This window comes from Streptomyces sp. Tue6028, assembly GCF_002300165.1.
Taxonomy (GTDB): domain Bacteria; phylum Actinomycetota; class Actinomycetes; order Streptomycetales; family Streptomycetaceae; genus Streptomyces; species Streptomyces siamensis.
On the sequence record NZ_MLCE01000021.1, the window covers coordinates 115,343 to 171,066 of the forward strand.

A 55,724-nucleotide genomic window follows, 5' to 3' on the forward strand; every position below is an offset into this window, starting at 1 on the left:
CGCCGGCCGGGACGCGCGCGGTCAGCACGTCGCCAACCTGCTGGCCTTCCAGCCGGACGAGGCGATCGCCGAGATCCTCGCGATCCGTGACTACGAGGCGGCGCCCTACCTGGTCCTGGCCACCAAGGGCGGCCTGGTGAAGAAGACGCCTCTGAAGGACTACGACTCGCCCCGTTCGGGCGGCGTCATCGCCATCAACCTCCGTGAGACGGAGGACGGTTCGGACGACGAACTGATCGGAGCCGAACTCGTCTCGGCCGAGGACGATCTGCTGCTGATCAGCAAGAAGGCCCAGTCGATCAGGTTCACCGCGACGGACGACGCATTGCGCCCCATGGGCCGTGCGACCTCGGGCGTCAAGGGAATGAGTTTCCGCGAAGGCGATCAGCTTCTCTCGATGAATGTTGTTCGACCCGGTACGTTCGTGTTCACTGCGACAGACGGTGGGTACGCGAAGCGGACCGCTGTCGACGAGTACCGCGTCCAGGGTCGCGGCGGCCTCGGTATCAAGGCCGCCAAGATCGTCGAGGACCGCGGCTCCCTCGTCGGTGCGCTGGTGGTCGAGGAGACGGACGAGATCCTCGCCATCACACTGTCGGGCGGTGTGATTCGTACGCGAGTCAACGAGGTCAGGGAGACGGGCCGTGACACCATGGGTGTCCAGCTGATCAACCTGGGCAAGCGCGATGCCGTGGTCGGTATCGCTCGTAACGCCGAGGCCGGTCGTGAGGCGGAGGAAGTCGACGGTGACATCACCGTGGACGAGTCCGCCGAAGGCGCGGAGGCCATCGGTACGGACGAGGGCGAGCAGTCCTCGGCCGAGTAGCGCGAGGAGTGAGTCATCGTGAGCGGAGCCACGGGCGCCGGATCGACCGGTACGGAAACGGACGGCGGCCGTGGCCCCGCCACGGATGCGACTGACTCCCATGACTCTCATGTTTCCCAGGGGGGAACTGTGACCGACACCCGAGGCCCGCAGGCCCAGCAGTACGCGGGCGGCCAGCCGGCCCCGGCAGGGGCGCCCCTGGCGCCGGGCTCGCCGCTGCCCGGGGAGCGACAGCCCCAGCAGCCCGGCCAGCCCTATCACCCGCCGCAGGCCTACCCGGCTCAGACGCCTTCGGGCGCGGTGCGCCGGCCGCGTACGGGCGCCCGTACGACACCGCGGACGCGCAAGGCGCGGCTGCGGGTGGCCAAGGCCGACCCCTGGTCGGTGATGAAGGTCAGCTTCCTGCTCTCCATCGCGCTCGGCATCTGCACGATCGTGGCGTCGGCGGTGCTGTGGATGGTCATGGACGCGATGGGCGTCTTCTCGACCGTCGGCGGCACCATCTCCGAGGCGACCGGGTCGAACGAGTCCAACGGCTTCGACCTCCAGTCGTACCTGTCGCTCCCGCACGTCCTGATGTTCACGTCCGTCATCGCGGTCATCGACGTGGTCCTGGCGACCGCGCTGGCCACGCTCGGAGCGTTCATCTACAACCTGTCCGCGGGCTTCGTCGGCGGTGTCGAGCTGACGCTCGCCGAGGACGAGTGAACCCCCGTTCAAACGTCTCCCGACTATCGATTTTGGGACTGGCCGCGTCGTGCGCTAATCTTCAGAGGTCAGCGCGCGGGACACACACCGCAAAGCGCGGCGGGGCTATAGCTCAGTTGGTTAGAGCGCATCCCTGATAAGGATGAGGCCACAGGTTCAAATCCTGTTAGCCCCACCAGCACGAAGACCCCCGGTCCACACGGACCGGGGGTCTTCTGCATCCACGGTCGCCATCGACCGGCGGTCGGATCCTCCGGGGGCTCACGGCGCGCAGGAGGCAGGTGAACCGGGTCCCGGTCCGGTGCAGGCCGACACCTTCCAGAGGCCGGGCGATCGCGCTCCGAGCCCCCTTCACGCCGGGGCGTGCGCCGTGCAACCTTCCTCCGGGCTCACGAGTCTCCACGCTGTACTTCGTCCCGCACAGCGTGAAAGGCCTCCGTGCACCAGAAGAGTCTTGTCGCCGCCCGGACCGGCGGTGCCCTGTGCGCCGTCCTCCTCGGCAGCCTGCTGACCGCCGCCCCGCAGGCGGCAGCCGCCGACGTCACCTGCTCGACCGACGTCTACAAGCGGACGTTCTACAAGAACACCTCGTTCTCCGGCTCTCCGGTGAAGACCGACTGCGACAGCGCGATCAGCCAGAGCTGGTCCGGCAGCCCGGTCTCCGGCGTGCCGTCGAACGGCTTCGGCGTCCGCTGGTCGGTGACCCGCGACTTCGGCTCCGGTGGCCCCTTCACGTTCACCGTCTCCGCCACCGACGGCGTCCGCGTCCACCTGGACGGTGTCCGCAAGATCGACCTGTGGAAGGGCACCGGTGACACCGCCCGCTCCAAGAGCGTCAATGTCACCATCCCCTCCGGCAAGCACACCCTCCGCGTCGACTACGTGAACTGGACCGGCGCCGCGAAGGTCAAGTACACGTACACCCCGCGGACCTCGGCCACGTACGACAAGACGAAGCCGCTCGCCCCCACCGGCGTGAAGACCGCCTACAACACCACCACCCGCAGGACGACCGTCTCCTGGTCCGCCAACAAGGAGATGGATCTGGCGGGTTACTCCCTCTACCGGCGGCCCGTCGGTTCCGGCACCTGGACGAAGGTCACCACGACCACCGCCCGCAGCCACACCGACCCGCTGGTCAACCCCGACGACCGCACGCCGTACTACTACGAGGTCCGCGCCAAGGACAAGGCGGGCAACACCTCGTCGGGCAGCACGGACACCATCGTGCGTCCCCTGCCCGTCGTCGCCTCCCTGACCGGCACCTACGACAAGGCGACCGGCAACGTCACCCTGAAGTGGCCCCTCAACACCGAGGCGCACTTCGACCACTACACCGTCCTGAGCAACGACAAGGTGGACGGCTCCTACGTGTGGGTCCCGCTCGGCACCACCAAGGGCAGCACCTGGACCACCGGACCGGTCACGGCAGACGGCGAGACCCGCCACTACCGCGTCCTCGTCACCAACGACGGCGGCACCACCACGTACAACCCGCTCTGGCTCGACGCCACCGCCACCAACGAGCTCTGGCTGGACATCCCCGACGGCATAGCCCCCGCCTACGCCCCGGATCTGACCCTGGGGACCTGCGCGGGCGGCATCCAGGCGACCGCCGGCGACAGCACGCCGGCTCCGATTCGCGACTTCATCGGCTTGGAGATCGAGCGTCGCGAAGCGGGGACGGACACCTGGTCGGTGGTCCTGCACAAGGGGTTCGACCCGCGCCTCTCCACCGCCACGGCCACCGTCTGCGACCCGCTGCCCGCCGACGGACGCAGCTACGACTACCGGGCCCGTACCTATGACGCGGCCGGGAACTACTCGCCGTCCAGCACGATCGAGACCGTGACCGTGCGGATCGGCTGACAGGCACGGGGGCCACGCCCTGCGGGTGGGTCCACCGGTCCGAAGGCCCCCGACCGATCACGGTCGGGGGCCTTCGTCATGTCGGTCACGGGCCCCGTGCTCCGCGCGCGGGCGTTCGTCAGCCGCCGTGCCGCAGTTCCGAGACGAACGCCGCCACACCGTCCTCCAGAGCCAGCAGGCTGGTGTGCCGGCGGATGTGCGCGTACTTCGCCTCCGTCTCGCGGTCGTCCGTGCCGCGGTACGCCTCGCCCGGCCGCGGCGTACGCCGCGGCGCATGACGGAACAGGTGCGCGTTCCTGGGCGAGATCGGCCAGGACATCACCTCGCCCCCGGCCGTCAGGTGCAGGACCTCCCAGCCGTCGCCGTCGTCCGTCACGGGGGTGACGACGGCGCTCGCCGGGTGCAGCGCCGCGAGCCAGGCGAGGAGATGCGCCCGCTCCCGGTCCAGGCCGTCGCTCAGCCGCTCGTACGCATCGGCGTGCCGCTGCCAGCGGGTCACCTCGTGGTGGGAGGCGTACGGGCCGGCCGCGGCCGGGGCGTCCGACGGGTGCCGTACGGGGGTACCGGCCGCATCGGGATGCGGGTCGGGGCGGCCGTGCCGCAGGAGGGTGTCGAGGAGACCGCGGAACCGGCCGGGGGCGCGATGGGACCTCCGCGGGCCGGACCGTGCCGCCGCGGCCCACGTCGGCTCCGGCGCGTACTCGGGATCCCATGAAGGGGGCGGGGGCGTGAGGGAAGAGGACATGAGGTGCTCCAGGGTGCTGTCCGGGAGGGACGCCGGGACCAGGAGCCCCGACGCGGAGCGCCCGGAGGGGGCCGGCCGGGCCCGGGTGGGTGGTCCCCGCACTGTCCGGGACGTCCCCGGCCCGTCCGGATCAGGCGGAGGCGGGCGCGGGGGAAGGAACAGGGGAAGGCGCGGGGAAAGGCGCAGGCACAGCGACCGGGGCAGTGCCTGGCGCGGCCGGGGACGTTGCCGGGCCGCCGTGGCCGTCGCGCGTCGGGCCGTCGGTGGATCGCACCGTCGACCCGGTACGCCGGTAGAGGCGGGCGTCGCGGGCATTGGCGGCCCGGCACGCCTCGTCGGCCGGCTCGCCCCTGCGCACGTGCCGCTGGTAGGCCGCGCGTGTTCCGCAGGGTGCGGGCTCCCCGCGCGAGCGGCCGGCCTCGACGGGCCGTGCGGCGACCTTCGGGGGCTTCCGGGCCCGGGCGCGGCGCTTCTCCAGTTCGTAGCGCTGGGAGCCGGTGAGGCCCGCGACGATGCCCGCCCGGTCGCAGCGGGACAGGCCTGCCTCGCGGCGCAGCACGGCGGCACGGCACTCCGGAAGCACCTGGCACGCGTTGCATATGGCCGTGGCCGTCTCACGCGTCCGGCCGGAGAACCACAGTTCGGGGTCCTCGTCGCGGCACGCGGCGCGCAGCTCCCAGCCCGGAACGCCATGGCCCTCGTCCGGGCGCGGTGCAGCCGACTTCTTCCGCGGCCCCCCTGCGCGGGGGACGGCGGCCCTTTCACGGACCGGGAGACGCCCTGCGGCCGGGGCCCGCGAGCTGTCGCCGTGGGCACTCATCGCGCGCGCCCGCGCCGCGTCATGGGCACGGTCACGGGGCCACGCACGGCCGGGCCCGTGCGGGTGCGCCCGTCGGCCGCGTCGGGGACGGGGCTCCGCACCGGCTCCCGGGAAGGTGACAACGGGCCCATGTACGCGGCCACATTGGCGAGCGAGCACCGCTCGGGACGGCCGTCCACCGACAGCAGCGGCATGCCGTCGTCGGTGCTCCAGCCCTGGAAGAACCAGACGTTGCCGTGCGCGTCGCGCTGAGGCACCGCCAGGTCGTACCTCCGGCCCTCGAACTCGAACGGCCTGGCCGGTGGCGTGCCTTGTGCGTCGTGCGGCGTCCGGCGCGGCTCGTACGCCAGCACCGAGACCCGCACCCCTTCGTACCGGCACTCGCCCGTCACCGCGTGCGGCAGGAGCCGCTCGGTGGTGTGGGGGATGCCGAAGTGCGCGCGCCACCGCATCCATTGGTCCCGGTCGACGACATGCAGCACGACGCGTACCCGGTCGCCGTCCGCCCGGACGCTGTGGAAGTCCTGGTGCCGGCCGATGTGCTGCTCGATGGCGGCCGCGAGGCGGCGGGCGTGCGCGCAGGACGCGTCCCAGGCGCGTGCCTGGCGTTCCAGGTCCGTCAGACCGCGAAGCCCGCACGACCAGCCGCCTGCCGGGGTGCGGTGCAGCACGATGCCGTAGGAGCGTTCGGGATCGACCAGCAGGTGCTCGCCGTCGAGGGCGTGGGCCGCCGCGACGAACGGATCCACGCCACCGGCCGCCAGGGCCGCACGGATCACCCGGGCGGCATGGGGGAGGTTTCGGTTCACGCCGCGTTCGCCTCCGTCGACGTCCGCACCTTCCGTAACGCGCGGAAGGTGAGCCCTCTGACCGCGCCGACGCTGCGGCCCATCGTGCGTGCCGTCTCCGCGGGGGACATGCCGCCGAGGAAGCGCAGCTCCAGACACTGCCGCTGATGAGGGCTGAGGGAGTTCAGCGCGTTCCGTACGGCGTCGCACGCCTCGACCGCCTCCAGCACGCGCAGGGCGGAGGACTCGGCGCTCCGGTCGGACCCGTCGACGTCCGCGGGTTCGGGGACCAGGGTCTCCAGCCGGGTACGGCTCGTCCGCACCTCGTCGAGGTGCAGGTTCCTGGCGATGGTGAGGAGCCAGGCGGCGAACGTGACGCCCTGCCAGGTGAAGGTGCCGATGCGGCGCAGGGCGCGGGCGAAGACCTCCTGGGTGAGGTCCTCGGCGAGGTGCCGGTTCCGTGTCCGCAGGAGGAGGTAGCGGTACACGGATCTCCAGTGTTCCTCGTACAGCGCGGCGAAGGCCGCGCGGTCGCCGGCACGGGCTCGTGCGACGCATTCGGGCTCTGCCGCTCCCGGCGGCGTGATCTCACATGTGATCTGTGGGGACACGTCTTGTGCGCTCCTTTGTCACAGAGGTTCGTGGATTCGGCGCAAGGCTTCGCAGGCTGTAACGAGAAATACTCAATCTTCGTGTAGATGTAGATTCACGCGAGGTGGGTGAGGGGTGGTGCGAGATGCCTGAGCCGCCTGTTGCCGCACGGCGGGGGCTGGGGCGCCGGAGGCTCATGTGATCGATGTGATCTACAGTGTGCGTGTAGATGTAGATCCTGTCAAGAGTGTGAGGCCCGTGCGAACTGGCGACGGGGGGTGTGGGGCGTGCGGTAGTGCGTGAACAGGGTGGAGTGCTCCGTGCTCCGAGAAAGCCGGATGTCAATCTGCGATCTACTTGCGCATGTGGATGTTGTTGGTCGATGCTCGGGAACGTGACCAAGCAGCCTCATCAACCCGGCGAACCCGGCTCCGGCGAGGGTGTCGCCCATGGGGGTGAGGACCTTGCCGCACTGCTGGAACGTCTCCTTGCTCAGGTGCCGGACAGGACGCAGAAGGATCTGGCCGAGCAGGCCGGCATCTCGTATCCCACGCTCAACGCGTGGATGAATCGGACCCGTGGAACGTCCCGTATCGATCCCGAGAAGCTCCGCGCGATGGTGGAAGTGTTCCGTCGTTGGGGCGTGAAGACCACGCCGCGGGAATTCTTCGCGACTGTCGGCCGACCGGTTCCCGGCCCCAGTGGGGACGAGCGGGAGGCCCAGCTGCTGAAGCTCTACCGGCAACTGCCCGAGTCCAGGCAGCGCGCCCTGGTCAAGAACGCCGAGGCGATGCTCCAGCTCAGTCGCGTCATCTGAAAGTGGCTCACGTCTGAAGGTCGTTCGTGTCTGATGATCGTTCAGCTCTGATGGTCGTTCACGGTCTGCGGTTCGTTCAGGTCTGAGGGCGGCTCGTCGTGCGCAGGCCGTTCGTCGCCTGAAGGTCGTATGCCGTCCGCGGGTCGTACGCCGTCCGCGGGTCGTTCGTCGTCTGAAGGGCCTGCGCCGGCCGGTGGGCCCGGACGCGTCCGTGGGAAGTCCTGGAGGTGGTCTGGGGCGCGGCCTTGCCGATGAGGCGTTCCGATCGTGGTGCGACCGTGTTCTCCACGGTGCGGACATCCGGGCGGAACACTTCGACGGGTCTCGCGTGGCTTGGACGCGTGAGTACGAACGGCGGGCCGCTGGCCTCCCGGAGCGGGATCACTTTATGCCTGGGGTCATTCCCTGGGGAGGTAGTTGTGTGCATCCTGATCTGCGTGGCGGACGATCTGCCGAAAATCGCCGTCTGGGACCCTGACGAGGTCAGCATCCTCGTGGCGAGAGGCAGCGAGACCGGCGAACTGCTGCGGGAGGTGCAGGAGATCCTCACGATCGACCTCGGTGCGCCGGCCACTGCCGGCGCGGCACTTCTCTGCTTCTGCGGCACACGAGTGGAACTGCCCGGCGAACTCGCACTTCTCGGTGCGGTCGAGGCTCCCGACACCCGCTGACGCGCAGAGCGTTCGATGCCCGTCACTGTGTACCGGTGTGGCAGCCGACCATGGAGGTGGAGCCGGCCGTGTCGACGTGGTCGGTGGCGGCCGTGGAGTCGGTCAGCGCGTTCATGAAGGCAGTCGTGTCCGTGGAGGGGCGGTGACGGCATGCGGGGGAAGAGCCGTGTGCCTCGGCGCGGATGCGCTGCTTCATCGTCGGTGGAAGTCCCTTGTCGGCGGACCATGCCGGGGACCAGCCCCAGAGCGGCAGCTCCGGGAGCGTCGCGGTCGGGACGCTGGTGTTGCGCTCGGGCTCCGGCTGGGGTACCGCCGCGGCGGCGGTCGTGGTGACGAGGCCGAGTGTCGTGCACAGGGCGAGGAAGGCGGTGACGATGGCGGTCCACAGTTTCATGACCTGGTTCCTGGCCATGTTCCCTCACTTTCGGGTTGGGCGATTTGCGTACTTTCCTCATGATGTGTATGGGGCTCTCGAAGTGGTGGACCCACGCTCGTGGCGCGTCGATCTTCTGATGAACACCCACTCGGATGGGTGCATGAGAGCTGCAAAGTGGAGAAGAAGGGCTTAGAGGGGACAAAATCACCGTCCGTGGAGGTGTGCTCACCCTCTGGTCGCAGCGGATCGAGTGACTTCTACTGCGCTGTCCCGGCCGTGAGTTGGGGGGCCGACGCAGGTCACCGATCGATATCGGTCGGTGTGTATAGTCGGGCGCCAGAGGTCCCCTACGTCAACGAAAGACGAGGTCGCGCGGTGAAGAAGCTTCTCCTGGTCGCACTGGCCGCCATCGGCGGGCTCCTCGTGTACCGCCAGATCCAGGCGGATCGCGCCGAGCAGGATCTGTGGACGGAGGCGACTGACTCCGTGCCCACGGGTTCGTGAGTATCGACAACAGTCTCAGAGCAGACCCCGGCCGCCCTCGCGGTCGGGGTTTTGTGTTCTCCGCGGGCGTTTGCGGAGCCGCCGGTTCTCCACGGCACATGAGTCGGTTCTCCACGGCACAGGAAGTGACGACCGACGGCCTGTGTGTGTTCGGCGCACCGCGCGACGAGGACCGTGCGCATCTTGGGCGTACGCGCCGTTTCGGCCGCTTGTGCGGATAGCGCGGGTGGTGCGGTGGTGGGCGGGGCAGGATGGGCCCACGATTCCGGGGCCTTGACGAGGGGTGGCGCGTGATGGGGCGGCGCACGGTGTGGTGGCTCGGCCGGGCGCTGCCGGCTTCCGGAGCCGCGCTGGTCGCGGTGCTCGTGCCGACCTGGCAGACCGGCACGGCCTACGCGGCCGGCACGCAGCCGGTCGGGGGCGACCGGGGTGGCACGCGCCCGATCGCGGCCGATGCGGGCACGATGCGCACGGGCATTGCGGATGGGGGTGGAGCGCGTACGGCCGGGGACGCCGTGGCCGACGCGGAACCGACGCCGTACGCCTTCGCCGAGGGAGCCACGAGCGTCGACGGCGCCACCGGCACCACGGGCGCCGCACGACTGGAGCCGGGCAAGGCCTACCGGAGCTCCATCGGCAAGGACGGCAAGCTCTACTACCGCCTGGTGCTCGACGACGTGTCCAATGCCTACGTCTCCGCCACCGCCGTCCCCAGGCCGGGTACGCGGATCTCCTACTCCGACGGCATCAAGGTGTCCGTGCAGGACGGCAACAGCCGCAACTGCTCCTTCTCCGGGACCGCGCACTTCGGCGCCACGCAGAGCTCCCATCCGATCGCCGCCTGGGCGACCCGGGAGACGAGCGGCCATCCGTACGCGTGCCAGACGGCGGGGACGTACTACGTGGTCGTCGAACGCAGCGGCACGGCCGGGTCCTCGTCGGGTCTCTGGGACCTGGAACTCGACTACGTCTCGGAGCCGGGCCTGCGGAAGGCCGGCTCGACGACCGCCCCGGAGACCTGGAACTCCGCCACACCGGAACCCCTCACCGGCGACCCGAAGCGCCGCCGCGGTGGCGCCGGGTTCAGCACCGCGACGTCGCTGCGCCAGGGCATCTGGCAGGACGGGATCAGCCCCGGGCAGACGCTGTTCTACAAGGTGCCGCTCGACTGGGGACAACAGCTGTACGCCACCGCCGCGCTGGGCAGTTCGGGCCGGGGCGAGGGCTCGGTGGGCACCGCGCTCGTCATGTCCCTCTACAACCCCGTGCGCGGTTTCGTGGACGACGTCGGCTCCGGATACGACGGCGGGCAGCGGTCCGCCGCGCTCGAACCGCTGCCCGCGGTCGCCTACGAGAACCGGTACGCCCTCAGCGACCGGGTGAGCGGCATGCGGTTCTCGGGTTCGTACTACCTCGTCGTCCATCTCGCCGCGCAGGTCGCCGAGCGCTTCGGCGACGGGCCGGTGGGGCTGACGCTGAGCGTGCGCAGGGACGGTGCCGTGCGGGCCGGGCCGTCGTATGCGGGGCGACCCGAACCCCGCGACGCGTTCGACGTCCCGGCGGACGACTCCGACGACCAGGCCGACGACGGGGCCGACGCCGACGGTGCGGTGGGCGGTGCGGGTCCCGGGGGCGGCGGCAGCGACCGCGCCGACGGCACGGGTGCCGGCGGCGACGGCGCCACGATGAGGGTGGTCGCCGCGGGCGGGATCGGCACGGGGAGTCTGTTGATGCTGATCCTCGGGGTGTGGACGGTGCTCGCCCGGCGGCGACCCGTTCCCGCACCCGAGGACGCGGACACGGCCTCGGCCGCGGTGCCGGCGCCGTGGGAGCGCGGGGCGCCGAGGAGTTGGTAGCGCCCTCCAGGTTCGGAGCTGCCTGGTTCAGATCTGCCTGGTTCAGATCTGCGTGAGGGCCCAGAAGCCCACGGCGAAGCAGGCCAGCGCGATGAGGAACATCGGGACGGCCACCTTCGCGGGCGGTCCGGGACGTGGCCGGGCCCGCCTCGCACGATGCACCGGAACCCGTCGCGCCTGAGCCGGAACCTGCGGGGACCGAGCGGTGTATGAAGCAGTAGAGGCGTACGCGGGCTGGTGCATCGTGGCGGCAGGAGCCGCGGATCGCTGGGGGGAGGGCACGTGCGTGGGCGTTGGAGTGGGCGCGGCGGTGGGCGTGGGGGTCGGCGTCGGTTCGAAGGCCGGGGGATGCAGGGGAGCGGGCAAGGGCGGCACGACCGGGGCGGGAGGAGCGAGCGCCTGGGCCTTGTGCCATGCCTGCTGGGCCTGTGCCTGGGCCAGAGCCTGATCCGGCGGGCGGGGCGGCTGCTGCGGGACCTGCTGGGCGTCCCGCTCGGGCTGTCGCCGCGGCTCTCCTTCGGCGACGCCCGGCTGGGGCGGAGGCAGATGGAAACTGCCGGTGTCCGACATCGAGGCCGGCAGCGGAGGGGCGGCGCCGGCAGCGGACCGAGACGGGTCATCGGGGGATGCGGATACGGACTCCGGCCCGACGTCACGGGAGGCGGACTCCGGGCCTATGGTGCGGGGCGCGGACTCCGGGGCCACAGCGCGGGAGGCGGACTCCGCACGCGTGATGCCGGGCGCGGACTCCGGGCCCACCGTGCCGGACGCGGGCTCCTGACCCGCGGTATCAGGTGCGGGGCCTGGCTCGACGGTGCCGGACGCGGACAGCCGCTGTCCGTTGCGAAGAGCGGCCCCCGGGTGCTCGTCGCCGAGGGGGGAGTGCGGCTGCGCAACGCGCGGTGTGGAATCCGCCTGTACGGCGCTGTGAGCGGACTCGTCCTCCGCGTCACCGGCGTGGACGGCAGGCCGTATGTGATCGGCGCGCGGCTCGGGACTCGCGTACCCGGTACGAGATCCTGTCCGCCCGCTCTCGGGAGCGCTGCCCCCGTACGAGCCGTCCCCATACCCGCTGTCTCCGTAAGCGGTGCCGTCGGACGCGGTGCTGTCCGACGCGGTGCTCTCGGACGCGGTGTCCTCGGACGCGGTGTCCGCGGGCCGCGGGCCGGACGCGGGGGACCGGGATACGGCCGGCGCGGTCTTGAGCGGTCCCCTCGGGCCGAACCCTTCGGGGAGCGGCCCGAGTTGGTCGAACACCTCGATCAACTCGTCGTCGGGACCGGGCTCGGGCAGCAGCTCGGCGGCCGAGGCGAGCGCCTTGCGCGCTCCCGTCGCGGTGCGGAACCGCGCGTGCGGGTCGGGCTGCACCAGCGTGGCCACGACCTGCCACAGCGGCTCGGGTATGCCCCGTGGGGCGGACGGCGTGCCGTGCGCGGCGAAATACTCGATCAGCGCCTTGGCGTCGGGCTTCGCGCCCTCCAGCAGATACAGGGCGACCAGACCCACGGCGAACAGGTCGGCGGGGAAGTCCGGTTCGGAGCCCAGCATCTGCTCGGGCGCGAAGTAACCCGGGGTTCCCACCACGTAGTTGGTCTCCGTCAGCCGTGGCTCGCCGAGGCGCATCGCGATGCCGAAGTCCGACAGACGCAGTCGCGGACGGGCCATGCCGGTCGCCTCGAGCAGCACGTTGGCGGGCTTGATGTCGCGGTGGATGACGCCTTCCGCGTGCACGGCGGCGAGGCCCGCGAGCAGCTGGTCGAGCAGGACACAGACGAAGGGGGCGGGCAGAGGGCCGTAGTCATTGACCAGGTGGACCAGGGAGCCACCCGCGACAAGGTCCATGGTGAACAGGACCTTGTCGTCGTCCGCGGCCCAGCTGGCGGGAGCCAGCACATGCGGATGGTCGATCCGCAGCGCCTGCTCCCGCACGAAGCGGAGCAACGCGTGCGCGTCGCTCTGCTGCAACACCTTGGCGGCCACGTACCGGCGGCGGCGGTGGTCCCAGGCGCGCCAGACCGCACCGACTCCCCCGCGGCCGATCGGGTCGACCAGTTCGTACCGGCCGGCGAAGACCTCACCCATGGTCGTGTGTCGCTCCCCTTCGGCGGTCGGTCAGGAGACCTCTCCCGAGATGCCCGGCCGCCCGAGTCGGGCAGCTGGAGAAGATGAGGGTCTCCAGCTGCCGTGCGTTCGGCGGCAGGGTGTTCGGCGGCCGGGCGGCTCAGCTCTGGTGCGACTGGTAGTGCGCGACCGCGTCGGAGGTACGGCCGGCGCCGTACACCCGGAGGAACTCTGCCAGTTCCGGGTGGGTCGGGGCGAGGGTGTCCGCCGCGTCGATGATGTCGCCGGCCGCGGCCACCGAGCGCAGCAGCGACTGGATCTCGCGCACCACGCGCTTCACCGTCGGCGCGCCCGAACTGCTCGTCGACTGCGTGGTGTTGCTGAGCACCGATCCCCCCTGGGACTTCTTGATCTCATCCATGCGCTCGGTCGCCTCGGCGGCGCTGACGCTGCCGTCCGCGACCTGCCCCGCCAGGTCCTGCAGAAGCTGCACGCGCTGGACGACCGCCGGATTGCCGATCTTGGCTCGCTGACCGCTCATCAGCTGCGACAGCATGGGCGCCGACAGGCCCAGCACCCCGGCCAGGCGCGCCTGGTTGAGCCCAAGATCCTCGATGAGCCTACGGAAGAGCGCCCCCAACGGCTCCCCGTACCAGTTCCGCTGCAGCTCCCGGGCTCTTGCGGTTGCTTCCTGCTGTGCGGCGTCCATTGCGTCTCCCCATCGCTTCCCCAAATACCGCGGTTCGCTGTAGCGAACCACGTCGAGCATCTTACGGAGAGTGGTCGTCCACGGGGACCCCCAATCTTTTTGCGAGATCCCGGGGGTGACCCGGTACTCTGGTCTGCGGCGCCCGTCGACAGGTGGTTCCTGTGGTCGGACGTTCCTCTTCCGGGGCCTTAGCTCAGTTGGTAGAGCGCTGTCTTTGCATGGCAGATGTCAGGGGTTCGACTCCCCTAGGCTCCACATCTCGGACCGGCCAGACGCCTTTTTCGGCGGCTGGCCGGTTTTTCTATGTCCCATTTTGGTCCGGGTACGAGCCGGCAGTGAGGCCTTCGTCGGACGCCTGAGAGACCGGGGGCGCTCCCCGTGCGGCAGAGGTGGTGACGTGCGTCACACGCAAACCTTTGCAGTCGTTGCTTCTTCTTTGCGCAAATGTGAGCGACTGTGTGGCTCCGGCGTCTGCCGCGAGCGTGGGTGCTCGGCTCGGACGTCGGGGCGTGCCGGCGCGGGTGCCTTGTGTGAGCTGGCGTGAAGGTATGCGGGTAGTCGTATCAACGCATTCTGTTAACAACATCTGCACGGATACTGCACATGCCGGTCGTTGCAAACGTCATCACGGGCCGACTCAGTAAACGGGGAGCGGACGGCCATGGGGTCGGGGAGAGCGTCCCGTGGCGGGCGATGTACCTGCGTTCCACGTGAAACATCGCCGTGGGGCAGGAGAACTGACAAGTCTCCTGCCCCACGGCGATGTTGAGAGAGCGGTCGGTCAGCGGCGGTCGTCGCGCTCCGCCGCCCGCTCCTCGGCCTCCTTGGCCTGAACCTCGGGGTCCAGATCGGACCGGCCGCTGCCGTCGACCGCCGTCAGGCGTCCGCCTTCGGGTACTTCGGTCGCGGCGGGCGGCTCGACCAGCCAGTCGGGGTTGGCCTGCTTGTCCCACCATTTCCAGGCGGCGAATGCGCCGGCCGCGAGGACTCCCGCGATCACCAGTCCCTTGGCGAGACGGCCGACCCTCGCCCGCCGCTCGTGCTTGCGGACCAGCTTCTCGATCTCCTTCGGTGAGACCTGGCCGCGCAGCGCGGCGATGGCCGCGATGCTCCGTGCCGCGGCCTCTTCCCGGACGGGCTGGGACGCGGCGATCGCCTGTTCGATCCGCGGCCTGGAATAGTCGGCGGCCTGCCGGGCCGCGATACGGGTGCGGACGGCGGCCTCATGCGCGGCCTGGTCCACCTTCGGCGGCACATGGGTGCGGGCCTGTTCCAGGCGCGGCGCGAGATGGGCGTCGTACTGCACACGGGCCTGTTCGGCGGCCTGCGAAACCTTCGGTGCGAGCCGTACGCGCGCCTCGTGCGCATAGTACGAAGCCTTGTCCTTGGCCGTGTCGGCGTAGGGCGCCACCACTTCCGCGGCGTGCAGCACGCTGTCCTTCGCCGAGCCGGTCGCGGCGCGCACGCTGTCGATGCGGGTCACGGGTTTCCTCCTCCTCGGTGGCGTACGTCGGGGGTCTGAGGTGCCCCCAATGACACACAGTTCACCTTTCCACCCTTAACGGGATCATGCCCGCCCGCGAGGTCCGGGGCATGTGAAGACGGGCATCCGGGTCACGGGTACTGACTCCGGGTGACTCGGAGCAAGATCCGGTCGGGTGTCGATCACGTGAGATAGCGGATGAATACGGGGCAACAGGAGCTTGTCGTCGACAATGCCACGGATCGTCGCGCCGTGCCCCTGTCCCGGGGGGACTCGACCGTTTTTCTGTTCGTGCCACACGCGGACCTTCGCTCGGAGGTGAGGAACGGGTGACCGGCAACGGGAGCGCGAAACCCCTTGAAAGAGTGGTGACGGGAGACGGGCAGGGCTGTCCGTGCGAGGATCGGGGAGTCAAGAGAAGGCAACGGAAGGCAGATCGTGGCTGAGCAGCTGTACGCCACCCTGAAGACCAACCAAGGCGACATCGAAGTCCGGCTCCTGCCGAACCACGCCCCCAAGACGGTCCGGAACTTCGTGGAACTCGCGAAGGGCGAGCGTGAGTGGGTCAACCCGGCGACGGGTGCGAAGTCCACGGACAAGCTCTACGACGGCACGGTCTTCCACCGGGTGATCAGCGGATTCATGATCCAGGGCGGTGACCCCCTGGGCAACGGCACCGGCGGTCCCGGCTACCAGTTCGAGGACGAGTTCCACCCCGACCTGGCCTTCGACAAGCCGTACCTGCTGGCCATGGCCAACGCCGGGCCGGGCACGAACGGCTCGCAGTTCTTCATCACCGTCTCCCCGACGGCCTGGCTGACCCGCAAGCACACCATCTTCGGCGAGGTCGCCGACGCGGCGAGCCAGAAGGTCGTGGACGCCATCGCGAGCACCCAGACCAACCCGCGCACCGACCGCCCCGTCAGCGACGTCGTCATCGAGTCGGTCGTCGTCGAGACCCGCGAAGGCTGAGCCGAGCGGGCTCGCACCGCCGAGTCCGAAGGATCCCGCAGGGAACCAAACGCCCCGTTCATCCGTAAGGATGGACGGGGCGGTGCGTTGCGCACACAGACCCTGTTCGCCGCGCGTGAGCCCGCCGTACGGAGATTGAGGGGAACCCATGGACCAGGCGCCAGGCAGCCCGCAGGACCCGCGGGACCAGGGACCGCAGAACGCGCAGAGCCTGCCGACCTGCTACCGACACCCGGACCGTGAGACGGGTATCCGCTGCACCCGCTGCGAGCGCGCCATCTGCCCCGAGTGCATGGTCAGCGCCTCTGTCGGCTTCCAGTGCCCCGAGTGCGTGCGCACCGGTTCCGGCACCGGCCACTCCCCGGCGGCCAACCAGCCCCGCACCCTCGCCGGCGGCAGAGTCACCTCCGACCCCCGGCTCGTCACCAAGATCCTCATCGGGGTGAACCTGGTCGTCTTCCTGGCGCAGCAGGTGCTGGGCGACAGCTTCACCGACCGCCTCTATCTCTTCGGGCAGGCCCAGCTCGACGGCCGTATCCAGGGCGTCGCCGAAGGCCAGTGGTACCGGATGCTGACGTCGATGTTCCTGCACGGGAGCATCGTCCACATCCTGTTCAACATGCTCAGCCTGTGGTGGATCGGCGGTCCGCTCGAAGCGTTCCTCGGCCGCGCCCGCTACCTCACGCTCTATCTGCTCTCGGGCCTCGCGGGCAGTGCGCTGACCTATCTCGTCGCCGCCACCAACTCGCCCTCGCTCGGTGCCTCCGGCGCGATCTTCGGTCTGTTCGGAGCGACGGCGGTGCTGATGCGCCGGCTCAACTACGACATGCGGCCGGTCATCGCCCTGCTGGCGATCAACATGGTCTTCACCTTCAGCCCGGCGTTCAACATCGCCTGGGAGGCACACGTCGGCGGTCTCGTCGGAGGCGTCGTCGTCGGGTACGCGATGGTGCACGCGCCGCGCGAGCACCGGAACGCCATCCAGTACGGCGTCTGTGCCGTCGTCCTCGCCGTGGTCGTGGTTCTGACGCTGGTCAGGACCGCTCAGCTCACCTGAGGGCGCTTCCGACCCGCTGAGCACGCGTCCGGATCGACCGGGAGTCGATGTTGTCCACAGATCGTGGCGGATCTTGTGCACGCTGTGCGGGAACAGCTGTGCCCCCTGTCACTGACCAGAGTTTTCCCAGGTCAGGCAGGGGGCGAACAGATTTGCGGATCGCGGTAGGTCAGTCACACCGGCGTCAACCCCGGATGAGTTATCCACAGATCGTCGTTCTTTTTCCACCTGTGGAAAACGGCTGTGGATAACTCAGTGGATAGCCGTGGGCAGAGCTACTTCCACTGTGTGGAGACGCCGAATCCCGCCGCGATGAAGCCGAAGCCGACCACGATGTTCCAGTTGTCCAGGGCGTCCACCGGCAGCGAGCCGTCCGTCACGTAGAAGACGACGATCCAGGCGAGGCCGATGAGGAACATGGCCAGCATGACGGGCGCGACCCAGGCGCGGCTGGTCAGCTTGAGGTTGGTCGCCTGCTTCGCCGGAGGCGGCGTGTAGTCGGCCTTCTTGCGGATACGTGACTTCGGCACGAGGGTCTCTCCTGTCGATGCGCTGCGTGGCCGCGCAGGGAACTGGGGCGGGCTCCGGGGCAGCGTACAAGGGGACACTGAGCGCTCCCCCGGGCGTCCGTTAGCGTAGTGCTTCCGCGGCGCCTAAGGAGATAAGGGTACGTTGAGCAATTCTGCCGACTCCCCAGGGACGGGTACGAGTCCTGCCGGTACGCGCCGTTTCCGGCCCGTACGCGTGCTCACGGCGGCCGTCTTCGCGCTCGCCGGCCTGATCTTCTTCACCAGCTTCAACACGGCCAAGGGCACCAACATCCGCTCGGACACCTCCCTGCTGAAGCTCTCCGACCTGATTCAGGAGCGCAGCCACAAGAACGCGTCGCTCGACGACTCCAACGGTGCGCTGCGCGACGAGGTGGACGGGCTCGCCGGACGAGAGGACGGCAGCAGCAAGGCCGAGGACGCCAAGCTCGCCGCCCTGGAGGAGAACGCCGGCACCCAGAAGCTCAAGGGGAAGGCCGTCACGGTCACCCTCAACGACGCCCCGCCGAACGCCACGGCCAAGCTGCCGGGCTATCCCGAGCCGCAGCCCGACTATCTGGTCATCCACCAGCAGGACCTCCAGGCCGTCGTGAACGCGCTGTGGCAGGGCGGCGCCGAGGGCATCAAGGTCATGGATCAGCGGCTGATCTCCACGAGTGCCGTGCGCTGCGTCGGCAACACCCTGATCCTCCAGGGCCGGGTCTACTCGCCCCCGTACAAGATCACCGCGGTCGGCGATCCCGAGAAGCTCAAGAACGCGCTCGCCGCCTCCCCGGCGATCCAGAACTACATGGTCTACGTCAACGTCTACGGGCTCGGCTGGAAAGTGGTCGAGAACGGGACGGTGACTCTTCCCGGCTACTCGGGCACAGTGGATCTCCACTACGCGAAGCCTGTGGAGTAGTACGCCGAGCCTGTGGAGCAGCTGCCGCTGGGGGGCCCTTGTGTCGGTGCGGGTGGTCGTCCGGACGGTCAGCGAACTGTGCATCACCGTCGGCACTCTGATCGTGCTCTTCGTGGTCTACGTGCTGTTCTGGACCGGGGTGAAGGCCGACAACGCGATGGACCACCAGATCGACGAGCTGCAGAAGCAGTGGTCGAAGGGTGCCGTCGCTCAAGGGACCCAGGCCCCGTCGGGAGACCGGGCGACCGCGAGCCCGAAGCCGCCCGGCCCGTACACGTACGGCAAGCCGTTCGCGGTGATGTACATCCCGCGGCTTGGTTTCACGTGGAACAAGCCCCTGCTCGAAGGCACCGCCACGGACGTCCTGAAGAAGGGGCTCGGCCACTACCGGGGCACGGCCCAGCTCGGGCAGACGGGCAACTTCGCGGTGGCCGGCCACCGGCGCACCTATGGGGACCCCTTCAAGGACTTTCCCGAGCTGCGCCGCGGTGACGCGGTGGTGCTGACCGACGGGACGACGTGGTTCACGTATCGGATCGACAAAGGCCCCTACAAAACTCTGCCCTCGGACATTGAGGTGATCGACCCTGTCCCACGTAAGTCGGGGTATACGCGGCCGGGCCGCTATCTCACGCTGACCACGTGCGACCCGGAGTGGGGACACAGCCACCGGCTGATCGTCTGGGCGCACCTCGACTCCACGCAGCCTGTGGAGGCTGGGAAACCGCAGGCTCTACGCCGTTAGTCTGGTGCAGTACGGCAGGAGTCCGATGGTGCGAGTGGCGACTCCGGTGCCGTGGTGCGACGGAAGGGACGGCATGTACGGCTGGATCTGGCGGCATCTGCCGGGGAACGTATGGGTGAGGGCACTGATCTCGCTCGTACTCGTCCTCGCGATGGTCTACGTGCTCTTCCAGTACGTCTTCCCGTGGGCGGAGCCGCTGCTTCCCTTCAACGATGTGACGGTGGACAACCAGTGAGCACGCGGATTCTCGTCGTCGACAACTACGACAGCTTCGTCTTCAACCTGGTCCAGTACCTGTACCAGTTGGGCGCCGAGTGCGAGGTGCTCCGCAACGACGAGGTGTCGACCGCGCACGCCCAGGACGGCTTCGACGGCGTGCTCCTGTCACCCGGTCCGGGCGCGCCCGAACAGGCCGGCGTCTGCATCGACATGGTCCGGCACTGCGCCGCGACCGGAGTGCCCGTCTTCGGCGTCTGCCTCGGCATGCAGTCGATGCAGGTGGCGTACGGCGGTGTGGTGGACCGCGCGCCCGAGCTGCTGCACGGCAAGACCTCGCTCGTCGAGCACCACGGGAAGGGGGTCTTCGCGGGCCTGCCGTCCCCGTTCACGGCCACGCGCTACCACTCGCTGGCCGCCGAGCCGGACACCGTTCCGGCCGAGCTGGAAGTCACCGCCCGCACCCACGACGGCATCGTCATGGGCCTCAGACACCGCGAACTTCCCGTCGAGGGCGTGCAGTTCCACCCCGAGTCGGTGCTGACCGAGCACGGCCACCGGATGCTCGCCAACTGGCTGGAGGAGTGCGGCGACAAGGTGGCCGTGGCGAGGTCGGCGGGGCTCGCCCCGGTGGTGGGCAGGGCCACGGCGTGACCGCACTGCGCCCCGAGCGCGACAGCTCCCCCTACGGCGGCGAGGCCGCGTACGGGGGCGCTGACGCGTTCGAGGGCGCGGGGGGCTTCGAGGCGGCCGTCGACCGGCTCGCGGACCCGCTGACGGACCCGCTGCCGGGACAGCCGCGCACGGAGCAGCCCGTGACCGCGGGACGCCAGGAAGGCTGGTACGAACCGGAGGGGTACGCGCGCGACTGGTATCCGGGACAGGACCAGCCCCAGCCTCCGGCACAGACGCCGCCACGGCAGCCGCGGCACGCGGCACAGGCACAGACACAGACACAGACACAGCAGCAGTCGTACGCCCCGTCGTACGAGGAGCCCGCGGCCGTCCCGTACGAACAACCGGCCGCCGTCCCGTACGAGGACCCCGGCACGGCCCCGTACGGCCAACCGGTCGCCCCCGCGCTGCCGTTGGACGACGAGACGGTGGCGCTGCGCATACCGGACGCGCCGGAGAAGCCCCGAATAGGCGAGAGCGCCACACCCGCCCCAGGGGGCCGCGCGGCGCGGCGCAAGGCCGCCCGGCGCCATGGGCGGCACGGAGGCGCCCAGGAGGCCTCGGAGGGCCTGGAACCCGCTCAGAAGGGCGCTGAGGCCCCTCTGAGCCGGTTGGAGGCCCGGCGCGCGGCACGGGCGCGCAAGCCCAGTGCGGGTGTCGTCGCGAGCCGGGTGATCGGCGAGGTGTTCATCACCACCGGTGTGCTGATGCTGCTGTTCGTGACCTACCAGCTGTGGTGGTCCAACGTGCGGGCGCACCAGCAGGCGGGCAGCGCCGCGCATCACCTCCAGGAGGACTGGGCGAAGGGCAAACGGAACCCGGGGACCTTCTCGCCGGGCCAGGGCTTCGCCATCCTGCACATCCCCAAGCTGGACGTGGTCGCGCCGATCGCGGAGGGCATCAGCAAGACGAAGGTGCTCGACCGCGGGATGGTGGGTCACTACGGCGAGGGCGACACCAAGACCGCGATGCCGGACGCGAAGAGCGGGAACTTCGGGCTGGCGGGACACCGCAACACGCACGGCGAGCCGTTCCGCTACATCAACCGGCTCAAGCCCGGGGACCGGATCGTGGTCGAGACGCAGGACGACTACTACGTCTACGAGATGACGTCGATCCTGCCGGTGACGCCGCCGAGCAACACGAGCGTGCTCGACCCGATCCCCAGGGGTTCGACTTTCACCGAGCCGGGCCGCTACATCACACTGACCACCTGCACGCCGGAGTTCACCAGCAAGTACCGGATGATCGTCTGGGGCAAGATGGTCGAGGACCGCCCGCGCAGCAAGGGCAAACCGGACGCGCTCGTCGGCTGAGAGCGCACGGGCGCTCGACGATGTGCGCACATGGGTGCGTGAGCACCCGAGACAACCTGAGACAGACCAGACGGGGCAGATGCACAGTGGCAGCGAGGACCGACCACGACGAGCGTGCCGGATCGCAGACCGGTTCGGCGGCCCACGACCACGCGGGCAGGCCGAGGCGCCGCGGCGGCCGCATCGCGATGGCGGTCAGCGTCTTCGGCGAACTCCTCATCACCGCGGGTCTGGTGCTCGGGCTGTTCGTCGTCTACTCCCTGTGGTGGACGAACGTCGTCGCCGACCGCGAGGCGCACAAGCAGGGCGACAAGGTGCGTGACGGCTGGGCGCAGGACAAGGGCGGTCCGGGTGCTCTGGACACCAAGGCCGGCATCGGCTTCCTGCACGTCCCGTCCATGAAGAACGGCGAGGTGCTCGTCGAGAAGGGCACCTCGACCAAGGTCCTCAACGACGGTGTCGCCGGCTACTACACGGACCCGGTCAAGTCGTCGCTGCCGATGACGGGCAAGGACGGCAACTTCACCCTCGCCGCCCACCGGGACGGCCACGGTGCCAAGTTCCACAACATCGACAAGGTCAGGAAGGGCGACGCGATCGTCTTCGAGACCAAGGACAAGTGGTACGTCTACAAGGCGTACGCCATCCTCCCGGAGACCTCGAAGTTCAACGTCAAGGTCCTTCAGTCGGTCCCCCAGCAGTCCGGCAAGAAGAAGCCCGGCCAGTACATCACCCTGACGACCTGCACCCCTGTCTACACGTCCCGCTACCGCTACGTGGTCTGGGGCGAGCTGGAGCGCGTGGAGAAGGTCGACAGCGACCGGACGCCGCCGAAGGAATTGCGCTGACGTGAATGCGCGTCCCTCTCCCCGAGGGACACACGACGAGAACCGGGCCCGAAGTCGCATTTTCCCCTGAGCGACTCCGGGCCCGGTCCTTTACCGCAGGCAATTCATTTTGTTCAGCCATTCAACGACTGAACCGTGCCGTTCAGCTGGTGAGGTTGTTCTTGAACCCGCTGAACTTGTCGCCGCTCTTGATGAGGGAGACACGCACGCCGACCTTGATGTTCTCCGGGACCTTGTCCGAGAAGCACTTGTACGCGTGAGAACCGCCACCCTGGGTGGTGTGGAGCTCAGCGATGGTCTCGTACGTGCTCATACGGAAAAGGTGGATCTCGACGTTGTAGCCGTCCTTCTGGTTGTCGTACACCGTCAGGCAGTCACCGTCGTGGCCGAACGCTCCCTGGCCACCCGGGTCCCAGTCAGTGGTGTAGACCCAGCCGCTGTTGGTGCCGGCCGAGGCCGTACCCGTCGCGAGGAACGTGAGAGAACAGGCGGCACCGAGTACCGCCAAAATGCGCTTCTTGATTTTACTACCCCCGAATCGGTCCGGGCGGACACTTTCCCGCCCGCCCCGGACATTACCAATTCATGAGAAGTTGATCAACATTTGCCTTTTACTTGTCGGAGTGACGCGCGACACGTGGTGCGGAATTGGCTACAGGTGGTGCGGAAATGGAGAAGGGCCCCGGTACTCGATTCGAGTACCGGGGCCCTTCTCGCCGATCGTGGGACGTCAGTTCCTGGCGTGGAACCCGGTCCCGGTCGTTCAGCCGGTGACGCCGCCGAAGATGCCGCCGTTGTCGCCGCCCTGATTGTTGCCGTTCTGGCCCACCGTGGTCAGGTTGACCGCGGTGCCCTGGGCGAGCTGGGTGCCTGCCTGCGGGTCGGAGGCCACCACGAGGGCGTTGTCGTCCGAGGCACCGTTGATGTTCCCGACGCTCAGCCCGGCGTCCTGGAGCGCCTTCCTGGCGTCCTTGAGCCGCTGGCCCGCCAGCGGCGGCACCGTGGACTGCTGCTGCTCCTTGGCCTTGCCGATCTGGATCGACACCTTGGAGCCCGGGTCGGCCTGGGAGTTGGCCGCCGGCGAGGTCTGGATGACCTTGCCGACCAGGTTCGGGTCGTCCGTCTCGACGTCGGTGCACTCGCCGACCAGGTCGTTGGCCGTCATCTGCGCCGTGGCCTCGTCACAGCTCTTGCCGGTGACGTCGGGGACGACGGACTGCTTCTTCTCCTTGGCGACGGTGAGGGTGATCGTCGATCCCTTCTGCACCTCTTCGCCGAGCTTCGGGTCCTGCTCCAGAACGGTGTTCGGCTCCTCGGAGGACTCCTTGAAGGTCGTCTTCACCCTGAACTGGTACTGGTCGCCCTCAAGGGTGTCCTTGGCCTCGCTCAGCTTGTCGCCGACGACGCTCGGGACCGCGACCTTGGGCGCTCCGGTCGACACCACCACATTGATGGTGTCGCCCTTCTTCACCGTCGTCCCCGCGGTCGGATCCTGCGAGCAGATGTTGCCCTTGGGCTCCTTCTCGCAGGGCTTGCTGGTCTGCGAGAGCGTCAGGTCCCGGTTCTTGGCCATCCGCTTGGCGTCCGGCAGGGTCTGGCTAATGAAGTTCGGGGCCTTGAACGAGTCGTTGCCCGTCCCGCCGCCGCCGAACGCCCACTTGCCGATCAGGATCGCGCCGATGAGGACGAGGACACCCGCGACGACCAGAAGGATCGTCGAGGTGTTGTTCTTCTTCTGGCGGCGGCGGTCCGGGCGGTCGTCGTAGCCGTAGCCGCCGTCGTCCGGGTTCGTCGGAGGCAGCATGGACGTGGCCTGGGCGTCCGTGGAGCGCAGCGCCGTCGTCGGCTGGTCGTCGGGGTAGCCGCCGTAGCCGACCGAGCCCATGGCCGCGGTGGCCCCGACGGGCTGGCCGTCGAGGCAGGCCTCGATGTCGGCGCGCATCTCGTCGGCGGACTGGTAGCGGTAGTCGGGGTCCTTGACGAGCGCCTTCAGCACGATCGCGTCCATCTCGGGCGTGATCTCGGGGTCGAAGACGCTCGGCGGCTGCGCCTCCTCCCGCACGTGCTGGTACGCGACCGCGACCGGGGAGTCGCCGACGAAGGGCGGCCGGACGGTCAGCAGCTCGTACAGCAGGCAGCCGGTGGAGTACAGGTCGGAACGGGCGTCGACCTGCTCGCCCTTGGCCTGCTCCGGCGAGAGGTACTGGGCGGTGCCGATGACCGCTGCCGTCTGCGTCATCGTCATGCCGGAGTCGCCCATGGCGCGGGCGATGCCGAAGTCCATCACCTTGACCTGGCCGTTGCGCGTCAGCATGACGTTCGCCGGCTTGATGTCGCGGTGGACGATGCCGTTGCGGTGCGAGTACTCCAGGGCCTGGAGGATGCCGATGGTCATCTCCATGGCCCGCTCGGGCAGCAGCTTGCGCCCGGAGTGCAGCAGCTCGCGCAGCGTGGACCCGTCGACGTACTCCATCACGATGTACGGGATGGAGGTGCCGTCGATGTAGTCCTCACCCGTGTCGTACACGGCGACGATCGCGGGATGGTTGAGCGAGGCGGCCGACTGGGCCTCCCGGCGGAACCGGGCCTGGAACGACGGGTCGCGCGCGAGGTCCGCCCGCAGCGTCTTCACCGCCACGGTGCGGCCGAGCCGGGTGTCATGCGCGAGGTAGACCTCCGCCATGCCACCACGGCCGAGCACCTGGCCCAGCTCGTACCGGCCGCCGAGGCGACGCGGCTCTTCCATAGCTACCTACCAGCCCTCTCCGTCGGTCCCGACCGCACAGGTGTGCGGTCCGGCGGTGTGCCGTCCGGGCATACCGTACCCGGCTCGAAGTCTGTGACCTGGCCAAGCCCGTCACCCGATACAGGACCGGTATCGCAACGTGCACCGATGTGAAGGGGACGTGAGCGGGGTCACTTCTTGCTGTCGATGACTGCCTTCATCACGTCCCTTGCGATGGGGGCGGCGAGACCGCCACCGGAGATGTCGTCACGGTTGGCGCTGCCGTCCTCGATCACCACGGCCACGGCGACCGGCGAGCTGTTGTCGCTCAGCTTCGCGTATGAGATGAACCACGCGTAGGGCTTCTCACTGTTTCCGATGCCGTGCTGCGCCGTACCCGTCTTGCCACCGACCGTGACACCCGGGATCCGGGCCCTCGTGCCGGTGCCGGACTGGACCACGGTCTCCATCATCGACTGGAGGACCTGGGCGTTGTCCTCGGACAGCGGCTCGCTCATCTTCTCGGGCTGCGTCTGCGAGATGACGTCCAGGTTGTGCGTGCTCAGCTCGCTCACCATGTACGGCTTCATGAGCGTGCCGTCATTGGCGACGGCGGACGCCACCATGGCCATCTGCAGCGGGGTCGCGGCGGTCTCGAACTGGCCGATCGAGCTCAGCGCGGTCTGCGGCTTGTCCATCTCCGTGGGGAAGTTGGAAGCGTTGGAGCGCACCGGCGTGAACTGCTCGGAGTTGAAGCCGAACTTCTTGGCCTCCTCCAGCATCTTGTCCTTGCCGAGGTCCGCGCCGATCTTGCCGAAGACCGTGTTGCAGGAGACCCGGAGCGCGACCCGCAGCGTCGCGTCCTTGCACGGCAGGTTGCCCTCGTTGGGCAGCTTGGTCGTGGTGTCCGGCATGGTCCACGGGTCCGGCGAGTCCGTCTTGGTGTCCGCGTCGGGGTACAGCCCGTTCTCCAGGGCGGCGGCCGCGGTGACGACCTTGAAGGTGGAGCCCGGCGGGTACGTCTCGCGCAGCGCCCGGTTGAGCATCGGGTCGTCGGCGTTGTTCTTCTTCTGGAGCTTGTTCCAGGCCTTGGCGTCGTCGTCGGAGTTGCCGGCGAAGGCCGACGGGTCGTACGAGGGCGTGGAGGCCAGCGCCAGGATCGCGCCGGTCTTCGGGTCGAGCGCGGCGACGGCGCCCTTCTTGTTGCCGAGGCCCTCGAAGGCCGCCTTCTGGGCGGCGGCGTTCAGCGTGGTGACGACGTTGCCGCCCTGCTTCTTCTTGCCCGTGACCATGTCCAGGGTGTTGCGGAAGAAGAGCCGGTCGTCGTTGCCGGTGAGGATGCCGTCCTCGAGCTTCTCCAGCTGGCTGGCGTCGAAGGCCTGCGAGGCGTAGCCCGTGACGGGCGCCCACATCGCGCCGTCCTTGTACGTGCGCTTGTACTCGTAGTCACCGGTCTTGGACTTCGAGGAACCGGTGATCGCCTTGCCGTCCACGATGATGTCGCCGCGCGGGGTGGCGTAGCGCTCGATGTTCACCCGGCGGTTCTTCGGGTCGGCCTTCAGCTCGTCGGCCTTGACGTACTGGAGCCAGTTGTCGCGGATGAGCAGGGCGAGGACGAGAAGCCCGCAGAAGATCGCGATCCGGCGCAGGGGCTTGTTCACGGGCGGACCACCTGGGTCATCTCGGCGTCGGGGTTCGGGGCGGGGGCGGGCGCCGGCCTGCGGGCCGTGTCGCTGATCCGGATCAGGATGCCGATCAGTGCCCAGTTGGCGATCACGGAGGAACCGCCGTAGGCCAGGAACGGCATCGTCATACCGGTGAGCGGGATCAGGCCCATGACGCCGCCGGCGACGACGAAGACCTGGAGTCCGAAGGCGCCGGACAGGCCGACGGCGAGGAGCTTGCCGAACGGGTCCCGGGCGGCCAGGGCGGTGCGGATGCCACGCTCGACGATCAGGCCGTAGATCAGCAGGATCGCCATGATGCCCGCCAGGCCGAGCTCCTCGCCGAAGGTGGCGAGGATGAAGTCGGAGTTGGCGGCGAACCGGATGAGCTCGGAGTGGCCCTGGCCGAGGCCGGTGCCGAGGGTCCCGCCGGAGCCGAAGGCCCACAGTGCCTGCATGGCCTGCTCGGAGTGGACACCGGGGGCGCCGGCCTGGCTCAGCTTGTACTCGCGCATGGGGTCGAGCCAGGCCTGGACACGCTGCTGGACGTGCGGTTCGAAGGAGGCCACACCGACGGCGCCGGCCGCGGACATCAGCAGACCGAAGACGATCCAGCTGGTCCGCTCGGTGGCGACGTACAGCATGATGACGAACATTCCGAAGAACAGCAGCGACGTACCGAGGTCGGTCTCGAAGACCAGGATCAGGATCGAGATGAACCAGACCACGAGGATCGGGCCGAGGTCGCGGCCGCGCGGCAGGTACAGGCCCATGAAGCGGCGGCTGGCCAGCGCGAGCGCGTCCCGCTTCACCATCAGGTAGCCGGCGAAGAAGATCGCCAGGACGATCTTCGCGAACTCACCGGGCTGGATGGAGAAGCCGGCGACGGAGATCCAGATCTTGGCGCCGTAGATGTTGGCGCCGAGGCCCGGGACCAGGGGGAGCAGCAGCAGGAACAGCGCGCCGACCATGGAGATGTACGTGTAGCGCTGCAGGACACGGTGGTCCTTCAGGAAGATCAGCACGACGACGAACAGGGCGATGCCCAGTGCTGTGTAGAGCAGCTGGCGCGGCGCCGCGGTGCCCGCCTGGTCGATCGACTGCAGCAGCTTGGACTGGTCGAGCCGCCAGATGATCACCAGTCCGAGGCCGTTGAGCAGCGTGGCCAGCGGCAGCAGGAGCGGGTCGGCGTACGGCGCGAACTTGCGCACGACGAGGTGGCCCACGCCGGCCAGCAGACCGAGGCCCAGGCCGTAGCTCAGCAGGCCCGCGGGGACCTCGTCGTTGATGGCGAGGCCCACGTTGGCGTAGGCGAACACCGGGATGACAACGGCGAACACCAGCAGTGCCAGCTCGGTGTTGCGCCGGCTCGGTGCGCCGATCGAGCCGATCGTGGACGTGTGGTGCGTCGGCGTGTTGGTACTACTGCTCATCGTGTGACAGGGCCCCTCACGGCTGCTTACTGCTTACCGCACAGCGAGACCAGCTTCTGCTCTTCGTCGGAGAGGCTGGGGCCGGGTGTGGGAGTGGGTGCGGTCGTGGACTTGGAGGACGACGGTGCCGAGTTCGACGGCGTCGGCGTCGGCGTGGACGTGGCCTTGGACGTGAGGGAGGTCTTTGTGGTTCCCGTGGTCCCGCCGGCCTCGCCCTCACCGGTCTTCGCGTTCTTCTCGGTCTCGGCGCGGCGGCGCTCGGCGTCCTTCTTGCACGCGGACGCCTGCACGGCGAGCTCGTCGATCTTCGACTGGGCGTCGCCCAGGCCGCCTTCGGCGATGGTCGCCTCGACCTGCTTCTGCTGGTAGGGCGGCAGGTACTTGAGTTCGATCTCGGGGTGGTCCTTCTCCACCTTCGAGAGCGAGACCCAGGCCAGGTCCTGGCTGATGCCCCGGTACAGGGCGACGTGCTCGCCCTTGGTGCCGACGTAGTACTGCGTCTGCGTCCACCGGTAGCCGCCGTACAGGCCGCCGCCGATCACGGCGAGGGCCAGCGTGATGTAGAAGGACCGCTTCAGCCACTTGCGCCCGGTACGGGGCTTGACGAAGTCCTCGTCGGAGTAGGCGTTGAAGCCGTCCGTCGGCACGTACCCGGTGGTGTCGCCGCTGCCGGGCGGGCCGAACTCCCCGCCCCCGCCCTGCCCGGGCACCGGGCGGCCGAGGTTGGAGGCACGGCCCGCGGGCGTCTGCATGGCGCCGTTGTCGTGCAGCTGGTGCTGGTTCTCGGCGACCGCGCCCACCACGACCGGGGTGTCGGACAGCTGCCCGGCCAGGGTGTCCCCGGAGTCGATGTCGAGGACGTCGGCCACGATGACCGTGATGTTGTCCGGGCCACCGCCGCGCAGCGCGAGCTGGATGAGCTCCTGCACGGTCTCCTGCGGGCCCTGGTAGCTGGCGAGGGTGTCCTCCATCGTCTGATGGGAGACGACGCCGCTGAGGCCGTCGGAGCAGATCAGGTAACGGTCGCCGGCGCGGACCTCGCGGATCGAGAGGTCGGGCTCGACGTGGTCGCCACTGCCCAGCGCGCGCATCAGCAGGGAGCGCTGCGGGTGGGTGGTGGCCTCTTCCTCGGTGATGCGTCCCTCGTCGACGAGCCGCTGCACCCAGGTGTGGTCCTGGGTGATCTGCGTCAGCACGCCGTCCCGCAGCAGATACGCGCGGGAGTCGCCGACGTGTACGAGGCCCAGGCGCTGGCCGGTCCACAGCAGTGCCGTGAGGGTGGTCCCCATGCCTTCGAGCTGGGGGTCCTCCTCGACCATCATCCGGAGCTGGTCGTTCGCCCGCTGCACGGCGGTGCCGAGCGAGGTGAGGATGTCGGAGCCGGGCACGTCGTCGTCGAGCGCGACGATGGTGGAGATCACCTCGGAACTGGCGACCTCGCCGGCGGCCTGGCCGCCCATCCCGTCGGCGATCGCGAGCAGCCTCGGGCCGGCGTAGCCCGAGTCCTCGTTGCCCTCACGGATCATGCCTTTGTGCGATCCGGCGGCAAAGCGCAGTGACAGACTCATGCGCACCTCGCCCGTCGGCTCCGGGTACATCCGCACGGTGCCCACCCTCCGGTCGGGAGCGCGCCGGGGTCCGTCGTGTGGACCGCCGCTGCGTGCTCGCTCCGCTCGCTCATTGTCGTACTACTTCCGCAGCTCGATGACGGTCTTGCCGATGCGGATCGGCGCGCCCAGCGGTACGGGCGTGGGAGTCGTCAGTCGGCTCCGGTCGAGATACGTGCCATTGGTGGAGCCGAGGTCCTCGACGATCCACTGGCCGTCCCGGTCCGGGTAGATCCTGGCATGCCTGCTGGACGCGTAGTCGTCGTCCAGCACGATCGTGCTGTCGTGCGCGCGGCCCAGCGTGATCGTCTGCCCCTGGAGCGCCACCGTGGTGCCCGTGAGGGTGCCCTCGGAGACGACCAGCTTGGTGGGGGCGCCGCGGCGCTGCCGGCCGCCGCTGCTCGGCGGCTGCTGCTGGCGCTGGGGCGGAGGGGCGGCCTGGCGTGCGGCCGGCTGCTGCCGGGAGGCGTCCCGGCGCGAGCCGCGCTGTGTGACGCGCGTTCCGAACAGGTCGCTGCGAATGACCTGCACGGCCACGATCACGAACAGCCACAGTACGGCCAGGAAACCCAGCCGCATGACCGTGAGGGTCAGCTCTGACATTGCCCCCGCTTCACCCTTCGGCTTGCCGGTAAATGATGGTGGTGCTGCCCACGACGATCCGCGAGCCGTCGCGGAGCGTAGCGCGGGTGGTGTGCTGCCCGTCCACCACGATGCCGTTGGTGGACCCGAGATCCTGGATCGTCGAGGGCGTTCCGGTCCGGATCTCACAGTGCCGGCGCGAGACGCCGGGGTCGTCGATCCGCACGTCGGCGTCGGTGCTGCGGCCCAGCACCAGCGTCGGGCGGGAGATCTGATGGCGGGTGCCGTTGATCTCGATCCAGTGCCGTGTACGGCCGCCGGGTCCGGGGCCGGCCGGCGGCCGGGCCCCCATGGGCGCGCCTCCGGGTCGGCCGCCGGGCGGCGGCGTGGACGGCATGGGAGGAGCGGCCGCGGGCGGGTAGCCGTAGCCACCCTGGCCGCGGGGGGCCGCAGGGGCCGGCCCCGCGGGGGCACGCTCCGGAGCCTGACTGGTGGAGGAGGCGAGCGTACGGCTGCGCACCCGGTACAGACCGGTGTCGAGGTCGTCCGCCTTCTCCAGGTGGACCTTGATGGGGCCCATGAAGGTGTAGCGCTGCTGCTTCGCGTAGTCGCGCACCATGCCGGCGAGCTCGTCGCCGAGCTGGCCGGAGTAGGGGCTGAGGCGCTCGAAGTCCGGCGTGCTCAGCTCCACGATGAAGTCGTTGGGGACGACGGTCCGGTCGCGGTTCCAGATCGTGGCGTTGTTGTCGCACTCGCGCTGGAGCGCGCCGGCGATCTCCACGGGCTGGACCTCGGACTTGAACACCTTGGCGAAGGTGCCGTTGACCAGACCTTCGAGACGCTGCTCGAACTTCTTCAGGACTCCCATGGGGCACCTCCTCCTTCGTAGCCGTCCTGGTACAGCTTGCTGCCTTCTTCGTCCTGGCGGCGGACGCTGTCCCGGTACTGCCTGTCGCTGTCGTCCTGGTACTGCTTACTGATCGTATCCACGCGTCGGGAAATCGGCTGGTTCCCCCTGTCGGCCCGGTCGACGGGTTGTCGACGCCTTCCGAAGTCCCCTCCCGAGGTTCCCGCGGGGACCCCTCTTCGAACTCTTCCCGGCACTACTCCTGCCCAGGATCGTAGAGGCGCCCCACAACCAGTGTCCCGCACCTGACTGTGCGGGCCGTCCGGCTCCTGGGGAGATGCTCAGGACCGGTACGAGGTTGATACGTGAACAGGTTCCGGTCGAGACGTGGGGCGGGCGCGGAGGCCCTCTTGGGCGAAGTGGCCTGGGCTGGAGCGGGGTCGGCGGGCCCCTGGGGCAGCGGGAAAGGGATGTGAATCCACCCCTGACAGCGTGCTAATGTTCTGGATGTCGGCAGGCGCTCGCACCACTCGGTGAGAGACGGACGACACACCCAATGCGCGGGTGGCGGAATAGGCAGACGCGCTGGATTCAGGTTCCAGTGCCCGCAAGGGCGTGGGGGTTCAACTCCCCCCTCGCGCACCAGCTGGAAGCCCCGCAGGTCTTGGACCTGCGGGGCTTTCGCGTTGTCCGGGGCGGTTCCGCGTGGGGGGCTTCGACTTCCGTGAGGCTCGTCTCGCGTGAGCCTCGTCTCGCGTGGGCCTGTGTGCTCTTCGTGAGCCGCGTGCCCGCCCGCTGCGCCGGGGCCTGGGGCCCTCCTGGGCCTGGCTTCGCCTGGGCCTGGGGCCCCTTCTCCGACTTTGCCTTCCTGGGCTGCGGCTCTTCCTGGGCTTCGTCTCCCGTGGGCCTCGAAGCCGTCGTGAGCTTCGCCTCCCGTGAGCTTCGCGACTCCGGCGACGCGAGAGCGCGCCGCATGATCATCTCGGGTGAGGACAATCACACGGCGCGCTCGTCGGGAGTGCGCACCGGAACGCTCTTCAGGGTGGGATCTCACGCCCCGCCTTGTGGCGCTTCCGGTGGTCCGCACGGCTTGGCGCGAGTCGGCACGCCTTTGTGTCGCTCGTGCTGCCGTGCGCCGCCGTATGTGGCGGCATTGCGCCACGGCCGCGGCCGTGGGGGTCCGTCTCGGGCGGTCCGGGCGGCTTGGCGCGAGTCGGCACGCCTTTGTGTCGCTCGTGCAGCCGTGCGCACGCGGCGGCTTCACGCCGCCGGTCGCGCGGGCCCGTCTCAGGCGGCGAGGCGCGAGGCGAGCTCCTTGGCCTGGGCGCTCGCGTCCTCGTGGGCCTTGGTGCGGGACGCCTCGAAGAGGGGGATCAGCTCGGACATCGCCGGGTTCTGCGGCGCCATCGTCAGCTCCGGGACGATGAAGGTGAGGTCCAGGGCGAGGGTGTCGCGAAGGACGGCCTCCAGGTAGTTCTGCACGTACTCGTAGGCCTCGCGCGGGGTGCCCGGCGCGTAGGAGCCGCCACGGCTGGCGACGACCGTGACCGGCTTGCCCTTCAGCTTCGAGTCCTCGGCCATGGCGGTGCGGCCCACGAGGAACACGTTGTCCAGCCACGCCTTGAGGGTCGAGGGGATGGCGAAGTTGTACATGGGGGCGCCGATCAGGATCGCGTCGGCGGCCTCCAGCTCCTCGATGAGCTTCAGACGCTCGGCGAAGGCCGCGGCCTGCTCGGGGGTGTGCGCGTCCGGGGCGACGAAACCGGCGGTGTGGGAATCGGCCGTGATGTGCGGCACGGGGGCGGCGGCGAGGTCGCGGTAGACGACCGTGCCCTCCGGGTGCTGCTCCTCCCAGCTCTTGCGGAAGGTGTCCGTCACCGAACGGGAGGAGGAGGCGGAGCCGGTGAAGACGGACGAGTCGATGTGCAGCAGGGTGGCCATGGGTTCTCCAGACAAAGGGGTGAGCCGGGGTCGTCCAGGTACGCGGGGGTGTCCGCGCACGGCTGGGGCCGGGTCGGTGCAAGAAACCCGCAGGCTTCTTTTTCGTACTCGACTAGAGATAACACAGCTACTTACTTTTTTTCATCCCCCAACGGGGACGCAGTACTCTGGACCCATGCCGGAACGGGGAATCCACGAAGCGGGGCCGTGCCAGAAGGTCGACGACGGCATGACGCGCGTCTTCCAACTGCTGGGAAAGCGCTGGACGGGCCTGGTCGTGGCCGTCCTGCTGCAACGGCCGGTCCACTTCACCGAGCTGCGCCGGGCGATCCCCGGCATCAGCGAGCGGATGCTCTCCGACCGGCTCACCGAACTCGGGGCGGCGGGCCTGGTGGTGCGCGAGGTCGACGAAGGTCCCCCGCTGCGGGTCTCGTACCGCCTGACGGAGGCGGGCGCCGCCCTGGAACCCGCGCTCAAGGAGCTCGGGGCGTGGGCCGAGCGCTATCTCCCCGAAGAGGGGCCGTGCCCGGAGGCGCTCAGGAAGTGACGGGCCGGCCCGTCGGGGCTGGGCGTCGTGGACCTGTCCACAGGCACTGCAGCGGAGTTGTCCACAGGGTCTGACGTGTTTCGCCGACCGGCTGTACGGTCAGCACGAGTTGATGTTCGTGCACGGGGGAGGCGGTCGCAGTGACCGAGCTCGGTACAGCGGTTCCGGACCAGCAGAAGCACGCGGAGGGGCAGCAGCCGCAGGGGCGGCGACCGGAGTCCGGGGCTGCGGCGCGCGGGTATGGCGTGCCGGGGTTCGCCGCGTGGCCGGTGCAGGGTTCGCCCAAGGACGCGGGCAAGGCCCTGCGCAAGCGGGTGCCGCGTGCCGCGCACGCCGAGCTGATCGAGGACGCCGACCGGCCCGATGCCGTGGCCGCCGTCGAGGAGTCCAACCGCGGCCGCATCGCCGGCCTCACCCCGATACGGGTCGGCAGGATGGCAGCCACCCCCTTCGCGTTCCTGCGCGGCTCGGCGGGCCTCATGGCGTACGACCTCGCGCGCACCCCCATGACGGGCATCGACGCCCAGATCTGCGGAGACGCCCACGCGGCCAACTTCGGCCTGTACGGCGACGCCCGGGGCGGCCTCGTCATCGACCTGAACGACTTCGACGAGACCGTGCACGGCCCCTGGGAGTGGGACCTCAAACGGCTCGCCACCTCGCTCGTGCTCGCCGGCCGGGAAGCCGGGGCGGACGAGGACACCTGCCGCACCGCCGCGCACGACACGGTCGGCGCGTACCGCCGCACCATGCGGCTGATGGCCAAACTGCCCGTCCTCGACGCGTGGAACGCGATCGCCGACGAGGAACTCGTCTCGCACACCGACGCCCACGACCTGCTCGGCACGCTGGAGCGGGTCTCGGAGAAGGCGCGGGCCAACACCAGCGGCCGGTTCGCCGCCAAGGCGACGGAAGTGGTGGAGGGCGGCGGGCGCCGGTTCGTGGACGCCCCGCCGGTGCTGCGCCGCACACCCGACGCGGAGGCCGCGGCGGTCGTCGCGTCCCTGGAGCACTACCTGACGACCCTCTCCGAGGACCGTCTCCCCCTCCTCGCCCGATACGCGGTGCACGACGTCGCCTTCCGCGTCGTCGGCACCGGCAGCGTGGGCACCCGGTCCTACGTCGTCCTGCTGCTCGACCACCGCGGCGAACCCCTCGTCCTCCAGGTGAAGGAGGCCCGCCCCTCGGCGCTGCTCCCGCACCTGGCGACCGCCGGTCACGCGATGCCCGAGGTGTCGCACGAGGGCCGCCGCGTCGTCCTCGGACAAAAGCGCATGCAGGTCGTCAGCGACATCCTGCTCGGCTGGACCACGGTCGAGGGCCGTCCCTTCCAGGTCCGCCAGTTCCGCAACCGCAAGGGCAGCGTCGACCCTGCCGCGCTGGCCGCCGACCAGATCGACGACTACGCCCGCATGACCGGCGCCCTGCTGGCCCGCGCCCACGCCCACAGCGCCGACCCACGTCTCATCGCCGGCTACTGCGGGAAGAACGAGGAGCTGGACGAGGCCGTCGCGTCCTTCTCCGTGGCGTACGCCGACCGCACGGAGGCCGACCACGCGGAGCTGGTCGCGGCGGTCCGGGACGGCCGGATAGCGGCGGAGCTGGGTGTCTGACGAGCCGGTGGCCGTCCGCGACGGCGCCGCCCTCCGGGGCGGGGCGGAGAGCGGGGAAACGGCGCTCTCGGCAGGGCCCCGGAGCACCGTGGCCTACGCTGGTCGGGTGACGACGCCGGAAGCCGAGCAGAGCCAGTCCGAGCCCACCGACGAGGGGGTTCAGGAGCAGTCCGGTGCCCTGGAGGGCGCGATGTCCGAGCAGCGGGAGCCCGCCGGGGGTGAGGTCTCCGGACAGGAGACGTCCACCGGTGGTGAGGCTTCGGCGCGGAGTGCGCCCGCTGGGAGTGAGGCCTCCGAGCAGCAGGCACCCGCCGAGGGTGAGGCTTCCGAACAGGGAGCGTCCGCCGAGCGTGAAGCCTCTGAACAGGGAGCGTCCGCCGAGGGTGAGGCCTCCGAGCAGGGAGCGCGCGCCGGGGACGAGGCTTCCGAGCAGGAGGTGTCCGCCGGGGGTGAGTCGGCCTCGCAGTCCGCCGCCGAGGGCGAGGCACGGCCCGAGGAGCGGCTGGAGCGGGCCGTGCGGGCGGCCGAGCAGGCGTTGATCGAGTTCGAGATCGCCGTGGAGACCTTCCGCGTCGAGGTGGACAACTTCTCGCGGCTGCACCACCAGAAGCTCGGCCCGATGTACTCCCGGCTCGACGAGCTGGAGGCCGAGATCGCGGAGGCCAGGGCCGCGCGCACCGGTGACCCGGAGGACGTCCGCAAGGCGCACGAGGCGCGGGCTCGGGTCATGCCCATGCCCGGGGTCGAGGAGCTGTTCCACGGCTGGATGGACTCGGAGGGCCTGTTCCCCGAGGCCGTGGCGATGCTCACGGACCAGCCCGTGCGGCCTCCGCAGCGTGTGCGCCCCAGCGAGGAGGCTCGCAAGCTCTACCGCGAACTGGCCCGCAAGGCGCATCCCGACCTGGCGCAGGACGAGGACGAGCGCAAGCGGCGCGACGAGTTCATCGCCCGGGTGAACGCCGCCTACGGCCGGGGTGACGAGGCGCTGCTGCGGGAGCTCTCCGCGGAGTGGGCCGCGGGGCCCGTGCCCGAGGAGTGGAAGCCGACTCGGAGCGAGGAGCTCTACGCCCGTCTCGAATGGCTCGCGCAGCGCAAGGAGATGCTCGCCTTCGTCGCCCAGGAGCTGGAGGAGAGCGCCATCGGCGCGATGCTGAAGCTGGCCCCGGACGACCCGGACCGTCTTCTGGAGGAGATCGCCGAACAGCTGCTGGCCCAGGTCGGCGAGCGCGAGGCGGAGCTGGCGGCGCTGATAGCCCAGGCTCAGTGAGGCCGCGAAGGGCCTGAGGGACCTGGAAGGGACCGGGGGAGTCCCGCGGGGATCGGGTTGCGGCCGTGGTCGGGTAGCGTCGGGGACATGAGTTTCGGAGCTGCTGTGCCCACCGTCGGGATCGGGGATCTCACGGACGAGAACTTCCTGCTGGACGTCCGGGAGGACGAGGAGTGGGACGCCGGGCATGCCGAGGGGGCGCTGCACATCCCCATGAGCGAGTTCGTCGCCCGCTACGGCGAGCTGACCGAGGCCGCCCCGCAGGACGGTCGCGTCAACGTCATCTGCCGGTCCGGCGGCCGCTCCGCCCAGGTCACCATGTACCTGGTCCAGCAGGGCATCGACGCCGTGAACGTCGACGGCGGCATGCAGGCCTGGGAAGCGGCCGGCCGCCCCGTCGTCGACGACAAGGGCCAGCCCGGCGCCGTCGTCTAGCGACTCCATCGGCCGACATCCATCGGCCGGTGCCCGGTGCCCGGTGCCTGGCGTCCATCGGCCGGTGTCCGGCGTCCATCGGTCGGCGGCTGGCGACCGGTGCCCATCGGCAGGCGACCGGCGAACGGGCTTCGCGCCGCGGCCGGGTCGCCGGGAGAGCTGTCGGAGATGTGGGAGAGCTGCCCGGTCCGCGGGATGCCACCGGGCATACGGAGTTCCGTCGGGCATGCGGGAAAGCTGTCCCGCGAGGCCGGCCGTGACGTCCGGTGCGGCCTGTGCTCGGCCTCAGCCCAGCGGATGCGCCGCGAGCAGGTCCCCCAGGGCCTCCTCGTGCGCCGCGGCAGGGCCGAGCGAGAGCTCCAGCTGTTTGGCCCAGGCGTGGTACCGGTGCAGCGGATAGTCGGTGTCGGCGCCGAAGCCCCCGTGCAGATGCTGTGCCGTCTGCACCACCCGTCGTACGCCTTCCGAGGCCCAGATCTTGGCGACGGCCACGTCCCCGGACGCCGGGAGCGCGCCCCCTGCCCCGGTCCCGATCCGCCACGCGGCCTGCCACAGAGTCACCTCCATGGCACGCAGGTCGATGTAGCGGTCGGCGGCCTGCACGGCGACGGCCTGGAAGGTGGCGACGGGGAATCCGAACTGCTCCCGCTTGCCGGTGTATTCACTGGTCATCCCGAGTACGGCTTCTCCGAGCCCGAGTGCCAGCGCGCACGTCCCGGTGGTCAGCAGCTCACGCAGGTCGTCCCAGGCGCCCTCCGCGTCGATCACATACCGGTCGGCGATCCGCGCCGACTCCAGGCGCAGCTCCCCGAGCCGCTCGCCGGTGGTGGAGATCTGCTCGGCGAGCACGGCGCCTTCGTGGTCGCGGGGGACCAACGCGAGGACGGTCCGGTCGGCCTCCGTGTGTGCGGGTACGACGACGAGGTCGGCGCCGTACGCCCAGGGCACCGCCGTCTGGGAGCCGTCCAGCACCCACATGTCACCGTCCCGCCGTGCGGTCACGGCGCGTTCGGCCGGGTCGTGCCCCGTCCGGCCACTGGCGGCGACGGTCAGGACGAGCTCGCCCCGGCCCGCGCGCTCCAGCAGCTCGGCCTTCAACTCCTCACCGCCGTACGTCTGCACGGCCACCGCCGCCGCGCTGCTCTCCAGCAGCGGTACGCGCGCGAGGATCCGCGCCGACTCGCGCAGCACCAGGCACAGGGCCACCGCGTCGAGCCCCGCTCCGCCGTACTCCGCGTCGAGCAGCAGGCTCAGCAGATCCGCGTCGGCGAGCTTCGCCCACAGGCCGCGGTCGAAGTCCTCGGCGACGGCGCCGGGGGTGAGCGCGGGGCTGGGCACCCCGTCCGGCGCGACCCCGGCGAACACCGCCTTCGCCGCCTCGACCGCCGCCTGCTGCTCCTCGGTGAAGGTGAAGTCCACGGGTCCTGTCCTCCCATGCGCCGGCCAACCGACCGGAGGTCCGAAGCAGGGGCAAAAGCCCTCCGGATCCTCCGATCTGACGGAGCGTCAAGATAGAACAGGTTCTACAAGAAGGGAACGGTCGGTGCCGGCAGGCCTACCGGTCGAAGTCCAACTCCACCTTCTCCGTAGCCGGATGGGACTGACAGGCCAGTACATACCCGGCCTCGGTCTCCTCCGGTTCCAGCGCGAAGTTGCGGTCCATGCGGATCTCGCCCGAGACCAGGAAGGCCCGGCAGGTGCCGCACACGCCGCCCTTGCAGGCGTACGGCGCGTCCGGCCTGTTGCGCAGCACCGCGTCCAGCAGCGACTCGCCGTCCTGGACGGGCCAGCTTCCGCCGCGTCCGTCGAGTCGTGCGGTCACCGTGCTGTGGGCCGGCGCGGGGCGCGTGGAGGGGACCGCGGCGGCGCCGGCGTCCACGTGGAAGATCTCCTCGTGGATCCTGGTCCGCGACACCCCGAGCTCGCGCAGCGCACGCTCCGCCCCCTGCACGAGCCCCATCGGCCCGCACAGGAACCAGCCCGCCACCCGGTCCACCGGCAGCAGGGCCGGGAGCAGTCCGGTGAGCCGCTCCTGGTCGAGCCGTCCGGTCGGCAGTCCGGCCTGCTGCTCCTCCCGGGAGAGCACCGTCACCAGCTGGAAGCGCTGCGGATAACGGTCCTTGAGGTCGGCGACCTCCTCCAGGAACATCGTCGAGGCGGTGGTCCGGTCGCTGCGGACGAGGCAGAACCTCGCCTCCGGCTCCCTGGCCAGCAGCGTGGAGACGATCGACAGCACCGGAGTGATCCCGCTGCCGCCCACCACCGCCGCGTACAGCCCGGTGGCCGGCTCCAGGGTGAAACGGCCCGCCGGAGTCATCACCTCGACGTCGTCACCGACGGCGATCTCCTTGTGCGCGTGCGTCGAGAAGGCTCCGCCGTCGACCAGCCGCACCCCGACCCGCAGGGTGTGCGGGCCCTCGTCGCCGGGTGCGGGGGCCGGTGAGCAGATCGAGTACGTCCGGCGAATCTCCTCGCCGTCGATCGTGCAGCGCAGGGCGAGGTGCTGGCCGGGTGCGTGCCGGTACTCCTCGCGCAGGGCGGGCGGCACGGCGAGGGTCAGGGCCACCGAATCGTCGGTGAGCCGGTCGACCGCGGCCACCGGGAGCGCGTGGAAGCGGGCCATCACAGCTCCTTGAAGTGGTCGAACGGCTCGCGGCAGGACAGGCAGCGCCTGAGCGCCTTGCACGCGGTGGAGGAGAAGCGGCTGAGCAGCTCGGTGTCCGCCGACCCGCAGTGCGGGCAGTGGACGGGCTCGGTCTGCTGCGGGCGCGGGGCGGACGGGGTCGTCCGGGTGGGACCCAACTCGACCGTCACCGGGCCCGTGGGACGGCCGCCGCGCGGTGGTGCTATCCCGAACTCCCGCAGTTTGCGGCGGCCTTCGTCGGAGATGTCGTCGGTCGACCACGCGGGGCTGAGCACCGTGCGGACGGCGACCTCTCGTATGCCGTGCTCGTGAAGCACCCGCTCGATGTCCACGGACATCGCCTCGATGGCCGGGCAGCCGGTGTACGTCGGGGTCAGGTCCACCTCGACCGAGTCCGCGTCATGCACCCGTACGGCGCGCAGCACGCCGAGCTCCTCCAGGGTGAGCACGGGCAGTTCGGGGTCGGGCACGGACCCGGCCAGCCTGCGGAGCTCCTCTTCGAGAGCGGTGGTCGTCACCATGTCGCCCCCGGGTGACTGCGGTGCAGATGCTGCATCTCGGCGAGCATCCGCCCGAAGGACTCGGTGTGCAGACCCTGTCGTCCGGCACCTGCCCTCCACGCTCCGGACGCCGGCCCCTCGGGGAGCGCGAGGGTTGCGCGGCGCAGGACGTCGCCCACGGACTCCAGCCAGGCGGCCCGCATCCCTTCCCGGTCGACGTCCACACCCTCGACCGGCTGGAACATCTCGCCGGTGAACCGCCACAGCGCCTCGGTCGCACGCCGCATGCGCTCATGGCTGAGGTCCGTGCCGTCGCCGAGCCGCAGGGTCCACTGCTCGGCGTGGTCCTGGTGGTACTCGACTTCCTTCACGGCCTTCGCGGCGAGCGGCGCGAAGGGGCCGGTGCCCTCGGCCAGCTGGGTGTACAGGAGCCGCTGGTAGGTGGAGAAGTACAGCTGGCGGGCGATCGTGTGCGCGAAGTCGCCGTTCGGCTGCTCGACGAGCTGGAGATTGCGGAAGGCGCGCTCCTCGCGCAGGTACGCCAGCTCGTCCTCGTCACCGGCCATGGACAGCAGAATCCGTGCCTGGCCCAGCAGGTCGAGGGCGATGTTGGCGAGGGCGACTTCCTCTTCGAGGACGGGCGCGTGGCCGGCCCACTCCCCCAGCCGGTGTGAGAGCACCAGGGCGTCGTCGCCGAGGGCGAGGGCCGCGGCGGTCGCCGTCTCGGACGTGGAGGCGGTCACAGGTGCTTCACCCCTTCCGGGATCTCGTAGAACGTCGGGTGCCGGTACGGCTTGTCCGCGGCGGGCTCGAAGAACGGGTCCTTCTCGTCGGGCGAGGAGGCCGTGATGGCGGCGGAGGGGACGACCCAGATCGAGACGCCCTCGCCGCGGCGGGTGTACAGGTCGCGTGCGTTGCGCAGGGCCAGCTCCGCGTCCGGCGCGTGCAGGCTGCCGGCGTGCGTGTGGGAGAGGCCGCGGCGGGAGCGCACGAAGACCTCCCACAGGGGCCAGTCGTTGGTCGTCATGCTCGTGCCTCCGCGTGCTCGTCGGCCGTGCCCGCGGGCTCGTCGCCCTGGGGACTGCCCGTGCCGTTGCTCTGCTGGTCGGTGTGTCCGGCGGGCGGCTCCGCCCGGGTGGCCTGCTTCTCCGCGTACGCCGCGGCGGCCTCCCGAACCCAGGCGCCCTCGTCGTGTGCGCGTCGGCGCTGGGTGATGCGCTGTTCGTTGCACGGGCCGTTGCCCTTGAGGACCTCCCGGAACTCCGTCCAGTCGATCGCGCCGAAGTCGTGGTGTCCCCGCTCCTCGTTCCACACGAGGTCCGGGTCGGGGAGGGTCAGGCCCAGCGACTCCGCCTGGGGCACGCAGATGTCCACGAAGCGCTGACGCAGCTCGTCGTTCGAATGGCGCTTGATCTTCCAGGCCATCGACTGCGCGGAGTGCGAGGACTCGTCGTCGGGCGGGCCGAACATCATCAGGGAGGGCCACCACCAGCGGTTCACCGCGTCCTGTGCCATCTCGTGCTGCTCGGGGGTGCCGCGGCTGAGGGCCAGCAGCAGCTCGTACCCCTGGCGCTGGTGGAAGGACTCCTCCTTGCAGATGCGGACCATCGCGCGCGCGTACGGTCCGTACGAGCAGCGGCACAGGGGGACCTGGTTGGTGATCGCGGCGCCGTCCACCAGCCAGCCGATGGCGCCGACGTCGGCCCAGGTCAGCGTCGGGTAGTTGAAGATCGACGAGTACTTCTGGCGGCCGGTGTGCAGCTTGTCGAGGAGCTCGTCGCGGCCGGTGCCGAGCGTTTCGGCCGCGCTGTACAGGTACAGGCCGTGCCCGGCCTCGTCCTGGACCTTGGCCATCAGGATCGCCTTGCGGCGCAGCGAGGGCGCGCGTGTGATCCAGTTGGCCTCGGGCTGCATGCCGATGATCTCGGAGTGCGCGTGCTGCGCGATCTGCCGGACCAAGGTGGAGCGGTAGGCGTCGGGCATCCAGTCACGCGGCTCGATGCGCTCGTCCGCCGCCACCGCGGCGTCGAAGACGGCTTCGTACGCCGCTGCGTGCGCGGCTTCGTCCTGTCCGTCCGCCTGCGCGCGGGCCGTGTGGTGCGGTGCTGCTGTCGCCATGCGGTCCCCCTCGACCTCTCTCCCGACCGACCGATCGTTCGGTTCGCTTCGAATCAATGGTCGGTCGAGCGCCGTAAGGTGTCAACCGCTGTGGATAACCTCGTGGGCCGCACTGTGACCGCTGTGGTTCAGGAGGCTGTGCCGGACCGGCCGGTCCGAGTACGGTTCCGGTGCGGACCTCGCGGTGCGGGAGGTGTTGTGCGCAGCGGTGGTACAGGTCGGGAGCGGCGTGAGCGCACGGTGCCTGCGGCCCATCGGCATTCGGGTTCGGGATCGTGAATCGGGGCGGAATTGGACGCGTACGACGAGGGACCGAAGACCCGGCCGGGGGCGGACGGCCCGCCCGGCGAGCCCGCCGGGGACGGGGCCGCAGATGTCGGGGCCGGGCCCGAGGGGGTCGTGAGCGACGGGGCCGTGAGCGACGCTCCGGCGTCCGGCAGAGCCGTGGACGACGACGCGGAGCCTGATACCGCCGTCCGGGGTGACGCGGAGGCCGACTCCGCCGTGCGGGGCGATCTCGGTACCGGTGATCTCATCGACCCCAGAGATCCGGGCGACCTCAGTGCCCCACGCGACCCCAGTGCCTCATACGACCCAGGTGACCCCGTCCCGGCTCCGGGCGGCCCCGGCCCCGGTCAGATCCGCGGCGCGACCGCGGGCATAGCCGCCCTCCCCCTCCGCTCCCAGGTCGCCGCCGCCTTCGCGCTCGCCGTGGTCGCCGTGGTCACCTTTGTGCACCTCGGCATGGTCTTCCTGCACGTCGCGCCGTCGAACACGATGACCAAGCAGCACGGCCGCGCGATCGACGACTGGATCTACCCCGAGTTCGAGCAGAACTGGAAGCTCTTCGCTCCCAACCCGTTGCAGCAGAACGTCTCGGTGCAGGTCCGTGCCCTGGTCCGCACCCCGGACGGCATCAGCCGCGAGACCGGCTGGTACGACCTGTCCGCCCTCGACGGCGAGGCCATCGAGGGCAATCTGCTGCCGAGCCACACCCAGCAGAACGAATTGCGCCGGGCGTGGGACTACTACGCCGGCACGCACGACAGCAAGAACCGTCCGGTGGGCCTGCGAGGCGACCTCTCCGAGCGCTATCTGCGCCGGATCGCCGTCATGCGCCTCGCCCGCGAGCACGCGGGCGGCGCCGGTGCCGTCGTCGAACGCATCCAGGTCCGCTCCAGCTCCACCAACGTGCCGGCCCCCGACTGGAGCGAGGAGAAGGTGTCCGACAAGCCCGTCGTCCGCGAGCTGCCCTGGTGGATCGTCCCCGACAGCGACCGCGAGGGCGGGCTGACGGAGGTGAGCGCCCGATGAACCGGTTCGCCCCGGCGGTCTCCCGCGGCATCAGCCGGGTCACCGAGTCCGCGCTCGGCCCGTACCAGAGCGCCATGATCCGTATCGGCTTCTCCGCCACCTGGCTGCTGTTCCTGCTGCGCGAATACCCGCACCGCCAGGAGCTGTACGGGCCCGAATCGCCGTGGAGCTGGGACCTCGCCCAGCAGTCCGTCTCGGGCAACGGCGCGTTCTCGGCACTGCTGTGGTCGGACGGCCAGGGATGGTTCGAGGCCGTCTACGCCCTCGCCGTCCTCTCCAGCGCCCTGCTGCTGGTGGGCTGGCGGACCCGCACGACGTCCGTGCTCTTCATGATCGGGGTGCTGTCCCTCCAGAACCGCAGCGTCTTCATGGGGGACGGCGGGGACAACGTCATCCACCTGATGGCGATCTACCTGGTGTTCACGCGCTGCGGCCAGGTGTGGTCGCTGGACGCGCGGCAGGCACGGCGCGCGCGGGAGACACGCGCGCCGGGGCAGCCTCCCGCTCTCGACCGGGTCGGGATCGCCCTGTGGGGAGTGATGTGCCTGGCGCTGGCCGCGGCCTCGCTCACGGGCCGGCTGAGCACGGGCTGGCTGGTGATCTTCTGGGGACTGCTGGCGGTGCAGGCCCTGTGGTGGGTCGTCGGGAGCCGGGCGCGTACCGCCGAGCCGCGCATCCTGCTGGACGTCGTGGCCAACCTCGTGCACAACGCGGCCCTGGTCGTCGTCATGGCCGAGGCGTGCCTCATCTACGCGACCGCCGGCTGGTACAAGATCCAGGGCTCGCGCTGGCAGGACGGCACGGCGGTCTACTACCCGCTGAACCTGGACTACTTCTCGCCCTGGCCCGCCCTGTCGCACCTGATGGCCTCCCACGGCACGATGGTGATGCTCGTGACGTACGGGACGGTCATCGTGCAGGTCGCCTTCCCCTTCACGCTGTTCAACCGGCGCGTCAAGAACGTCCTGCTGGCGGCGATGATGACCGAGCACGCCGTGATCGCCGTGGTCCTCGGACTGCCGTTCTTCTCGCTCGCGATGATCGCGGCGGACGCCGTGTTCCTGCCGACTTCCTTCCTGCGGCGCCTCGGCGGATGGGCGGCTCGCGGGCGTGCCGCGCTGGTTCCGGGCCATCGTCCCGGGCTGCCGGGGCCCCGGCAGCCCGAGCCCCGCTCCGGCGAGCGGAACGAGCACACGCACGTAGGCTTCACGGCATGAACGAGAGGGACGCCGACGCGCCGGAATCCACAGCCGGGGCGGACGCCGTCGACGGGCCGGGGGCCTTGGCCCGGCCGGAATCCGGCTCCGGCCCGTCCGCAGCGGACGGGCCGGGCGACCAGGGTCGTCCGGATGCCGTACGCACCTGGCACCGGCTCGCCGACGGCTCCGTGCTGCTCGACGGATTCCACGCCCTCAAGCACGCGGTGCGCTTCCGGGCCGACGTCCCGGTGGCCGTCACCACCGACCGGCGGGCGGCCCTGGACCTGGCCGACGAACTCGCTCCCGACGTGCGTGACGCTCTCGAAGCGCTCCTGACCGAGGTCCCGGAGACGACGCTGAAGGCGCTCGTGCCCCGCCCGCATCCCACCTCGGTCGCCGCGCTGGCCGTACGTCCCTCCCGTGCCGCCAACCTGGAGATCCTGGCCCGCACGCCGCGCAGCACGCCCGTGGTGGTCCTCGACAACCCCCGCAACCTGGGCAACGCCGGCGCGGTGATCCGGCTGGCCGCAGGCTTCGGCGCGACCGGAGTGGTCACGACGGGCACGCTCGACCCCTGGCATCCCACGGTCGTGCGCGGCGGGGCGGGACTGCACTTCGCGACCGCCGTGGAGCGGCTGCCGGTCGACGAACTGCCACCGGGGCCGGTGTTCGCCCTCGATCCCGAGGGCGAGGACATTCGCGGGCTGAAGCTTCCCGACGACGCCGTGCTCGCCTTCGGCTCGGAGCGCACCGGGCTGTCGCCCGAACTGCGCTCCCGTGCCGACCACTTGCTGGCCCTGCCGATGCGCCCCCAGGTCTCCAGCTACAACCTCGCGACCAGTGTGGCCATGACGCTGTTCCACTGGAGCGCGACCGGGGGCGCACCCGCCTGAGCCGCTGCTACGCCTCCCGGCGCACCTCGACCACCCGGAAGCGGTTGGCCACGAACGCGCCGTCGCACAGGGCCGCGTTCGCCGCGGGGTTGCCGCCGGAGCCGTGGAAGTCGGAGAAGGCCGCCGTCTGGTTGACGTAGACCCCGCCGGTCAGATTCAGGGAGAGCTGGGCGCACTCCTCCAGGCAGGCCTCCTGCACGGCCTGCTCGACCTCCTCGTCGGTGGTGTACGCGCCGACGGTCATCGCGCCCTTGTCCCTGATCGTCCGCCGCAGCAGCTCCACGGCGTCCGTGGCCGAGTCCATCGCCACGGCGAAGGAGACGGGTCCGAAGCACTCGTTCATGTAGGCGGCTTCGTCGTCCGGCTTGGCTCCGTCGAGCTTCACGATGACGGGGGTGCGTACGACCGCGTTCGGGAATTCGGGGTTGCTGATCTCCCTGGAGGGCAGGGCGACTTCGCCGAGACCGGCGGCGGCCTCGAGGCGCGCCTTCACGTCCGGGTTCACGATGGCGCCCAGCAGTGCGTTCGCCCGGGCGTCGTCGCCGAGCAGGCCGCCGACCGACTTCGCCAGGTCAGAGACCACCTCGTCGTAGGACTTGGGGCCCTCGTCCGTGCGGATGCCGTCGCGGGGGATCAGCAGGTTCTGCGGGGTCGTGCACATCTGGCCGCTGTACAGGGACAGGGAGAAGGCCAGGTTGGACAGCATCCCCTTGTAGTCGTCGGTCGACTCCACGAGGACCGTGTTGACGCCGGCCTTCTCCGTGTAGACCTGCGCCTGGCGGGCGTTGCTCTCCAGCCAGTCGCCGAAGGCCGTCGAGCCGGTGTAGTCGATGATGCGGATCTCGGGCCGCACGGCCAGGGTCTTGGCGATGCCCTCGCCGGGGCGCTCGGCGGCCAGCGCCACCAGGTTCGGGTCGAAGCCCGCCTCGGCGAGCACCTCGCGCGCGACCTGGACCGTGAGCGCGAGCGGCAGCACCGCGCGCGGGTGGGGCTTGACCAGTACCGCGTTGCCCGTGGCGAGGGAGGCGAACAGGCCCGGGTAGCCGTTCCACGTCGGGAAGGTGTTGCAGCCGATCATCAGCGCGATGCCCCGCGGCACCGCCGTGAACTGCTTGGTGAGCGCGAGCGGGTCGCGCTTGCCCTGGGGCTTGGTCCATTCCGCGGTGTCGGGGGTACGGACCTGCTCCACATAGGCGTACGCCACGGCCTCCAGGCCACGGTCCTGGGCGTGCGGGCCGCCCGCCTGGAACGCCATCATGAAGGCCTGGCCGCTGGTGTGCATGACCGCGTGCGCGAACTCGTGCGTCCGGTCGCTGATCCGCTTGAGGATCTCCAGGCAGACCACGGCGCGGATCTCCGCGCCGGCGTCGCGCCAGGCCCGCTGTCCGGCCCGCATGGCGGGCAGCAGGACGTCGATGTCCGCGTGCGGGTAGGTGACGCCCAGGGCGATCCCGTACGGCGAGGTCTCGTCGCCCACCCAGTCGTCCGTGCCGGGCTGGCCGAGGTCGAGGCGGGTGCCGAGCAGGGCGTCGAAGGCTTCCTTGCCCTCGGCCATGCCCAGGCTGCCGTGCTCTCCGTACGCCTTCGGGTGCTCGGGGTGGGGGGACCAGTACGCGCGCGTGCGGATCGCTTCCAGCGTCTGGTCGAGGGTGGGCCGGTGCTGGGCGATCAGCTGGTGCGCGGTGAGTTCGGCGGCCATCAAGGACCAACTCCTCGTCTCAAGGGCTCTTCTTTGAGCCCACGAGCTGGGCAGGAATGGACGGACAGAGTTAGAGTAACCGAACGATCGGTCGGGACAAGGGGGTCCGCCGCATCTGTGGAAATCTCCGTGCGGGAGGATCGCGCACATGACAGCTATCGACCTCAGCAGCCCCGTGGCCGTCGTCGGCACCGGCACCATGGGCCAGGGCATCGCCCAGGTCGCGCTGGTAGCGGGCCATCCGGTGCGGCTCCACGACACGCTTCCCGGGCGGGCCGAGGCAGCCGCCGAAGCGATCGGCGCCCGGCTCGACCGGCTCGTCGAGAAGGACCGGCTGACCGGTGCCGAGCGGGACGCCGCGCGCGCCCGGCTGCGCCCTGCCCGCGACCTCGCCGAGCTGGCGGACTGCTCGCTCGTCGTCGAGGCCGTCCTGGAGCAGCTCGACGCGAAGCAGCAGCTGTTCCGGGAGCTGGAGGACGTCGTCGGCGAGGACTGCCTGCTCGCCACGAACACCTCCTCCCTCTCCGTGACGGCCATCGGCGGCGCCCTGCGCAGCCCCGGCCGCCTGGTCGGGCTGCACTTCTTCAACCCGGCTCCCCTGCTGCCGCTGGTCGAGGTGGTCTCCGGCTTCGCCACCGACGTCACCTCGGCGACGCGTGCGTACGAGACGGCCCGCGCCTGGGGGAAGACCCCTGTCGCCTGCGCGGACACCCCCGGCTTCATCGTCAACCGCATCGCGCGGCCCTTCTACGCCGAGGCCTTCGCCGTCTACGAGGCGCAGGCCGCCGACCCGGCCACGATCGACGCGGTCCTGCGCGAGTCGGGTGGGTTCCGGATGGGCGCGTTCGAGCTGACCGACCTGATCGGCCAGGACGTCAACGAATCCGTCACGCACTCCGTGTGGCAGTCCTTCTTCCAGGACGTGCGCTTCACGCCCTCGCTCGCGCAGCGACGTCTCGTCGAGTCGGGCCGGCTCGGCCGCAAGTCCGGCCACGGCTGGTACGACTACGGGGACGGCGCGGAGCCGGCCGAGCCGCACACCGCGGAGAAGGCGCAGCCGCCCGCGTACGTCGTGGCCGAGGGCGACCTCGGCCCCGCCGCGGAGCTCCTGGACCTGATACGCGAGGCCGGCATACAGGTCCGCGAGGACGAGGAGGACCACGGAACCCGCCTCGTACTGCCCGGCGGTGGCCAGCTGGCCCTCGCCGACGGCCAGACCTCGGTCGAGTTCCGCGACGTCGTCTACTTCGACCTCGCGCTCGACTACCGGAAGGCGACCCGTATCGCCCTCTCCGCCTCCCAGGACACCGCTCCCCAGACGCTCTCCGAGGCCGTCGGCCTCTTCCAGGCGCTCGGCAAGGACGTCAGCGTCATCGGGGACGTGCCCGGCATGATCGTCGCCCGTACGGTGGCCCGGATCGTCGACCTGGCGCACGACGCCGTCGCCAAGGGCGTGGCCACCGAGGAGGACATCGACACGGCGATGCGCCTCGGCGTGAACTACCCGCTCGGCCCCTTCGAATGGTCCCGCAGGCTCGGCAGGAGCTGGGCGTGCTCCCTGCTGGACGACCTGCACCAGCGGGACCCCTCAGGGCGCTACGCGCCGTCCCTCGCGCTCTACCGCCACGCGTACGCCACCGAGAAGCGGGAGGGCACCTCATGACCACCGTCAAGCGCGACACCTACACGCCGGAGACGCTGCTCTCCGTCGCCGTGCAGGTCTTCAACGAGCGTGGCTACGACGGCACCTCCATGGAGCACCTCTCCAAGGCGGCCGGCATCTCCAAGTCCTCGATCTACCACCACGTCGCGGGCAAGGAGGAGCTGCTGCGCCGCGCCGTCAGCCGCGCCCTCGACGGCCTCTTCGGGATCCTCGACGAGGAGCACGCGCGCGAGGGGCGTGCCGTGGAGCGCCTGGAGTACGTCGTGCGGCGCATGGTCGAGGTGCTCACGGCCGAGCTGCCGTACGTGACGCTGCTGCTGCGGGTGCGCGGCAACACGGACACCGAGCGGTGGGCCCTGGAGCGGCGCCGCGACTTCGACCACCAGGTGGCCGAACTGCTGAAGGCGGCCGCCGCCGAGGGCGACGTGCGCCCGGACGTGGAGGTCAGGCTGGCGACCCGGCTGGTCTTCGGGATGATCAACTCGCTCGTGGAGTGGTACCGGCCGGACGGCCGGGGCATGGGCGAGCGCGAAGTGGCCGAAGCGGTCGTGCAGTTGGTCTTCGGAGGACTGCGCAAGGAGCTCTGAGGGCCCCTGGGGCCACGGGGCTCAGCCCTCCGGCTCCAGGTCCTCCTCCTCGAACACCAGCAGGGTGCGGGTGCTGAGCACCTCCGGGATGGCCTGGAGACGGGTGAGCACCAGCTCGCGCAGCGCCCTGTTGTCCGGCGTGTGCACCAGCAGCAGGACATCGAAGTCGCCGCCCACCAGTGCGATGTGGGAGGCCCCCGGCAGCAGCCGCAGCTGCTCGCGCACGGTGCGCCAGGAGTTCTGCACGATCTTGAGGGTGATGTAGGCCGATGTGCCCTGACCCGCGCGCTCGTGGTCGACGCGGGCACCGAAGCCCCGGATCACGCCGTCCTCGATGAGGCGGTTGATCCGCGCGTAGGCGTTGGCCCGCGACACATGCACCCGTTCGGCCACGGAGCGTATCGACGCGCGGCCGTCCGCCTGGAGCATCTGCAGGATGTCCTGATCGATGGCATCGAGCGGTCGGGTGGGCGGCGGGGGCGGGCCGGCCTCCGGTGGCTCGGCCATTTGTTCAGGTGCCATGTCCCCCCGCCTCCCTACCATGGACGTACTGCGTCCATCTCAGGCTGTGCAGAACCGTTTGTCCACAGCCTGGCGGCGCCTGTAGCCAAAATGTGCCGACGACCGAACAATCGGTAGGTGAGGCGCGTCACACCCGTGAGGCGTCCGAAGCCGCTCCCACGAGGAGGTGCCGTCATGACGGTCATGGAGCAGCGAGGCGCTTACCGGCCAACGCCGCCGCCCGCCTGGCAGCCCCGCACCGACCCCGCGCCGCTGCTGCCCGACGCGCTGCCGTACCGCGTCCTCGGCACCGAGGCAGCCGCGCAGGCCGACCCGGACCTGCTGCGCAGGCTGTACGCGGAGCTGGTGCGCGGTCGCCGCTACAACACGCAGGCCACCGCCCTGACCAAACAGGGCCGTCTCGCCGTGTACCCCTCCAGCACCGGCCAGGAAGCCTGCGAGGTCGCCGCCGCGCTCGTCCTGGAGGAGCAGGACTGGCTCTTCCCCAGCTACCGCGACACCCTCGCGGCCGTGGCCCGCGGCCTGGACCCGGTCGAGGCCCTCACCCTTCTGCGCGGTGACTGGCACACCGGGTACGACCCGCGTGAGCACCGCATCGCGCCGCTGTCCACCCCCCTCGCCACCCAGCTTCCGCACGCCGTGGGCCTCGCGCACGCCGCGCGCCTCAAGGGCGACGACGTGGTCGCGCTCGCCCTGGTCGGCGACGGCGGCACCAGCGAGGGCGACTTCCACGAGGCGCTGAACTTCGCCGCCGTGTGGCAGGCCCCGGTCGTCTTCCTCGTGCAGAACAACGGCTTCGCGATCTCCGTACCGCTCGCCAAGCAGACCGCCGCCCCGTCGCTGGCCCACAAGGCCGTCGGCTACGGGATGCCGGGCCGCCTGGTCGACGGCAACGACGCGGTGGCCGTGCACCAGGTGCTCGGCGAGGCCATCGCCCACGCACGCGCGGGCGGCGGTCCGACGCTCGTCGAGGCCGTGACGTACCGCATCGACGCCCACACGAACGCGGACGACGCCACCCGCTACCGGGGCGACGCCGAGGTCGAGACCTGGCGCGCGCACGACCCGATCGTCCTCCTGGAGCGCGAGTTGAACGACCGCGGCCTGCTCGACGACGAGGGCGTACGGGAGGTCCGTGAGGACGCCGAGACGATGGCCGCGGACCTGCGCGAGCGCATGAACCAGGACCCGGTGCTCGACCCCATGGACCTGTTCGCCCACGTCTACGCCCAGCCCACCCCTCAGCTCCTCGAACAGGAAGCACAGTTGAGGGCGGAACTCGACGCCGAGGCGGACGGGCCGCACCACCACGGGCCCGAAGGAGTCGGCCGATGACCACCGTTGCCCTGAAACCGGCCACCATGGCCCAGGCCCTCGGCCGCGCGCTGCGTGACGCCATGGCCGAGGACCCGGCGGTCCACGTCATGGGCGAGGACGTCGGCACCCTCGGCGGCGTCTTCCGGGTCACCGACGGGCTCGCCAAGGAGTTCGGCGAGGACCGGTGCACGGACACGCCGCTCGCCGAGGCCGGCATCCTCGGCACCGCCGTCGGCATGGCCATGTACGGCCTCAGGCCGGTCGTCGAGATGCAGTTCGACGCGTTCGCCTACCCGGCCTTCGAGCAGTTGATCTCGCACGTGGCGCGGATGCGCAACCGCACGCGGGGCGCCATGCCGCTGCCGATCACCATCCGCGTCCCGTACGGCGGCGGCATCGGCGGCGTCGAGCACCACAGCGACTCCTCCGAGGCGTACTACATGGCGACTCCGGGGCTCCATGTCGTCACGCCCGCGACGGTCGCCGACGCGTACGGCCTGCTGCGCGCCTCCATCGCCTCCGACGACCCGGTCGTCTTCCTGGAGCCGAAGCGGCTGTACTGGTCGAAGGACTCCTGGAACCCGGACGAGCCCTCGGTCGTGGAGCCGATCGGCCGCGCGGTGGTGCGTCGCCCGGGCCGCAGCGCCACGCTCATCACGTACGGGCCGTCCGTCCCCGTCTGCCTCGAAGCCGCCGAGGCCGCACGCGCCGAGGGCTGGGACCTAGAAGTGGTCGACCTGCGCTCACTCGTGCCGTTCGACGACGAGACGGTCGCCGCGTCGGTGCGGCGCACCGGCCGCGCGGTGGTCGTGCACGAGTCGGGCGGCTTCGGTGGCCCCGGCGGCGAGATAGCGGCGCGGGTCACCGAGCGCTGCTTCCACCACCTGGAGGCACCGGTGCTGCGCGTCGCCGGGTTCGACATCCCGTATCCGCCGCCGATGCTGGAGCGGCACCACCTGCCCGGCGTCGACCGGATCCTGGACGCCGTAGGGCGCCTGCAATGGGAGGCGGAGAGCTGATGGCCCAGGTGCTGGAGTTCAAACTCCCCGACCTCGGGGAGGGGCTCACCGAGGCGGAGATCGTCCGCTGGCTGGTGGAGGTCGGCGACGTAGTCGCGATCGACCAGCCGGTCGTCGAGGTCGAGACCGCCAAGGCGATGGTCGAGGTCCCCTGTCCCTACGGGGGTGTGGTCACCGCCCGCTTCGGCGAGGAGGGCACCGAGCTGCCCGTCGGGGCACCGCTGCTGACGGTCGCCGTGGGCGCGCCGGCTCCCTCCGCGGAGGACGGCGGCGACACCGCGGCCGACGAGGGATCGGGCAACGTCCTGGTGGGGTACGGCACGGGCGCGCCTCCGGCGCGGCGCAGGAGGGTGCGGCCGCCCACGGGCGCGGCTCCGGTTCGCCGGACCACCGGCCCGTCCGCGGGCGGGAACCGGAACGGGACGCCCGTTCCGGCAGGCCGTGAGCCTGCGCCGGCCGCGCACCCGCATGCCGACGGCCCCGTCCCCGTCATCTCCCCGCTCGTCCGCAGGCTCGCCCGGGAGAACGGGCTGGATCTGCGGGAGCTGGCGGGCTCCGGCCCCGACGGCCTGATCCTGCGGGCGGACGTCGAGGACGTGCTGCGCGCGGGCAGCGGGCGGGCTCGGACATCCCTGCCGGCGTCGGCGTCTCCCGCCGCCGCTTCCGAGGGGATCCTGCACACCCCGCCCTCGGCCCGCGGGGCGGCCCTGCCCGTCGCGCCGGCGCCCGCGGGGGCACCGTCCTCCGCGCACGGCCTGCGCGTGCCCCTCCGGGGTGTCCGCGGTGCCGTCGCCGACAAGCTCTCCCGCAGCCGTCGCGAGATACCGGACGCGACCTGCTGGGTGGACGCCGACGCGACGGAACTCATGCAGGCGCGCGCCGCGATGAACGCGGCCGGTGGCCCGAAGATCTCCCTGCTCGCCCTGCTGGCCAGGATCTGCACGGCCGCTCTGGCACGCTTCCCCGAGCTCAACTCGACCGTCGACATGGACGCCCGGGAGGTCGTCCGGTTCGAGCAGGTGCACCTGGGCTTCGCCGCGCAGACCGAGCGGGGGCTCGTCGTCCCCGTCGTCCGGGACGCGCACACGCGGGACGCGGAGGGGCTGAGCGCGGAGTTCGCCCGGCTGACGGAGGCCGCCCGGACCGGGTCCCTGACACCGGCGGACCTCACAGGTGGCACCTTCACCCTGAACAACTACGGGGTGTTCGGCGTCGACGGCTCCACGCCGATCATCAACCACCCGGAGGCGGCCATGCTGGGGGTCGGCCGGATCGTCCCGAAGCCGTGGGTGCACCAGGGCGAACTCGCGGTGCGGCAGGTCGTCCAGCTCTCGCTCACCTTCGACCACCGGGTCTGCGACGGCGGCACGGCGGGTGGCTTCCTGCGCTATGTGGCGGACTGCGTGGAGCAGCCGGCGGTGCTGCTGCGGACCCTCTAGCGCCCCTCGGGTCTGCCATCCCCGTCCACATGCTGTGCGCGGGGGTGGCAATGATCCTTCGGGCGCCCATACTCGGGGGATGACCGCCTACGAGCCACCGGGCACCTCCGGCCGCCGGGTGGCCCCCGGAACGCCGGGCACGCCCGGCCCCGAAGCCGCGTACGACGCCGTCGTGCTCGCAGGCGGCGCAGCGCGGCGGCTCGGTGGCGCGGACAAGCCCGGAGTGCGGGTGGGCGGCCGGGCACTGCTCGACCGGGTGCTGGCGGCCTGTGCCGGCGCCGCCACGACGGTGGTCGTGGCCGAGCCCAGAACCACCGCGCGTCCTGTGGTGTGGGCCCGCGAGGGCCCGCCCGGCGGGGGACCGCTCGCGGCGCTGGACGCGGGACTGAGCCACACCTCCTCCGAACACGTCCTGGTGCTCTCCGCCGATCTGCCGTTCCTCGACGAGGGGACGGTGGGACGCCTGCTGGACACACTTCGCCCTGATGGTGCCGCGGCGCCCTCAGGAGGCCCCGACGCCGCCCCGGCGCAGGCCGCCGTGCCCGACGGCGTGCTGCTCGTCGATGACGACGGGCGTGATCAGCCGCTCGTCGCCGCCTATCGGGCGTCGGCCCTGCGCCGCGAACTGGCCGCGCTCGCCGCCGCTCACGGTGGTCTCACCGGGCTGCCGCTGCGGCGGCTCGTCGCCGCGCTCGACCTCACCCGCATCTCCGACCCGGTCGCGTCCTTCGACTGCGACACCTGGGACGACATCGCCGCCGCGCGGGCACGCATCAGGGAGCATGGACACGTGTTGGATGAATGGATCTCCGCAGTCAAGGACGAGCTGGGCATCGACCTGGACGTCGACACCGGCGCCCTGCTCGACCTGGCCCGGGACGCCGCGCACGGCGTGGCCAGGCCCGCCGCCCCCCTGACCACCTTCCTCGTGGGATACGCCGCCGCACAGGCCGGTGGCGGCCCGGAGGCGGTGGCCGATGCCGCCCGCAAGGCCGCTGCGCTGGCACTGCGGTGGGCGGACGAGGACACCCCCGACGCCAAGCCGGACGCCGGATGACGGCCGCCCGCACCCCGGACAGCCAGGAGGCGGACGACCTCGACGTCGAGGAGGCCCTCGCCCTGGTGAAGCCGGAGGCCAGGACGGCAGCCGGGACCGGTTCCGTGCCGGCCCCCGCGCCCGAGGGCGAGTCGAACGCCCGTCGGCCCGACGCGCACCACAAGGCCACGCCCTGGCCCGAGGCCCGCGGCGTCGCCGAACGCGCCGCCCGTTCGCTGCCGCGCCGGACCCCCGTCTCCGTGCCCCTCGACGCCTCGCTCGGCCTAGTCCTCGCCGCCCCCCTCACCGCCCTCACGGACCTCCCCTCCTTCGACACCTCCGCGATGGACGGATGGGCGGTCGCGGGACCCGGGCCCTGGGAGGTCCGAGAGGAAGGGGTGCTCGCCGGACAGGCGGAGCCGGAGGCGCTCACGGACGGCGAAGCGGTGCGGATCGCCACCGGGGCCCGTATCCCGCAGGACGCCACGGCCGTCATGCGCAGCGAGCATGGACGGATCGACGACAAGGGCCGGCTGTTCGCGACCCGGGAGGTCGTGCACGGGCAGGACATCCGTCCACGTGGCCAGGAGTGCCGTACGGGCGACCAGTTGCTCCCGGCCGGTGTGGTGATCACCCCCGCCGTGCTGGGCCTCGCGGCGGCCGCCGGATACGACACGCTCGCCGCCGTTCCCCGCCCGCGCGTCGAAGTCCTGGTCCTCGGAGACGAGTTGCTCTCCTCGGGGCTGCCCCAGGAGGGGCGCATCAGGGACGCGCTCGGCCCGATGCTGCCGCCGTGGCTGCGGGCGCTCGGTGCCGAGGTCGTCGCGGTGCGCCGACTCGGCGACGACGCCAAGGCACTGCACAAGGCGATCACCGGTTCCTCGGCCGACCTGGTGGTCACCACCGGTGGCACCGCCGCGGGTCCCGTCGACCACGTGCACCCCACCTTGCACCGCATCGGCGCCGAACTGCTCGTGGACGGCGTCAAGGTGCGCCCCGGGCATCCGA

Annotated in this window: 55 protein-coding genes and 3 tRNA genes (2 of these 58 running past the window's edge); 32 read left to right on the plus strand and 26 right to left on the minus strand. The window is 70.5% G+C overall.

All coding sequences use genetic code 11. From position 1 onward, the window contains the following. The 4 genes from gyrA to BKI49_RS35880 all read left to right on the plus strand — a co-directional run. Positions 1 to 826: the final stretch of a DNA gyrase subunit A gene (gyrA, locus tag BKI49_RS18880; RefSeq protein WP_095935453.1), read on the plus strand. 1,769 nt of this gene lie to the left of the window's left edge; 826 of the gene's 2,595 nt are visible here — the last part of the coding sequence; the start codon falls outside the window, past its left edge; the stop codon is at positions 824 to 826. An 18-nt stretch (positions 827 to 844) separates the two neighbouring features. After that, entirely contained in the window at positions 845 to 1,534 is a 690-nt protein-coding gene (locus BKI49_RS18885; RefSeq protein ID WP_095935454.1) for a DUF3566 domain-containing protein, read from the plus strand. Between the two features lie 101 nt (positions 1,535 to 1,635). Further along, positions 1,636 to 1,712, plus strand: a tRNA-Ile gene (locus tag BKI49_RS18890). Positions 1,713 to 1,972: 260 nt separating this feature from the next. Next, complete coding sequence (locus tag BKI49_RS35880; RefSeq protein WP_257004858.1) at positions 1,973 to 3,403, plus strand: PA14 domain-containing protein; 1,431 nt, start codon at positions 1,973 to 1,975, stop codon at positions 3,401 to 3,403. A gap of 118 nt (positions 3,404 to 3,521) precedes the next feature. Here BKI49_RS35880 and BKI49_RS18905 read toward each other — a convergent pair whose 3' ends face one another. The 4 genes from BKI49_RS18905 to BKI49_RS18915 all read right to left on the minus strand — a co-directional run bounded on the left by BKI49_RS18905 (position 3,522) and on the right by BKI49_RS18915 (position 6,367). After that, on the minus strand, positions 3,522 to 4,148 hold the full coding sequence (locus BKI49_RS18905) for a hypothetical protein (RefSeq protein ID WP_095935455.1): 627 nt from the start codon (positions 4,146 to 4,148) through the stop codon (positions 3,522 to 3,524). 130 nt (positions 4,149 to 4,278) lie between these two features. Next, entirely contained in the window at positions 4,279 to 4,968 is a 690-nt protein-coding gene (locus tag BKI49_RS36340) for a WhiB family transcriptional regulator (protein ID WP_107469372.1), read from the minus strand. Next, positions 4,965 to 5,777 carry a BN159_2729 family protein gene (locus BKI49_RS35350; protein WP_107469374.1) on the minus strand — a complete coding sequence of 271 codons (813 nt, stop codon included), beginning with the start codon at positions 5,775 to 5,777 and terminating at the stop codon, positions 4,965 to 4,967. The genes BKI49_RS36340 and BKI49_RS35350 overlap by 4 nt, the downstream gene beginning before the upstream one ends. Then, positions 5,774 to 6,367, minus strand: a complete 594-nt coding sequence (locus BKI49_RS18915; RefSeq protein ID WP_257004859.1) for an RNA polymerase sigma factor — start codon at positions 6,365 to 6,367, stop codon at positions 5,774 to 5,776. Before BKI49_RS18915 ends, BKI49_RS35350 begins: the two co-directional genes overlap by 4 nt. 374 nt (positions 6,368 to 6,741) lie before the next feature. Here BKI49_RS18915 and BKI49_RS18920 point away from each other — a divergent pair, with 374 nt between their 5' ends. Both BKI49_RS18920 and BKI49_RS18930 read left to right on the plus strand, forming a co-directional pair. Further along, the gene (locus BKI49_RS18920) at positions 6,742 to 7,164 is read left to right on the plus strand and encodes a helix-turn-helix domain-containing protein (protein ID WP_028799379.1); all 423 of its coding nucleotides are present in this window, start codon (positions 6,742 to 6,744) and stop codon (positions 7,162 to 7,164) included. Positions 7,165 to 7,601: 437 nt separating this feature from the next. Then, entirely contained in the window at positions 7,602 to 7,835 is a 234-nt protein-coding gene (locus BKI49_RS18930; RefSeq protein ID WP_257004860.1) for a hypothetical protein, read from the plus strand. 22 nt (positions 7,836 to 7,857) lie between these two features. Here the strand turns inward: BKI49_RS18930 and BKI49_RS18935 are convergent, their stop codons facing one another. Further along, positions 7,858 to 8,247 carry a DUF6344 domain-containing protein gene (locus BKI49_RS18935; protein WP_257004861.1) on the minus strand — a complete coding sequence of 130 codons (390 nt, stop codon included), beginning with the start codon at positions 8,245 to 8,247 and terminating at the stop codon, positions 7,858 to 7,860. Positions 8,248 to 8,586: 339 nt separating this feature from the next. On the opposite strand from BKI49_RS18935, the gene BKI49_RS35545 reads away from it, so the two are divergent. Further along, entirely contained in the window at positions 8,587 to 8,715 is a 129-nt protein-coding gene (locus BKI49_RS35545; RefSeq protein WP_003999697.1) for a DLW-39 family protein, read from the plus strand. Between the two features lie 293 nt (positions 8,716 to 9,008). Continuing rightward, positions 9,009 to 10,571, plus strand: coding sequence for a hypothetical protein (locus tag BKI49_RS18945; RefSeq protein WP_179332495.1), 1,563 nt, complete (start codon positions 9,009 to 9,011; stop codon positions 10,569 to 10,571). A gap of 42 nt (positions 10,572 to 10,613) precedes the next feature. Here BKI49_RS18945 and BKI49_RS18950 read toward each other — a convergent pair whose 3' ends face one another. Then, on the minus strand, positions 10,614 to 12,653 hold the full coding sequence (locus BKI49_RS18950; RefSeq protein ID WP_095935459.1) for a serine/threonine protein kinase: 2,040 nt from the start codon (positions 12,651 to 12,653) through the stop codon (positions 10,614 to 10,616). 139 nt (positions 12,654 to 12,792) lie between these two features. Next, positions 12,793 to 13,341 (minus strand): helix-turn-helix domain-containing protein, encoded by a 549-nt coding sequence (locus BKI49_RS18955; RefSeq protein ID WP_028799374.1) that lies wholly within the window; start codon positions 13,339 to 13,341, stop codon positions 12,793 to 12,795. Positions 13,342 to 13,523: 182 nt separating this feature from the next. On the opposite strand from BKI49_RS18955, the gene BKI49_RS18960 reads away from it, so the two are divergent. Then, positions 13,524 to 13,596, plus strand: a tRNA-Ala gene (locus BKI49_RS18960). Between the two features lie 526 nt (positions 13,597 to 14,122). Here BKI49_RS18960 and BKI49_RS18965 read toward each other — a convergent pair. Next, complete coding sequence (locus tag BKI49_RS18965; protein ID WP_095935460.1) at positions 14,123 to 14,824, minus strand: DUF5324 family protein; 702 nt, start codon at positions 14,822 to 14,824, stop codon at positions 14,123 to 14,125. 438 nt (positions 14,825 to 15,262) lie between these two features. Here BKI49_RS18965 and BKI49_RS18970 point away from each other — a divergent pair, with 438 nt between their 5' ends. Continuing rightward, positions 15,263 to 15,796 (plus strand): peptidylprolyl isomerase, encoded by a 534-nt coding sequence (locus tag BKI49_RS18970; RefSeq protein WP_095935461.1) that lies wholly within the window; start codon positions 15,263 to 15,265, stop codon positions 15,794 to 15,796. 148 nt (positions 15,797 to 15,944) lie between these two features. Beyond that, positions 15,945 to 16,853: a rhomboid family intramembrane serine protease gene (locus tag BKI49_RS18975; protein ID WP_095935462.1), complete on the plus strand. Its 909-nt coding sequence runs from the start codon at positions 15,945 to 15,947 to the stop codon at positions 16,851 to 16,853. A 275-nt stretch (positions 16,854 to 17,128) separates the two neighbouring features. Here BKI49_RS18975 and crgA read toward each other — a convergent pair whose 3' ends face one another. Then, entirely contained in the window at positions 17,129 to 17,383 is a 255-nt protein-coding gene (gene crgA / locus BKI49_RS18980) for a cell division protein CrgA (RefSeq protein WP_028799370.1), read from the minus strand. A 142-nt stretch (positions 17,384 to 17,525) separates the two neighbouring features. On the opposite strand from crgA, the gene BKI49_RS18985 reads away from it, so the two are divergent. From BKI49_RS18985 to BKI49_RS19010, 6 genes are all read left to right on the plus strand, one after another. Next, entirely contained in the window at positions 17,526 to 18,305 is a 780-nt protein-coding gene (locus BKI49_RS18985) for a DUF881 domain-containing protein (RefSeq protein ID WP_095935463.1), read from the plus strand. Positions 18,306 to 18,351: 46 nt separating this feature from the next. Then, entirely contained in the window at positions 18,352 to 19,050 is a 699-nt protein-coding gene (locus BKI49_RS18990; RefSeq protein ID WP_095935783.1) for a class E sortase, read from the plus strand. A 25-nt stretch (positions 19,051 to 19,075) separates the two neighbouring features. Beyond that, the gene (locus tag BKI49_RS18995) at positions 19,076 to 19,285 is read left to right on the plus strand and encodes a hypothetical protein (protein WP_095935464.1); all 210 of its coding nucleotides are present in this window, start codon (positions 19,076 to 19,078) and stop codon (positions 19,283 to 19,285) included. Continuing rightward, positions 19,282 to 19,920 (plus strand): aminodeoxychorismate/anthranilate synthase component II, encoded by a 639-nt coding sequence (locus BKI49_RS19000; protein WP_095935465.1) that lies wholly within the window; start codon positions 19,282 to 19,284, stop codon positions 19,918 to 19,920. Before BKI49_RS18995 ends, BKI49_RS19000 begins: the two co-directional genes overlap by 4 nt. Continuing rightward, positions 19,917 to 21,257, plus strand: a complete 1,341-nt coding sequence (locus BKI49_RS19005; protein ID WP_095935466.1) for a class E sortase — start codon at positions 19,917 to 19,919, stop codon at positions 21,255 to 21,257. The genes BKI49_RS19000 and BKI49_RS19005 overlap by 4 nt, the downstream gene beginning before the upstream one ends. Before the next feature lie 86 nt (positions 21,258 to 21,343). Beyond that, positions 21,344 to 22,105 carry a class E sortase gene (locus BKI49_RS19010; protein ID WP_373557561.1) on the plus strand — a complete coding sequence of 254 codons (762 nt, stop codon included), beginning with the start codon at positions 21,344 to 21,346 and terminating at the stop codon, positions 22,103 to 22,105. A gap of 142 nt (positions 22,106 to 22,247) precedes the next feature. On the opposite strand, the gene BKI49_RS19015 is transcribed toward BKI49_RS19010, so the two are convergent. The 8 genes from BKI49_RS19015 to BKI49_RS35885 all read right to left on the minus strand — a co-directional run bounded on the left by BKI49_RS19015 (position 22,248) and on the right by BKI49_RS35885 (position 31,106). Next, positions 22,248 to 22,613 carry a hypothetical protein gene (locus BKI49_RS19015; RefSeq protein WP_095935468.1) on the minus strand — a complete coding sequence of 122 codons (366 nt, stop codon included), beginning with the start codon at positions 22,611 to 22,613 and terminating at the stop codon, positions 22,248 to 22,250. Between the two features lie 255 nt (positions 22,614 to 22,868). Beyond that, the gene (gene pknB / locus BKI49_RS19020) at positions 22,869 to 24,851 is read right to left on the minus strand and encodes a Stk1 family PASTA domain-containing Ser/Thr kinase (RefSeq protein WP_095935469.1); all 1,983 of its coding nucleotides are present in this window, start codon (positions 24,849 to 24,851) and stop codon (positions 22,869 to 22,871) included. A gap of 170 nt (positions 24,852 to 25,021) precedes the next feature. Beyond that, complete coding sequence (locus BKI49_RS19030) at positions 25,022 to 26,491, minus strand: peptidoglycan D,D-transpeptidase FtsI family protein (RefSeq protein ID WP_095935470.1); 1,470 nt, start codon at positions 26,489 to 26,491, stop codon at positions 25,022 to 25,024. Then, complete coding sequence (locus tag BKI49_RS19035; RefSeq protein WP_095935471.1) at positions 26,488 to 27,927, minus strand: FtsW/RodA/SpoVE family cell cycle protein; 1,440 nt, start codon at positions 27,925 to 27,927, stop codon at positions 26,488 to 26,490. The genes BKI49_RS19030 and BKI49_RS19035 overlap by 4 nt, the downstream gene beginning before the upstream one ends. Positions 27,928 to 27,953: 26 nt before the next feature. After that, positions 27,954 to 29,495 (minus strand): Stp1/IreP family PP2C-type Ser/Thr phosphatase, encoded by a 1,542-nt coding sequence (locus BKI49_RS19040; RefSeq protein ID WP_218835038.1) that lies wholly within the window; start codon positions 29,493 to 29,495, stop codon positions 27,954 to 27,956. 120 nt (positions 29,496 to 29,615) lie between these two features. Then, complete coding sequence (locus tag BKI49_RS19045) at positions 29,616 to 30,137, minus strand: FHA domain-containing protein FhaB/FipA (RefSeq protein ID WP_095935472.1); 522 nt, start codon at positions 30,135 to 30,137, stop codon at positions 29,616 to 29,618. 10 nt (positions 30,138 to 30,147) lie between these two features. Further along, entirely contained in the window at positions 30,148 to 30,984 is an 837-nt protein-coding gene (locus tag BKI49_RS19050) for an FhaA domain-containing protein (protein WP_095935473.1), read from the minus strand. Beyond that, positions 30,972 to 31,106 carry a hypothetical protein gene (locus tag BKI49_RS35885; protein WP_257004862.1) on the minus strand — a complete coding sequence of 45 codons (135 nt, stop codon included), beginning with the start codon at positions 31,104 to 31,106 and terminating at the stop codon, positions 30,972 to 30,974. The genes BKI49_RS19050 and BKI49_RS35885 overlap by 13 nt, the downstream gene beginning before the upstream one ends. A gap of 415 nt (positions 31,107 to 31,521) precedes the next feature. Between BKI49_RS35885 and BKI49_RS19055 the strand changes: the two genes are divergently transcribed. Further along, positions 31,522 to 31,608 (plus strand) — tRNA-Leu (locus BKI49_RS19055). A 642-nt stretch (positions 31,609 to 32,250) separates the two neighbouring features. Here BKI49_RS19055 and BKI49_RS19060 read toward each other — a convergent pair. Beyond that, complete coding sequence (locus BKI49_RS19060) at positions 32,251 to 32,904, minus strand: FMN-dependent NADH-azoreductase (RefSeq protein WP_095935474.1); 654 nt, start codon at positions 32,902 to 32,904, stop codon at positions 32,251 to 32,253. Positions 32,905 to 33,079: 175 nt separating this feature from the next. On the opposite strand from BKI49_RS19060, the gene BKI49_RS19065 reads away from it, so the two are divergent. The 4 genes from BKI49_RS19065 (at position 33,080) to BKI49_RS19080 (ending at position 36,766) form a co-directional block, all read left to right on the plus strand. Next, a complete protein-coding gene (locus BKI49_RS19065; RefSeq protein WP_095935475.1) occupies positions 33,080 to 33,451 on the plus strand; it encodes a winged helix-turn-helix transcriptional regulator in 372 nt (123 codons plus the stop codon). Positions 33,452 to 33,591: 140 nt separating this feature from the next. Then, positions 33,592 to 35,064 carry a DUF2252 domain-containing protein gene (locus BKI49_RS19070; protein WP_095935476.1) on the plus strand — a complete coding sequence of 491 codons (1,473 nt, stop codon included), beginning with the start codon at positions 33,592 to 33,594 and terminating at the stop codon, positions 35,062 to 35,064. 190 nt (positions 35,065 to 35,254) lie between these two features. Further along, complete coding sequence (locus tag BKI49_RS19075; protein WP_373557572.1) at positions 35,255 to 36,331, plus strand: J domain-containing protein; 1,077 nt, start codon at positions 35,255 to 35,257, stop codon at positions 36,329 to 36,331. 87 nt (positions 36,332 to 36,418) lie between these two features. After that, positions 36,419 to 36,766, plus strand: coding sequence for a rhodanese-like domain-containing protein (locus BKI49_RS19080; RefSeq protein WP_095935477.1), 348 nt, complete (start codon positions 36,419 to 36,421; stop codon positions 36,764 to 36,766). 285 nt (positions 36,767 to 37,051) lie between these two features. On the opposite strand, the gene BKI49_RS19085 is transcribed toward BKI49_RS19080, so the two are convergent. The 6 genes from BKI49_RS19085 to paaA form a co-directional block, all read right to left on the minus strand. Further along, a complete protein-coding gene (locus tag BKI49_RS19085) occupies positions 37,052 to 38,185 on the minus strand; it encodes an acyl-CoA dehydrogenase family protein (RefSeq protein ID WP_095935478.1) in 1,134 nt (377 codons plus the stop codon). 136 nt (positions 38,186 to 38,321) lie between these two features. Continuing rightward, positions 38,322 to 39,389: a 2Fe-2S iron-sulfur cluster-binding protein gene (locus tag BKI49_RS19090; RefSeq protein ID WP_095935479.1), complete on the minus strand. Its 1,068-nt coding sequence runs from the start codon at positions 39,387 to 39,389 to the stop codon at positions 38,322 to 38,324. Beyond that, positions 39,389 to 39,931: a 1,2-phenylacetyl-CoA epoxidase subunit PaaD gene (gene paaD, locus BKI49_RS19095; RefSeq protein WP_095935480.1), complete on the minus strand. Its 543-nt coding sequence runs from the start codon at positions 39,929 to 39,931 to the stop codon at positions 39,389 to 39,391. The genes BKI49_RS19090 and paaD overlap by 1 nt, the downstream gene beginning before the upstream one ends. Then, on the minus strand, positions 39,925 to 40,653 hold the full coding sequence (gene paaC, locus BKI49_RS19100) for a 1,2-phenylacetyl-CoA epoxidase subunit PaaC (RefSeq protein ID WP_095935481.1): 729 nt from the start codon (positions 40,651 to 40,653) through the stop codon (positions 39,925 to 39,927). The genes paaD and paaC overlap by 7 nt, the downstream gene beginning before the upstream one ends. Further along, positions 40,650 to 40,937, minus strand: a complete 288-nt coding sequence (gene paaB / locus BKI49_RS19105; protein ID WP_095935482.1) for a 1,2-phenylacetyl-CoA epoxidase subunit PaaB — start codon at positions 40,935 to 40,937, stop codon at positions 40,650 to 40,652. The genes paaC and paaB overlap by 4 nt, the downstream gene beginning before the upstream one ends. Beyond that, on the minus strand, positions 40,934 to 42,028 hold the full coding sequence (paaA, locus tag BKI49_RS19110; RefSeq protein WP_095935483.1) for a 1,2-phenylacetyl-CoA epoxidase subunit PaaA: 1,095 nt from the start codon (positions 42,026 to 42,028) through the stop codon (positions 40,934 to 40,936). Before paaA ends, paaB begins: the two co-directional genes overlap by 4 nt. Before the next feature lie 291 nt (positions 42,029 to 42,319). Here paaA and BKI49_RS19115 point away from each other — a divergent pair, with 291 nt between their 5' ends. The 3 genes from BKI49_RS19115 to BKI49_RS19125 are packed head-to-tail and all read left to right on the plus strand — an operon-like array spanning position 42,320 to position 45,434. Further along, positions 42,320 to 43,342, plus strand: coding sequence for a DUF5819 family protein (locus tag BKI49_RS19115; protein ID WP_373557562.1), 1,023 nt, complete (start codon positions 42,320 to 42,322; stop codon positions 43,340 to 43,342). Continuing rightward, on the plus strand, positions 43,339 to 44,559 hold the full coding sequence (locus tag BKI49_RS19120; protein WP_095935484.1) for an HTTM domain-containing protein: 1,221 nt from the start codon (positions 43,339 to 43,341) through the stop codon (positions 44,557 to 44,559). Before BKI49_RS19115 ends, BKI49_RS19120 begins: the two co-directional genes overlap by 4 nt. Beyond that, entirely contained in the window at positions 44,556 to 45,434 is an 879-nt protein-coding gene (locus tag BKI49_RS19125; protein WP_257004865.1) for a TrmH family RNA methyltransferase, read from the plus strand. Before BKI49_RS19120 ends, BKI49_RS19125 begins: the two co-directional genes overlap by 4 nt. A 7-nt stretch (positions 45,435 to 45,441) precedes the next feature. Here the strand turns inward: BKI49_RS19125 and paaN are convergent, their stop codons facing one another. Beyond that, entirely contained in the window at positions 45,442 to 47,133 is a 1,692-nt protein-coding gene (gene paaN / locus BKI49_RS19130) for a phenylacetic acid degradation protein PaaN (protein ID WP_095935485.1), read from the minus strand. 148 nt (positions 47,134 to 47,281) lie between these two features. Here paaN and BKI49_RS19135 point away from each other — a divergent pair, with 148 nt between their 5' ends. After that, a complete protein-coding gene (locus BKI49_RS19135) occupies positions 47,282 to 48,796 on the plus strand; it encodes a 3-hydroxyacyl-CoA dehydrogenase (protein ID WP_095935486.1) in 1,515 nt (504 codons plus the stop codon). Beyond that, complete coding sequence (locus BKI49_RS19140; RefSeq protein ID WP_095935487.1) at positions 48,793 to 49,383, plus strand: TetR/AcrR family transcriptional regulator; 591 nt, start codon at positions 48,793 to 48,795, stop codon at positions 49,381 to 49,383. The genes BKI49_RS19135 and BKI49_RS19140 overlap by 4 nt, the downstream gene beginning before the upstream one ends. Before the next feature lie 21 nt (positions 49,384 to 49,404). Here BKI49_RS19140 and BKI49_RS19145 read toward each other — a convergent pair whose 3' ends face one another. Beyond that, complete coding sequence (locus tag BKI49_RS19145; RefSeq protein WP_373557563.1) at positions 49,405 to 49,905, minus strand: Lrp/AsnC family transcriptional regulator; 501 nt, start codon at positions 49,903 to 49,905, stop codon at positions 49,405 to 49,407. 174 nt (positions 49,906 to 50,079) lie between these two features. Between BKI49_RS19145 and pdhA the strand changes: the two genes are divergently transcribed. From pdhA to BKI49_RS19170, 5 genes are all read left to right on the plus strand, one after another. Further along, positions 50,080 to 51,240, plus strand: coding sequence for a pyruvate dehydrogenase (acetyl-transferring) E1 component subunit alpha (gene pdhA, locus BKI49_RS19150; protein WP_095935489.1), 1,161 nt, complete (start codon positions 50,080 to 50,082; stop codon positions 51,238 to 51,240). Next, positions 51,237 to 52,241 carry an alpha-ketoacid dehydrogenase subunit beta gene (locus BKI49_RS19155; RefSeq protein WP_028799339.1) on the plus strand — a complete coding sequence of 335 codons (1,005 nt, stop codon included), beginning with the start codon at positions 51,237 to 51,239 and terminating at the stop codon, positions 52,239 to 52,241. The genes pdhA and BKI49_RS19155 overlap by 4 nt, the downstream gene beginning before the upstream one ends. Further along, complete coding sequence (locus BKI49_RS19160) at positions 52,241 to 53,680, plus strand: dihydrolipoamide acetyltransferase family protein (RefSeq protein ID WP_095935490.1); 1,440 nt, start codon at positions 52,241 to 52,243, stop codon at positions 53,678 to 53,680. The genes BKI49_RS19155 and BKI49_RS19160 overlap by 1 nt, the downstream gene beginning before the upstream one ends. A 79-nt stretch (positions 53,681 to 53,759) precedes the next feature. Then, a complete protein-coding gene (locus BKI49_RS19165; protein WP_095935491.1) occupies positions 53,760 to 54,737 on the plus strand; it encodes a DUF6457 domain-containing protein in 978 nt (325 codons plus the stop codon). Then, a protein-coding gene (locus BKI49_RS19170; RefSeq protein ID WP_095935492.1) for a molybdopterin molybdotransferase MoeA crosses the window boundary here: on the plus strand, positions 54,734 to 55,724 show its 5' portion. The gene runs 374 nt beyond the window's last position; the window shows 991 of its 1,365 coding nt (coding positions 1-991); it begins with the start codon at positions 54,734 to 54,736; the stop codon falls past the right edge of the window. The genes BKI49_RS19165 and BKI49_RS19170 overlap by 4 nt, the downstream gene beginning before the upstream one ends.

Bases quoted from the DNA above. Each gene is read 5' to 3' on its own strand.
- BKI49_RS19080 (WP_095935477.1), top strand. From the start codon at position 36,419: ATGAGTTTCGGAGCTGCTGTGCCCACCGTCGGGATCGGGGATCTCACG.
- BKI49_RS19050 (WP_095935473.1), bottom strand. From the start codon at position 30,984: ATGGGAGTCCTGAAGAAGTTCGAGCAGCGTCTCGAAGGTCTGGTCAAC.
- BKI49_RS19065 (WP_095935475.1), top strand. From the start codon at position 33,080: ATGCCGGAACGGGGAATCCACGAAGCGGGGCCGTGCCAGAAGGTCGAC.
- BKI49_RS19145 (WP_373557563.1), bottom strand. From the start codon at position 49,905: ATGGCACCTGAACAAATGGCCGAGCCACCGGAGGCCGGCCCGCCCCCG.
- pknB (WP_095935469.1), bottom strand. From the start codon at position 24,851: ATGGAAGAGCCGCGTCGCCTCGGCGGCCGGTACGAGCTGGGCCAGGTG.
- BKI49_RS19090 (WP_095935479.1), bottom strand. From the start codon at position 39,389: ATGGCCCGCTTCCACGCGCTCCCGGTGGCCGCGGTCGACCGGCTCACC.
- BKI49_RS18905 (WP_095935455.1), bottom strand. From the start codon at position 4,148: ATGTCCTCTTCCCTCACGCCCCCGCCCCCTTCATGGGATCCCGAGTAC.
- BKI49_RS19075 (WP_373557572.1), top strand. From the start codon at position 35,255: ATGTCCGAGCAGCGGGAGCCCGCCGGGGGTGAGGTCTCCGGACAGGAG.
- BKI49_RS18950 (WP_095935459.1), bottom strand. From the start codon at position 12,653: ATGGGTGAGGTCTTCGCCGGCCGGTACGAACTGGTCGACCCGATCGGC.
- BKI49_RS19060 (WP_095935474.1), bottom strand. From the start codon at position 32,904: ATGGCCACCCTGCTGCACATCGACTCGTCCGTCTTCACCGGCTCCGCC.
- BKI49_RS19165 (WP_095935491.1), top strand. From the start codon at position 53,760: ATGACCGCCTACGAGCCACCGGGCACCTCCGGCCGCCGGGTGGCCCCC.
- pdhA (WP_095935489.1), top strand. From the start codon at position 50,080: ATGACGGTCATGGAGCAGCGAGGCGCTTACCGGCCAACGCCGCCGCCC.
- BKI49_RS19160 (WP_095935490.1), top strand. From the start codon at position 52,241: ATGGCCCAGGTGCTGGAGTTCAAACTCCCCGACCTCGGGGAGGGGCTC.
- paaB (WP_095935482.1), bottom strand. From the start codon at position 40,937: ATGACGACCAACGACTGGCCCCTGTGGGAGGTCTTCGTGCGCTCCCGC.
- BKI49_RS19155 (WP_028799339.1), top strand. From the start codon at position 51,237: ATGACCACCGTTGCCCTGAAACCGGCCACCATGGCCCAGGCCCTCGGC.
- BKI49_RS18935 (WP_257004861.1), bottom strand. From the start codon at position 8,247: ATGGCCAGGAACCAGGTCATGAAACTGTGGACCGCCATCGTCACCGCC.
- BKI49_RS19040 (WP_218835038.1), bottom strand. From the start codon at position 29,495: ATGAGTCTGTCACTGCGCTTTGCCGCCGGATCGCACAAAGGCATGATC.
- BKI49_RS19135 (WP_095935486.1), top strand. From the start codon at position 47,282: ATGACAGCTATCGACCTCAGCAGCCCCGTGGCCGTCGTCGGCACCGGC.
- BKI49_RS18955 (WP_028799374.1), bottom strand. From the start codon at position 13,341: ATGGACGCCGCACAGCAGGAAGCAACCGCAAGAGCCCGGGAGCTGCAG.
- BKI49_RS19120 (WP_095935484.1), top strand. From the start codon at position 43,339: ATGAACCGGTTCGCCCCGGCGGTCTCCCGCGGCATCAGCCGGGTCACC.
- BKI49_RS19045 (WP_095935472.1), bottom strand. From the start codon at position 30,137: ATGTCAGAGCTGACCCTCACGGTCATGCGGCTGGGTTTCCTGGCCGTA.
- BKI49_RS36340 (WP_107469372.1), bottom strand. From the start codon at position 4,968: ATGAGTGCCCACGGCGACAGCTCGCGGGCCCCGGCCGCAGGGCGTCTC.
- BKI49_RS19125 (WP_257004865.1), top strand. From the start codon at position 44,556: ATGAACGAGAGGGACGCCGACGCGCCGGAATCCACAGCCGGGGCGGAC.
- paaD (WP_095935480.1), bottom strand. From the start codon at position 39,931: ATGGTGACGACCACCGCTCTCGAAGAGGAGCTCCGCAGGCTGGCCGGG.
- BKI49_RS18945 (WP_179332495.1), top strand. From the start codon at position 9,009: ATGGGGCGGCGCACGGTGTGGTGGCTCGGCCGGGCGCTGCCGGCTTCC.
- paaA (WP_095935483.1), bottom strand. From the start codon at position 42,028: ATGGCGACAGCAGCACCGCACCACACGGCCCGCGCGCAGGCGGACGGA.
- paaN (WP_095935485.1), bottom strand. From the start codon at position 47,133: ATGGCCGCCGAACTCACCGCGCACCAGCTGATCGCCCAGCACCGGCCC.
- BKI49_RS18995 (WP_095935464.1), top strand. From the start codon at position 19,076: ATGGTGCGAGTGGCGACTCCGGTGCCGTGGTGCGACGGAAGGGACGGC.
- BKI49_RS19140 (WP_095935487.1), top strand. From the start codon at position 48,793: ATGACCACCGTCAAGCGCGACACCTACACGCCGGAGACGCTGCTCTCC.
- BKI49_RS19035 (WP_095935471.1), bottom strand. From the start codon at position 27,927: ATGAGCAGTAGTACCAACACGCCGACGCACCACACGTCCACGATCGGC.
- BKI49_RS18975 (WP_095935462.1), top strand. From the start codon at position 15,945: ATGGACCAGGCGCCAGGCAGCCCGCAGGACCCGCGGGACCAGGGACCG.